Source organism: Fibrella forsythiae (assembly GCF_017353175.1).
GTDB lineage: Bacteria > Bacteroidota > Bacteroidia > Cytophagales > Spirosomataceae > Fibrella > Fibrella forsythiae.
Genome location: NZ_JAFMYW010000019.1, coordinates 1 through 40533, shown reverse-complemented (window position 1 = coordinate 40533; position 40533 = coordinate 1). Strand labels below are relative to the sequence as shown.

Annotated in this window: 53 protein-coding genes; 14 read left to right on the top strand and 39 right to left on the bottom strand. The window is 51.1% G+C overall.

Translation table 11 applies throughout. From position 1 onward, the window contains the following. A partial coding sequence (locus J2I46_RS31300; RefSeq protein WP_207333054.1) for a hypothetical protein occupies positions 1–198 on the top strand: 198 nt, incomplete at its 5' end. A 1077-nt stretch (positions 199–1275) separates the two neighbouring features. On the opposite strand, the gene J2I46_RS31295 is transcribed toward J2I46_RS31300, so the two are convergent. From J2I46_RS31295 to J2I46_RS31280, 4 genes are all read right to left on the bottom strand, one after another. Then, on the bottom strand, positions 1276–2145 hold the full coding sequence (locus J2I46_RS31295) for an alpha/beta fold hydrolase (protein ID WP_207333053.1): 870 nt from the start codon (positions 2143–2145) through the stop codon (positions 1276–1278). A gap of 55 nt (positions 2146–2200) precedes the next feature. After that, positions 2201–2659: an SMI1/KNR4 family protein gene (locus J2I46_RS31290; protein WP_207333052.1), complete on the bottom strand. Its 459-nt coding sequence runs from the start codon at positions 2657–2659 to the stop codon at positions 2201–2203. A gap of 101 nt (positions 2660–2760) precedes the next feature. Continuing rightward, positions 2761–3516, bottom strand: a complete 756-nt coding sequence (locus tag J2I46_RS31285) for a hypothetical protein (protein ID WP_207333051.1) — start codon at positions 3514–3516, stop codon at positions 2761–2763. Positions 3517–3538: 22 nt separating this feature from the next. Further along, positions 3539–4843, bottom strand: a complete 1305-nt coding sequence (locus tag J2I46_RS31280) for a S41 family peptidase (protein ID WP_207333050.1) — start codon at positions 4841–4843, stop codon at positions 3539–3541. A 375-nt stretch (positions 4844–5218) separates the two neighbouring features. Here J2I46_RS31280 and J2I46_RS31275 point away from each other — a divergent pair, with 375 nt between their 5' ends. Then, positions 5219–5563, top strand: a complete 345-nt coding sequence (locus J2I46_RS31275) for a hypothetical protein (RefSeq protein ID WP_207333049.1) — start codon at positions 5219–5221, stop codon at positions 5561–5563. A gap of 143 nt (positions 5564–5706) precedes the next feature. On the opposite strand, the gene J2I46_RS31270 is transcribed toward J2I46_RS31275, so the two are convergent. Beyond that, positions 5707–6426: a DUF3784 domain-containing protein gene (locus J2I46_RS31270; protein ID WP_207333048.1), complete on the bottom strand. Its 720-nt coding sequence runs from the start codon at positions 6424–6426 to the stop codon at positions 5707–5709. Between the two features lie 210 nt (positions 6427–6636). Between J2I46_RS31270 and J2I46_RS31265 the strand changes: the two genes are divergently transcribed. Continuing rightward, a complete protein-coding gene (locus J2I46_RS31265; RefSeq protein ID WP_207333047.1) occupies positions 6637–7119 on the top strand; it encodes a DUF2306 domain-containing protein in 483 nt (160 codons plus the stop codon). A 67-nt stretch (positions 7120–7186) separates the two neighbouring features. On the opposite strand, the gene J2I46_RS31260 is transcribed toward J2I46_RS31265, so the two are convergent. From J2I46_RS31260 to J2I46_RS31200, 13 genes are all read right to left on the bottom strand, one after another. After that, the gene (locus tag J2I46_RS31260; protein WP_207333046.1) at positions 7187–7549 is read right to left on the bottom strand and encodes a hypothetical protein; all 363 of its coding nucleotides are present in this window, start codon (positions 7547–7549) and stop codon (positions 7187–7189) included. A 286-nt stretch (positions 7550–7835) separates the two neighbouring features. Next, entirely contained in the window at positions 7836–8306 is a 471-nt protein-coding gene (locus J2I46_RS31255; protein WP_207333045.1) for a response regulator, read from the bottom strand. Positions 8307–8544: 238 nt separating this feature from the next. Continuing rightward, positions 8545–9006: a hypothetical protein gene (locus J2I46_RS31250; RefSeq protein ID WP_207333044.1), complete on the bottom strand. Its 462-nt coding sequence runs from the start codon at positions 9004–9006 to the stop codon at positions 8545–8547. Positions 9007–9163: 157 nt separating this feature from the next. Further along, complete coding sequence (locus J2I46_RS31245; RefSeq protein WP_207333043.1) at positions 9164–9439, bottom strand: hypothetical protein; 276 nt, start codon at positions 9437–9439, stop codon at positions 9164–9166. A gap of 129 nt (positions 9440–9568) precedes the next feature. After that, positions 9569–9925, bottom strand: coding sequence for a LytTR family DNA-binding domain-containing protein (locus J2I46_RS31240; RefSeq protein WP_207333042.1), 357 nt, complete (start codon positions 9923–9925; stop codon positions 9569–9571). Then, on the bottom strand, positions 9922–10161 hold the full coding sequence (locus J2I46_RS31235; protein ID WP_207333041.1) for a hypothetical protein: 240 nt from the start codon (positions 10159–10161) through the stop codon (positions 9922–9924). Before J2I46_RS31235 ends, J2I46_RS31240 begins: the two co-directional genes overlap by 4 nt. A 6-nt stretch (positions 10162–10167) precedes the next feature. Then, positions 10168–10884: a hypothetical protein gene (locus J2I46_RS31230; protein ID WP_207333040.1), complete on the bottom strand. Its 717-nt coding sequence runs from the start codon at positions 10882–10884 to the stop codon at positions 10168–10170. 466 nt (positions 10885–11350) lie between these two features. Continuing rightward, positions 11351–11779: a hypothetical protein gene (locus J2I46_RS31225; RefSeq protein WP_207333039.1), complete on the bottom strand. Its 429-nt coding sequence runs from the start codon at positions 11777–11779 to the stop codon at positions 11351–11353. Between the two features lie 3 nt (positions 11780–11782). Further along, complete coding sequence (locus J2I46_RS31220; RefSeq protein WP_207333038.1) at positions 11783–12115, bottom strand: hypothetical protein; 333 nt, start codon at positions 12113–12115, stop codon at positions 11783–11785. 96 nt (positions 12116–12211) lie between these two features. Continuing rightward, the gene (locus J2I46_RS31215) at positions 12212–12529 is read right to left on the bottom strand and encodes a hypothetical protein (RefSeq protein ID WP_207333037.1); all 318 of its coding nucleotides are present in this window, start codon (positions 12527–12529) and stop codon (positions 12212–12214) included. Further along, positions 12522–12743, bottom strand: a complete 222-nt coding sequence (locus J2I46_RS31210; RefSeq protein WP_207333036.1) for a hypothetical protein — start codon at positions 12741–12743, stop codon at positions 12522–12524. The genes J2I46_RS31215 and J2I46_RS31210 overlap by 8 nt, the downstream gene beginning before the upstream one ends. Before the next feature lie 94 nt (positions 12744–12837). Then, a complete protein-coding gene (locus tag J2I46_RS31205; protein ID WP_207333035.1) occupies positions 12838–13155 on the bottom strand; it encodes a hypothetical protein in 318 nt (105 codons plus the stop codon). A gap of 4 nt (positions 13156–13159) precedes the next feature. Further along, complete coding sequence (locus J2I46_RS31200) at positions 13160–13399, bottom strand: hypothetical protein (RefSeq protein ID WP_207333034.1); 240 nt, start codon at positions 13397–13399, stop codon at positions 13160–13162. Positions 13400–13520: 121 nt separating this feature from the next. Here J2I46_RS31200 and J2I46_RS31195 point away from each other — a divergent pair, with 121 nt between their 5' ends. The 4 genes from J2I46_RS31195 (at position 13521) to J2I46_RS31180 (ending at position 16334) form a co-directional block, all read left to right on the top strand. Continuing rightward, positions 13521–14273, top strand: coding sequence for an XRE family transcriptional regulator (locus J2I46_RS31195; RefSeq protein ID WP_207333033.1), 753 nt, complete (start codon positions 13521–13523; stop codon positions 14271–14273). Positions 14274–14480: 207 nt separating this feature from the next. Further along, entirely contained in the window at positions 14481–14978 is a 498-nt protein-coding gene (locus J2I46_RS31190) for a hypothetical protein (protein WP_207333032.1), read from the top strand. Continuing rightward, positions 14979–15596: an Nmad2 family putative nucleotide modification protein gene (locus J2I46_RS31185; RefSeq protein WP_207333031.1), complete on the top strand. Its 618-nt coding sequence runs from the start codon at positions 14979–14981 to the stop codon at positions 15594–15596. It abuts the gene before it with no gap. Between the two features lie 12 nt (positions 15597–15608). Next, complete coding sequence (locus J2I46_RS31180) at positions 15609–16334, top strand: hypothetical protein (protein ID WP_207333030.1); 726 nt, start codon at positions 15609–15611, stop codon at positions 16332–16334. On the opposite strand, the gene J2I46_RS31175 is transcribed toward J2I46_RS31180, so the two are convergent. The 7 genes from J2I46_RS31175 to J2I46_RS31145 form a co-directional block, all read right to left on the bottom strand. Next, positions 16335–17177: a dCTP deaminase domain-containing protein gene (locus J2I46_RS31175; protein ID WP_207333029.1), complete on the bottom strand. Its 843-nt coding sequence runs from the start codon at positions 17175–17177 to the stop codon at positions 16335–16337. 7 nt (positions 17178–17184) lie between these two features. After that, positions 17185–18201, bottom strand: coding sequence for a uracil-DNA glycosylase family protein (locus J2I46_RS31170; RefSeq protein ID WP_207333028.1), 1017 nt, complete (start codon positions 18199–18201; stop codon positions 17185–17187). Positions 18202–18250: 49 nt separating this feature from the next. Beyond that, entirely contained in the window at positions 18251–18970 is a 720-nt protein-coding gene (locus tag J2I46_RS31165; protein WP_207333027.1) for a thymidylate synthase family protein, read from the bottom strand. Further along, a complete protein-coding gene (locus tag J2I46_RS31160) occupies positions 18971–19843 on the bottom strand; it encodes a nucleoside triphosphate pyrophosphohydrolase family protein (RefSeq protein ID WP_207333026.1) in 873 nt (290 codons plus the stop codon). A 405-nt stretch (positions 19844–20248) separates the two neighbouring features. After that, positions 20249–21115: an alpha/beta fold hydrolase gene (locus tag J2I46_RS31155; RefSeq protein ID WP_207333025.1), complete on the bottom strand. Its 867-nt coding sequence runs from the start codon at positions 21113–21115 to the stop codon at positions 20249–20251. A gap of 29 nt (positions 21116–21144) precedes the next feature. Further along, positions 21145–21285, bottom strand: a complete 141-nt coding sequence (locus J2I46_RS31150; protein WP_207333024.1) for a hypothetical protein — start codon at positions 21283–21285, stop codon at positions 21145–21147. A gap of 34 nt (positions 21286–21319) precedes the next feature. Further along, the gene (locus tag J2I46_RS31145) at positions 21320–21460 is read right to left on the bottom strand and encodes a hypothetical protein (protein WP_207333023.1); all 141 of its coding nucleotides are present in this window, start codon (positions 21458–21460) and stop codon (positions 21320–21322) included. Positions 21461–21681: 221 nt separating this feature from the next. Between J2I46_RS31145 and J2I46_RS31140 the strand changes: the two genes are divergently transcribed. Continuing rightward, positions 21682–22137, top strand: coding sequence for a nuclear transport factor 2 family protein (locus J2I46_RS31140; RefSeq protein WP_207333022.1), 456 nt, complete (start codon positions 21682–21684; stop codon positions 22135–22137). A 116-nt stretch (positions 22138–22253) separates the two neighbouring features. Here the strand turns inward: J2I46_RS31140 and J2I46_RS31135 are convergent, their stop codons facing one another. Further along, positions 22254–22451: a hypothetical protein gene (locus J2I46_RS31135; RefSeq protein ID WP_207333021.1), complete on the bottom strand. Its 198-nt coding sequence runs from the start codon at positions 22449–22451 to the stop codon at positions 22254–22256. 409 nt (positions 22452–22860) lie between these two features. Here J2I46_RS31135 and J2I46_RS31130 point away from each other — a divergent pair, with 409 nt between their 5' ends. Beyond that, on the top strand, positions 22861–24162 hold the full coding sequence (locus J2I46_RS31130) for a serine hydrolase domain-containing protein (RefSeq protein ID WP_207333020.1): 1302 nt from the start codon (positions 22861–22863) through the stop codon (positions 24160–24162). 430 nt (positions 24163–24592) lie between these two features. Here the strand turns inward: J2I46_RS31130 and J2I46_RS31125 are convergent, their stop codons facing one another. Then, the gene (locus J2I46_RS31125; RefSeq protein ID WP_207333019.1) at positions 24593–26044 is read right to left on the bottom strand and encodes a S41 family peptidase; all 1452 of its coding nucleotides are present in this window, start codon (positions 26042–26044) and stop codon (positions 24593–24595) included. Positions 26045–26516: 472 nt separating this feature from the next. Between J2I46_RS31125 and J2I46_RS31120 the strand changes: the two genes are divergently transcribed. Further along, positions 26517–26939, top strand: a complete 423-nt coding sequence (locus tag J2I46_RS31120) for a GNAT family N-acetyltransferase (protein WP_207333018.1) — start codon at positions 26517–26519, stop codon at positions 26937–26939. Positions 26940–27102: 163 nt separating this feature from the next. On the opposite strand, the gene J2I46_RS31115 is transcribed toward J2I46_RS31120, so the two are convergent. Beyond that, positions 27103–27531 carry a LytR/AlgR family response regulator transcription factor gene (locus J2I46_RS31115; protein WP_207333017.1) on the bottom strand — a complete coding sequence of 143 codons (429 nt, stop codon included), beginning with the start codon at positions 27529–27531 and terminating at the stop codon, positions 27103–27105. A gap of 469 nt (positions 27532–28000) precedes the next feature. On the opposite strand from J2I46_RS31115, the gene J2I46_RS31110 reads away from it, so the two are divergent. Next, positions 28001–28606 (top strand): nucleotide-binding protein, encoded by a 606-nt coding sequence (locus tag J2I46_RS31110; RefSeq protein WP_207333016.1) that lies wholly within the window; start codon positions 28001–28003, stop codon positions 28604–28606. 4 nt (positions 28607–28610) lie between these two features. After that, complete coding sequence (locus tag J2I46_RS31105) at positions 28611–28892, top strand: hypothetical protein (protein ID WP_207333015.1); 282 nt, start codon at positions 28611–28613, stop codon at positions 28890–28892. 238 nt (positions 28893–29130) lie between these two features. On the opposite strand, the gene J2I46_RS31100 is transcribed toward J2I46_RS31105, so the two are convergent. From J2I46_RS31100 to J2I46_RS31090, 3 genes are all read right to left on the bottom strand, one after another. Beyond that, the gene (locus J2I46_RS31100; protein WP_207333014.1) at positions 29131–29583 is read right to left on the bottom strand and encodes an RES family NAD+ phosphorylase; all 453 of its coding nucleotides are present in this window, start codon (positions 29581–29583) and stop codon (positions 29131–29133) included. Next, a complete protein-coding gene (locus J2I46_RS31095) occupies positions 29583–30017 on the bottom strand; it encodes an Xre family toxin-antitoxin system antitoxin (protein WP_207333013.1) in 435 nt (144 codons plus the stop codon). Before J2I46_RS31095 ends, J2I46_RS31100 begins: the two co-directional genes overlap by 1 nt. Before the next feature lie 591 nt (positions 30018–30608). Then, the gene (locus tag J2I46_RS31090; protein ID WP_207333012.1) at positions 30609–31538 is read right to left on the bottom strand and encodes a replication protein RepA; all 930 of its coding nucleotides are present in this window, start codon (positions 31536–31538) and stop codon (positions 30609–30611) included. A 307-nt stretch (positions 31539–31845) separates the two neighbouring features. On the opposite strand from J2I46_RS31090, the gene J2I46_RS31085 reads away from it, so the two are divergent. Then, positions 31846–32295 carry a membrane lipoprotein lipid attachment site-containing protein gene (locus J2I46_RS31085; protein WP_207333011.1) on the top strand — a complete coding sequence of 150 codons (450 nt, stop codon included), beginning with the start codon at positions 31846–31848 and terminating at the stop codon, positions 32293–32295. A gap of 138 nt (positions 32296–32433) precedes the next feature. Here the strand turns inward: J2I46_RS31085 and J2I46_RS31080 are convergent, their stop codons facing one another. From J2I46_RS31080 to J2I46_RS31050, 7 genes are all read right to left on the bottom strand, one after another. Continuing rightward, on the bottom strand, positions 32434–33564 hold the full coding sequence (locus J2I46_RS31080; RefSeq protein WP_207333010.1) for a sensor histidine kinase: 1131 nt from the start codon (positions 33562–33564) through the stop codon (positions 32434–32436). 132 nt (positions 33565–33696) lie between these two features. Next, a complete protein-coding gene (locus J2I46_RS31075; RefSeq protein WP_207333009.1) occupies positions 33697–34479 on the bottom strand; it encodes a LytR/AlgR family response regulator transcription factor in 783 nt (260 codons plus the stop codon). Then, complete coding sequence (locus J2I46_RS31070) at positions 34479–35579, bottom strand: sensor histidine kinase (protein WP_207333008.1); 1101 nt, start codon at positions 35577–35579, stop codon at positions 34479–34481. The genes J2I46_RS31075 and J2I46_RS31070 overlap by 1 nt, the downstream gene beginning before the upstream one ends. A gap of 169 nt (positions 35580–35748) precedes the next feature. Beyond that, positions 35749–36189, bottom strand: a complete 441-nt coding sequence (locus J2I46_RS31065) for a DUF4345 domain-containing protein (RefSeq protein ID WP_207333007.1) — start codon at positions 36187–36189, stop codon at positions 35749–35751. 117 nt (positions 36190–36306) lie between these two features. Beyond that, positions 36307–37689 carry a hypothetical protein gene (locus J2I46_RS31060; protein WP_207333006.1) on the bottom strand — a complete coding sequence of 461 codons (1383 nt, stop codon included), beginning with the start codon at positions 37687–37689 and terminating at the stop codon, positions 36307–36309. A gap of 29 nt (positions 37690–37718) precedes the next feature. Then, positions 37719–38354, bottom strand: a complete 636-nt coding sequence (locus tag J2I46_RS31055) for an FISUMP domain-containing protein (protein ID WP_207333005.1) — start codon at positions 38352–38354, stop codon at positions 37719–37721. Positions 38355–38418: 64 nt separating this feature from the next. Then, positions 38419–39018, bottom strand: a complete 600-nt coding sequence (locus J2I46_RS31050; RefSeq protein ID WP_207333004.1) for a hypothetical protein — start codon at positions 39016–39018, stop codon at positions 38419–38421. A 3-nt stretch (positions 39019–39021) separates the two neighbouring features. Here J2I46_RS31050 and J2I46_RS33240 point away from each other — a divergent pair, with 3 nt between their 5' ends. After that, a complete protein-coding gene (locus J2I46_RS33240) occupies positions 39022–39147 on the top strand; it encodes a hypothetical protein (RefSeq protein ID WP_262898074.1) in 126 nt (41 codons plus the stop codon). Positions 39148–39491: 344 nt separating this feature from the next. Here J2I46_RS33240 and J2I46_RS31045 read toward each other — a convergent pair whose 3' ends face one another. Continuing rightward, entirely contained in the window at positions 39492–40469 is a 978-nt protein-coding gene (locus J2I46_RS31045; RefSeq protein ID WP_207333003.1) for an alpha/beta hydrolase family protein, read from the bottom strand. Positions 40470–40533: the final 64 nt, after the last annotated feature.

The window sequence follows — 40533 nt, the reverse complement described above, 5'->3', positions numbered from 1 at the left end:
AGAAAAGTTGGAAGATCCACTGCTGACCTGGCTTTTGTGGGAAATATACTGGCTCAGCAGGGCGTAAAACCGGCGGTAAAACAGGCTAAAAACGCCTTATTTAGCCCGATTTTTGGCCCTTCACTATCAGCGGGAAAGGCGGCCCTGTACGGGCAACAACCAGCCAATTGTAGTAACCGCGTTTCGAACCAGGGGTGACATCAAAGGGGATCGACAGGCCTGGCGATAGCTGATTTTACAACGATACAACCAACGTCGTACGGTTGTAAAACTAAGGTTTATGCACTTAATCGCTTAAGCGGCTACTGACGTTATAGCTTGTCAGTCAACGCTTTTAACCATAACTTCACTTGTATAACAGCTTTATTACAACTCATAGGTCGTTTAATGGGTCTCACCATAAATCTTCAATATGATGACACGACTTACTTCTTTCTTAGCTGTCATTTGTTCGATTACTACTCTTTTGGGTTGTGATCCAACAATCGAATCACAGTGTCAATCTGTTTCGGAGAGTGTCTATGTTAACGAACAACATCCTTCTAACATAGAACCTTTCAACTCTGACTCGCTACGGGTATTTACATTTGAGCTTGACTTCAAAGACACCGTATCTGTATCAGTTGCTAACAAGACCTTGGCAAAAGGCTACATGGTTACAAAATCAAGCGGTCTAGCTGGGCAATTAAAAGTAAAGGCACAATCGAATGAGGAAATAGTCATTAACACATCTAATGGCTGCGCTCATTTTAAATTGCGAGATGGATACAAATATCTATATGTTAACAGCTTAGAAGGTAAGAATTGGACTATACAGTACTCTAACTTCGGACGGGGATATTTTTGAAAATCTTTCTTTATTCCCTTTACATAATCGTAGGTATAAAACGCCTCTTGAAAGAATACCGGTAGTGACATGGTATATCACTACTGGTATTCTTGTGTTTTACCCGCTTTTATAAAGTGTGCGCGAGGTATTTACGTTGACACGCAACCTCTTTTCAACTTAGTCCGTATTGCCTCTATGGACGAATTGACTGACGCACATATCGACAACATATTCAGATTACTTGTTAAAGAGAGGGTTTGCTTATTTATATTAGAAGACTGGTACGATATGAAAGTACGGCTAGATATTTATTATTCTGAATTAACTGAAGAAGAATGATTGTCTTCATAACCATCAAAAGTACAGAATCCAGATGCTCATCAAGAAGTGATAAGGATTGCACCTTCTAAAGGAGCGTCTGATAACTATTGTTATGTTAAGAGATTTTAATTAGAGTTTGTGATCCTTTTAATGAATACTTTACATTGATTAAAAAAATTTTCGGGGTTACTGAACCAAGGATCATGGCAGGCACCGATTATAGTATACAGCTCTGCTTGAGGAAGTAACTTTGCATACTGCTCCCCCCAATCCTCAATTTCGCAATGTTCAGTGCCATTAAAAAGAAGTACGGGAAGCATGATTTTTTTTAAGCTGTCACTTAACGGAGCAGTAACAAAGCTCTTTCTCGTTTCAGTTTGAGGGTATCCTGTATAGATTTCAGCCTCTTTATTAATGGAGATTAGCGTGTCAATAAGCTGGCCATTTTTGGCTTTGTATTGGACAAGCTTTTGCTCACGCAGGCGAATCTTGTTGGAAACTAATCTGGATGGCAATATATCTCTTTGATAAATAGAGTAGGCGTAAGGGGTCATGGCTTCACCTTCCCAGCGATATGTTCCACTTAAAATTAGCCCTTTGACATCTTCTGGATGTATATAGGCATAAATCATAGCTAATGTACTTCCCCAAGAGGAGCCTGCTAAATAGACTTTTTTGTCCTGGCCAAGTATTTTTATAACTCGTTTTAAATCTTTCACGTGTTCCTGCCAAATATAGGTATCGGCTTTAGCACTTTTACCACATCCTCTTTGATCATAATAAATGACTTTAGCTACTTTGCTTAATGCATCGAATTCGGGCCTTAAATAAGCGTGTTGTGCGGCTGGACCTCCATGTAGGACAATGACTGTTTCTTTCTCTTTACCAACTTGCCAATAAGCTAACTCAGGATTACCTGCTACAAAGCCATCTTGGCCATAGCTAAGGAAAGCGTTAGCCAAACAAGCAAGGATAGTAAACAAGAACTTCTTCATGGCCGTAAAACCTGTTGTATAAGTGCAGTTATGTTTGCCTATGACACTCTTTATACTACATGTAGGCTCTTTGCAGAAGACACTCAATAAAGTTCGAAGAAGGCATTTCTTCTATATCCTCTACTTCATCAATAAAAACCAGTTCATCTTTTATGACAACCCCCTCTCGAACGAAGCAATATATCCCTCCCGTCTGGTCGTCTGAAAAGGGGAGAAATTTAGCTGATAAGGAATAACCATAAGATACGATTTCATCTAGTTTATCGAAAATAAACCATTCTCCAGTTCTGTCTAGTGAGTACACCATTGTATAGCCAAAATATCCCCCTCCAAACTTTTTACAAAACTCTTTATAATTTGTAGGGAAAACTACATTGTATTCCTTTTCAATTTCTTCGATTTGAAGGTTTGTAACTGGCGCATCACGGTTATCTTCTAAAAATTCTGTGTCTGTGAATACGCTTAATTTAGAGGACTTTTCTGAATGTAACAGAAGGAAATCTTCGAATGACATTTGTTCTATAATTAGCTTTATGTTAGACTTCGTTGATGGATTAGCAATGAGCCCCATCATGGATTCCGGCAATCTATACTGCCTCTGTCGCTTGAGCTGCCCTACAGCTGGTTGTAATACTCGAAAAGGGCCTTCAGGTCCGTCCGGGATTTGAGATCCGGCTGCTGCTGCTTCAGATAAGCCTCGATCTCCTTTTGCCTGGTCGCCATCAGGGCAAGCAGCGCCTTTCTGCCAGGTGAGAAGGGCCGTACCTGCCCCTTCTCAGCCACGTACCAGGCCTGCTTGTGCAGCAGCTCATCCTGAGCGGACCCCGTGCCCATGGCCACGTTATAGTTGGCCTTGATGCGGTAGAGATACGGGTAGTAAAGCAGCGTCAAGGAACCTACCGCTACCTGCTCGAAGAAACCCGTCAGGGGGCTGGGAAGGGGCGCGTAGTCGCGGGTGTTGACGTACAGGCCGGTCTGAGCGTCCGTAAACCGGATCGAGCGAACGCTGGCTGCTTTGGCCAGCCGAATGTTCTGGGCACTGGCCTTGACTTCGGTGTCGTAGGTCGACAGATCAAGCCGTATCAGCACCTGGGCCAGCGAATCAACGCTGGTAACTGGGCTAAGGGGCCGGTAAAAGCGGATCGTGCCCCGCTGCCAGGTACTGTCTAAGTAGGGAGTGCCAATCACGCTGCCCCTGGGGGTGCCATGGCCGACAATCAGCGTGGGCAGGCTCAGCCCAGTGGGCAGGGCACGTTCCTGGGTGTGCTGGGTAACCGTGCCGGATTGGGCCTGGGCTGGCAGGCTACCCGCGCTGATCAGCAGGAGGACAAGCCATTGAATCAGCATGCGCGTGTGGACTGGTGTGATCATGGAGTAGTAGGATAAGCTTAGCTCATTGCCGGTACATCGTCACAGCTTCTTGAGCGTGGATAATCTTCAGTAGCTGATCGATCCAGCTGGAGTCGGGGCGAAGCACCAGCTGGGGCTCCACCCCGTAATCCTCGTAGCGCAGCAGTCTGGCCCCGTTATCCATGTCCGTGGGGTAGATCTCCAGCTGGCCACTGGGCAATTTCTGCATCCGGCCGTAGTTGCTGCCGTAGCCCAGCATGCCCCGGGTCGTCTGCCCCGCTGTCCGCACGCCCCGGCGGCCCGCCAGCTTCAGGGTAAGAATCTCCGCCTGGCTGAGCGTGCCATTATTGAGCAGCACATACAGCTGATGGCCCTGCCGGGCGTACCGCCTTAGGAGCTTGACGTATTTTCTGGCCTCCTTATCGGACCCGCCTTCGTTATCGCGCAGATCCACAATCAGATTGGGAGCCCTGAGCACCTGACGCACCGAATCATAAAAAGCCCGGGACCTGCGGGCGTTGGCCTGCTGAAAGCTGCGGATCAACAGGTACTGCACCTTCTGGTCCAGGTCACGGAAGGCAAACTTAGGCCCCCGCCGGGGCAGGGTAACGTAAGGGGGCTGGCCGGGCTCTTTGGCGTAGACCCCCTCGTAGGAAGAGCCGTAAAAGCTGGAGTTAACCAGCGAGTGATTGACGTAGCGCTCCACGGGCTGAAGCATCAGGATCTTAAAGAGCGGGTGGCCGTAGATAGCCTTGTAGCGGCCGGGCGCATGGGCGTACAAACGCAGGGCGATCTGGCCTGGCTGCCAGAGCCTGGTCTTTGACTCCAGGACCACGCCGGTGTACTCCCCGGGGCCACTGCCGAAAACACCAACCGAATAGAGCTCCCCGTAGTGGTAGATGCCCGCCAGGGAATCCAGGGGCTTTCCCCTTAGCTTGCCCCTTAGCGAATCCAGGTTGATGACGTAGCGCGGGTAGGCCTTAAACTCGCGGGTGGTCGTAAAACTATCGATGCGGGCCTGAGTGCTGAACTGTTTGAAGTCGGTGGTCTGGTGGAAGCCCAGGTGGTTATCCCTGAGGGGGAACACAAGCCGCGCCAGGTTGGTAAAGTAGCGCAGGCTACGGGGATCGCTGACCGTATCCAGGGCCAACTGCCGGTAGAGGGCCTGGTAGGCCCGCTCTTTGTCGCCCCGGATCTGGGCTTTGTAGGAGCGGGTTTGTTGCAGCACCGTTTTCAGGGCGGCCAGATCAGCCAGGTACTGGCTGGTCTGGGCCGGGCAGAGGGTGGCAAGCAGCAGGCAACTGAGCATCAAAACGGCCCGTGCTTGGTAAGCGGGTGATGGAGGCATAGGGTAAGCGGGTGGCAAAGGCCCCAATATAAACGAGGCGGGGAAATTTTCGGGCGTATAAGGTCCCATTGATGCGCGGAGTATTCCCCGCGCAGATAGCCCAACGAATAGCGTAAACTGCCCAAAACTAGCGCAAATACCCAATTTCGGACGAATGAGTACGCCCAGGGGACCTTACCTGGTGTTAGCGGTGGAAATCATAAGGCTGAACGCTGGAGTTCTGGCCCCCACCCAGTAGTGGTTATCAGAACTGTAATGGTCGAAGAGAGACCTTGCGCCTGCCAGCTGCAAGGACAGGAAAACGAAATGTTGGCCGCCTCTTGCCAACCCATTGGCAGGAGGCGGGGTCATGGTAGTGGGTAACGAACAAAATCAATGAAATCTGTTCTCCTTTTATCGCTGGGGATACTGCTGCTTTCGGATGGCTGCAAGCAAGACCTGGCCCCGGCCTGTCCTAACGCGGGGGCGTTGGCTGGCCAGGCAACCCAGCTGCTGGGCACGGTTTATTACGACCGCGCTAGAGGAAGTTACGGCATTCAGGTGGCCACCAGCATGGACTCGGCCGATATGGGACTCACCTGTAATCTACCCGCTGAGTACCAGAAGGAACTGACCAAGGTACGCTTTAGCGGCACCTACTACGCCGACGAGCAGTCAACGGGTGGTCCGGTGGGCTATCGCTACTATTATTTGAGTATATCATCAATCGCCACGCCTTAGTCGGCGGCCTTGCGTAGGCCACCAGGACTTGCTACAAGCGGCGGACAGGTAAGGCCCAAGACGCGCCAGAGGAAGCCTATGGCAGGATAGCTGTAGCCGCTAGTTGATTAGTGACTCAGGGACACTGCTACGGGCGTACTGAGTCAGCGCCCGGCGTTGAGCCACTGCGCCAGGCGCTTGCTCAAGGCATCCATGGCCAGCTCATCGTGGTTGTAATAGATCTCGCCCCTGGCCGTCTTTAGGCGAAGGAAAGGACCGGCCCCTTTATTGACAAAAAGCCAGACTACGGCTCCGCCCTTAACCTTGAAGCGTCCCTTGGCGTAATCACCGGCCGCAAAGCCATTGACCTTGTAGGCGATGGGAGGAAGCTGCTCGACCAGCGCCTGTCCGTAGACCTGCTCTCTGGCCAGGCTCAACCCGTAGGAGCCCGTAATTTCCAGGCTTTTCTGGCCCAGTACCAGCTCACTGCTTTTGTAATCCCTGAGACTGCCCGCCAGACCCATGACCAGTAGCAGCGCCCCGCCCGCCAGATAAGTCCCTGCCCCCTGGCGGGTGGATCCCTTGTAAAATGAGGCTCCTTTAAGCAGAAAGTAGCCGTAGGCCCCCAGCGGATACAGGGTCATAAACAGGCTGGCCCAGTTGTTGTTTACCAGGCGCAGGCCCCAGACGCCCAGCAGCAGACTCAGGGCCAGCGTCAGGTGAAAGCGTTTGAAAAACCGCAGGTAGGCCTCCAGGTCCAGGGCCTGCTGCTCCTGCTCCGACAGGGTGTTGTAGCCCGAGAGCAGGTAGCGGGCGTTGGTTTTGGTGACCGTAAAGCCAATGACTCCAACGATCAGCGATAAGACAGAGGCGACAAGAAGCATCAGCAGTTAGGAAGACTACGGGCCCCTAAGCTACTAAGCGGCATTGTCAAGCCAAAGAACGCGTCTCAAATCGTCAAGGGAACAGGCCTGCATTCACGCCACTGGTTGCCCCCTTGACGCCCCCAAAAGCCGGGTTGGTCAAAAAGAGGGTGCCTGGTCCACCGGCCCGCTATAGGTTTGGGACCTGAACGCATTCAATCGCCCACGCCCATGTTTCATTCGACCACTGGCCTAATTCACCTGCTGGCTGCCCTGGTGGCCCTATTCAGCGGTAGCCTCGTGCTGCTAAGGCCCAAAGGGGGCCTCTTCCACAAGCGGGCCGGATACGCCTACCTGGCCAGTATGCTGCTGCTGAATCTGACGGCTTTGTTGATCTATCACCTGTTTGGGCGGTTTGGGCCCTTTCACTGGCTGGCCGTCCTGAGCTTGCTCTGCCTGACGGGCGGTATGGTCCCGGCCCTGCTGCGGAGCCGGATCACCCGCTGGATCTACTGGCATTACTACTTCATGAACTGGTCAGTGGTGGGTCTGTACGCCGCCTTCTGGGCGGAGACCCTCACCCGGACCCTGCCGGTGGGTCAATTCTGGCCCCTGGTGCTGCTGGCAACAATGGTGACGACAATAACGGGCTCGGTTCTGATCCGGCGTCACGCCGCCCGCCTGCTGGCCACTGGCCCGGCCACTCGCCCCTAAGGCAGGATGGCGCTGGGCCGCCGCCAAGGTAGCCCAGCGCCACGCCGGTGTACTCCCCTGGACCCGCTTAACTGGCCAGAAAATTAATGGCCTGTTTCAGGGTGCGCTCATTGCCCGTCTGGGGGTCATTGTAGGCCCGCTCGCCCACCTCGATGGTGAGCTGCTTGCCCATAAGCTGCTTGGTATCCAGCTCCTTCTCGGACTGCGCCTCAATACCCGCCTCCTTGAACAAGCTGATAATGGCGGGCATACCGGCCTGGGACTGGTAGAAGCGGTGGGATACGTAGCCCTGCTCGTTCTCAAAGCGGACGGCGAAAAAGGGAATGCCCTTGTATTCGCTTTCTCCCTCGTCAATGGCGGTAATGGTGACTGGCTGCTGACCGTCTTCCAGGAGCGCTTTGTCCTGTCCTTCTTCGACTGCGATTTTCATAGCGTATGTTTTGTTTGTATTATAAACAGGCAGGTAACCCATTTGTTTAGCCGGTTTAGCGCAGCTTGGCGGGCCTATTTTGGTTGTTATCTCCTGGTGTGCCCCAATTATATATTTTACTTGTATGAAAAAGAGTGGCAGTGCCAGTCCTTCCACGCAGCCTGAGGATAAACTGTCAACTAGGCACCAGCAGCGGTGATCGGTTGGCAGGCCAGGCCACCTCTTCCGATCTTCAGGGGACGCAGCACCCGGAGGCAATGGGACTAATAAAGCTCAATAGACCAGGTTAGTGAAAATCGCGGCGTAGCCGATCCCGCTCCCGAACGCGCAGGGCATCCCGGTAGCATAACTTAATGGCCTCGACGACCCGGTAAAAGCCGTGTGATCCCGTTGGTTTGAGCATAAACAGGTGAATGCCCCGCTGGTAGGCTTCTAACTTGAGTTGATCACTCATAGAGGCGGTCAGCATCACCACGGGCATATACGGGAGCTGGCTCATATCACCCAGGTAATCCAGCGTTTCCAGCCCGCTCAATGTAGGCATGTGCATATCCAGCAAAATGATGGTGACCGGCGCGAGCTCAGAGCTGGGGCCGACCGTGCTACGCTGCTGGGCTAGCCAGTCAATCAGCGCCTGCCCCGAGCTCAGCGGCTGGACGGTAATCTGGTCAATAGCACTGGTCAGGGCCTGAGCAACGAGTTGTTGATCCTCCTCATCATCATCGACAAGCAGGACGTGGAGTGGACTAGTAATCATGACAGACTGGGTTAGTGCTGGTATATACTAGTGTATGTACAATTAATTGTCAGAATTGTTCTATTAAAAAGACTATCTGTAATTTGTCAGATGGCCTCTCTCGGCCGCTTAAGCTACAAGTAGTCACTGGTCGGACTGGCCCCAATTGAACCCCAAGAAAAGAGGACCGCTCCAATCGGAACGATCCTCTTTGCACGACACGCAACTTGGCAACAAACGCTTACTCTAGCAGGGATAATCAGTCCAGTGCCTCCCCGGCGGCCTCGACCCGGTGACGGGTATAGTGGCGGATCGCCGCGCTCAGGGGATAGGTATCCTCATCGATGCCCCAGCGGGCCAGGGCCAGCTCGGCGGCCTCTTTGAGAAACCGGGTGGTCTCCAGTCGCAGCTCGATCTCCTCCCGCAAACGCTGACGAAACGAATTGGTCACAAACGTATTGAAGGCCACCGCCCGGGCGGGAGTGATCCCCTCAATACAACCCGTGCGCATCTGCCACTCGGGGATGTGAATGGTCAGGCTTTCGGTAAGCGCCTCATCGGCTATGGCCTGCCCATCGGCCGCCCGGCGCTCGCGCTGAAGCAGCGCGAAGAGATACGCCGAATAGGGATTGAAGGGCTTGCGCTGCTCGCGGGAGACAAACAGGGCCTCTCCTTTGGTAGAAGCCAGGATGATGCGTTTGACCAGGGGGGTGACGGGCAAAGACAGACTACGGCAAGAGGCAGAGGAGGACATAGAAACCAAAAGCGGGGCTGAATCAAGAGGACATAAAGCTAGGATCTGGCCAGGGGGGCTGACAGGTCACCACTCTCACGCTGTGATAGTACTGACCTGCCTGGCCACGCCAGGAGCAACCGGCTTAGTCCAGCTCGTAGGGCTCATCGGGGTACTCCTCGTCGTCATCCTCCTCCTCAATGGAGCGGTGGCGATCCTGATAGGTGGCCCGGATCGACTGGCAGCCCTCCAGGATAGCCTGCATGGCGGGGGTTAATTGAGGGACACTTGGTCCGGCGGCGATCAGCAGCTGACCCGTGGCGGGCTCAAAGCTGGCGGCAACAAACTCATCGTAGCCATGCTGGCGGCAGAGCGCCGAGAGGGCCTGGGTAAAGGCGGGGGTTGGGGATACTGAAGGCATAAAAAGAGGGGAGTTAGCTGAGTAAAGGGGAAATGGACAGCGGTAGCCATCACCCGCTTACGAAGCTAAATCACCGCTTTTGTTACATAGCAATAACTTGAGGATAATGCACCTGTTTTTCATAAGTACCTATAAACCAGCTACCTGCCGTGCTCGCTGAAGCTCGGCAAAAGCCCGCTTCTGGTAGTGGCGCGAGATCCAAAGCGGCTGCTGATCGCACAGGATCAGCCGGGGGTTTGGCGTTAGCTGCACGTGCTGCGGATTGATCGCTGTTGACTTAGCCACCCGGGCCATGAAAGGAAAGCGCTGGCACATCACCCGCAGGGTGTAGCCATACAGCAGGGGGCGGACCTGGCCCTGCACCCAGATGCGGGTGTAGTTATCCGCCGCCTCAAAGCGCAGGATCTGCCCCATGGGCACGGGTCTGCCCAGCCCGCGAAAATGCAGACTGGGCAGGGGCGTAGGCAAGCGCCTGGTACTAGTCATTGAAGGGGACAGGGCAGCGATAGGACAGGCAGACTAGGTAGTGACACAAGCTCACCTGGCATGGGTGGCAAGGGTGGCATTCGCCGAGTAAGCTCCCGGTTGATCAGCTGTAGCGTATGGAGGCAAATGGCCCGCCCCAGGGGGGAGCGCTCCGGGCGAGTGGCCCGCTCGTAGTGCTCCCGGCAGTCCAGCAGCGTGGCCAGAGGCAAGCCTCTGATCTCCTCGGCTAGGCTCATAGGGACTTAGCGCTGATTGAACTTATCATACAGGCCCTGGGTGGCCGCCTGGGTAGCCTGGTGTTCGCTACCCGTGGGGGGCGTCTGCAACAGGGCCGGGCCGGGCGTGGTCAGCTCGGGCTGCATGCCCAGGTGGGCATTCCACCACTTGGCCATGCAGGCCGAACCATGCTTTTCGACCATGGACCGGCAAAACACCTTGAGCTCCTCCTGATTGGCGAAGGTGTACTTGGAGTGGTCCAGCTCGGGAAACCAGACTTTCTTTCTGGCATTGGTGGAGCGCTCCTGGGGCAGACGGCCCGTGGCGTTGAGCAGCGTGTAAAGACTATTGAGGTGCTCCAGCAGGGGGTCGGTGTGGCGCACCCAGCTCAGGGCCTTGTAGTTGGTCCTATACAGAATCAGAATGCAGACCTGATCCTGTTTTGGCACCTGCATCAGCTTGCCGGTGGGTAGTTCCTTCAGGTTCTCATAGACGCGGATCTCATCACTCTTCTGAAGATAGGGCGAGAGGGGATTGGTGATCTTGCGCATCAGCAGCTCGGCTTTGTTGGTGAGCTCAAAGCCCTGGCCCTTGGAGTAGCCCTCGATTAGGGAGACCCTATTGTGGCCGTCCTGGGTCAGATCGATCTCCCAGCGAAAGGAGCTGGCCTGGGGGTCGGATTTGAATTTAACGGGGGAAAAAGCGCGGGGCTGGGGGCGATTGGAAGCGTTTGAAGCGGTCATAAGGCGTTTGTGTTGCGTTGTTGTGGCCGGACGAGGCCGGGGTTAGACACTTTTTTTTGGCGTTTTTTTGGGTGGTTAACAGGTTAACCAAGGAGTAACGGGGAGTAATCAATAGAATAACTTCTGTCACATTCGTGTCAGGACAACAGGACTCCTAACCGAATAACTGCGGTTTGTTGGCTGAAAAAAACCGGTTCTGCGACCGGGGCATAGAGGAGTTGGTCAAGCGCTAGAGGGGTAAATCTCAGGCGATATAGCGGGTGTAAGCCAGGCAGCTGCTTGCAATCAGCGGGGGGCTTGGGGGAGCATATGGTCCTCTAGCAGGACGGCGGGGGACGAGAGGCGCGGGCAGTAGTCATATGGTCAGGTTTGAAAAGGGCTTAGGAGGTCAGGGGGGCAATGATCGGGGCGAGAGCGGGGGAGGAACAGGTCAGCACTGAATATTGTGAAAGCGGCCAGGCCGCGCTCAGGCTACCAGCTCGCGGGGTACGTTTCGCACGCAGGCCAGGTGGCACAGCACCAGGGCGGGCTCGGTGCCCTCCAGGATGGGCACGCCGCGCAGCTGCTCCTGGACGATCTCGTAGGTGATCAGGGCGTGGGAGATGGTCACCCAGGCCTCGTGCGTTAGCACCACCATGCCGTACTCCTGGGGGACTAATCGCTCCACGACTAGCAGCAATCGCTCGGGCACGTAGGTGGGCTGGCGGTCCAGCCAGCGGAGCATGTCCTGATCGATCAGGCGGCGCACGGTGGCCAGCGCTTGGGGGCAGACAAAGTGGGTCTGCCAGCGCTGGGCACTGTCGATCACCGTGGGGACAATGGGGGAGGCCAGGGGGCCGGGGGCGGCGATGTGCCGCTGCACAAAGCTTTTTAAGAGGGAGTGGAAGGTAGCCATCAGTCAGAGGCGGTTAGTAATCAGCAGAAAGTCGATCACTTCATTCTGGGCCAGCAGCTTATGGAAGCGCACGGACACCAGCATCAGGGGCGGGGCCTGATCCGTAGGGGGCCAGGCGTGGACGTAGCCCAGGTACTGCTCCATGTCGGCATCGTACTGAATTCGGCCCAGCAGCTGGGTAGTGGGCTTATCAAAGCCGTCCAGCTGGGGCTCACTGGCTAGTCTGCGCAGCTCGCAGGTGTGCTCGCCCAGGTGCAGCCAGTGTAAAGACTCACTAGCCACGGCTTGGAGGTTGGGGTCCACCGCCTCCACATAAGGGCAGGGGGGACTAGTCATGAAAGTGCTTGTCTAAGGGGTTGGTAAACGCTCCTTTTAGGGCGGGTATGACCAGCGAGGCGACCACTAGCCCGATGACGGTCAGGGCGAGCGTGCTCATAGCGAGGGCAGGGGGATCTTGGCCAGCCATAACACTTGTTCGTAGTGATCGATCAGCGCGTTTAAGGGCACCGAGAGCAAATGCGCCTCGGGCTCTTCGCAGTTGACCACCAGGCTTTCTACCGGGTCAAGGCTGATTTCCACGGTGCTATAGGGCCGGATCAACAGGGCCATGTTCTTGCCCTGCTGCCAGTGCAGGCGCTGGGCGTAGAGATCGCGCAACCGGCGCAGCACCAGTTGCATGTCGGGATCGTGCGGCCCGGCGGCTGGAATGGGCCGGTTAGCCGCACTGGGCTTGGTCTGGGGGCTAGGCATGGGAGTTGAGCTTGATGAAGGTGAGCTGGTCCCGCATGAGCAAATCATACAGCGTGGCGCTGGTGGCCGAGCCCGACAGGCGCTCTCGTAGGCGCACTTTGGCGAGTTGCTGGTAAGCCCTGATCTGGGTGAAGCGGCTAGGGGGACCGCTGAGGCCATTGGCTGGGGCGGGGCTGGCGTTTTGGCCGCTCCTGACTACATTTGTGTGATTCATCTGTGCGAATCGGTTTACTGCCCTAATCCTGTGTACGAGACAGGATCAGGGCTTTTTTATGAGAAATAAGTAGGCTTGACTAGAAGGCCAGGACTTAGGCCGCAAGGGCCGAATGCTGAACAGCCACGCGCTGAATTAGCAATTGCATACGCTCGCTCAGATTAGCTATTTGCTGTCCGGTGAGCATATCCAGATACCAGCTAAGAGCCACGCTACACAGGGCGTTGAGTGCGGGATTGGTCAAGTTTGCTTCCAGCAGGGCAATAGCGTCCAGTACGTGCTCTTTTATGGCCTCATCAGGTAGGGGCACAGCAGCTTGGGTCGAAACGACCGGCACAGTAAGATTAGCAGAATCCAGCGCCGGGGCTATCGGATAGGCTACCGGAGTAGCCGTGTTCAGTGCGGTTTGCATAGGATCAGGCCGGATTGATCTGTGGTTTGTAGGCCTCCATCCATTCGCATTCTGCCTCGGTGGCTACGTAGCCTCGCTGGCCCGTGCGCTTAGAGCGAAAACTATCATCGGTCACCCCGTGATACTGGCAGAAATCCCGGCGGGCCAACGCCCGTAGATTGGGCGATACCCGCTTGTAGGCCTTATTCAACCGTTGGCTAAAGCCCGCATCGGTTGGCTGCTCAACTACTTGTGTGGTGTCCATCTCGCGTTACATTTGTGCTGTTACTATGCTACAAATATTGCGAGAAGTCGCAAATCTCGCAAGTTTTTCAAGCTCTATTTTGCGATAAGTCGCAAAATAGTTTGCAATTACTTGACTATCAATGACTATTGACAAGTTCGCAGTTGAGAGATTATATAAGGAAAAAGGGTTTAATCAGGACACTTTTGCGGCAGCTATAGGTATTAGCCCCAGAAAACTCTCAGGGATTCTTTCCACAAGTGCGATAAAGAAGGTGGCAGACTTGCAAGCGATAGCTAAAGTGCTAGATGTTCAACCTGAAGCTTTGTTACCTAGAGAGCCAAAATTCACAGATGCTGTACGCATCGATATGACCACTAAAGGTGAAGTCCATAAAAGCTGGGCTGGTAGTGAGTTTCAGGATCTGCCAGACGGACAGATCCTAATGACCATTCCTCTGGTGGATCAGTTTGCTTACGCGGGCTACCTCTCAGGCTATAATGATGCTGAGTTTCTTCAGGAGCTACCAAAGCACTCCTTTATCGTTGCCAAGCGGCACACAGGAAAGTACCGCGCTTTTGAAGTAAGGGGCGATAGTATGGACAATGACCGGCGCGACGCGATCTGCGCTGGGGACATCGTAGTAGGCCGCGCTATTGAGAAAACCCTATGGAAGAGTAAGTTTCACCTGCACCGCTTTGAGGACTACGTTATAGTACACCAGGATGGTATCCTAACTAAGCGTATCTCAAATCATAATGTGGAAGAAGGTGTTATTACGTGCGTTTCCACAAATCCAGATAAGGGGTCATATCCTGATTTCGATCTCCGCTTATCAGAAGTATACGAGATATATAATATCGTGTCGGTGACGCAGAAGCGGGGGAGAAGATAAATCAATTACGATTAAAACCACATATGAAACTAGCCAATAGTATGATGATCTATTAGATAATCACAAACTATCGAATTGATTAGCTAGCCATCACATTTTGACTGTCTCCAAAATAATATCAAATTCATCACGTGATGAAATGAATCTAATAGAATTAAATTCATAAATTTTCGTATTATTGTACTCTATCACGAAAACATAAAATAGATGAAGAATGTATTAATAAGCTTTTCAAAGGCTAGTGGCAGTGAAGTTCTATCATTGAAAAAGCTATTATCTGAAAAAGGCTACATCCTCAGAGATGCTAGTTCAAAAACAGACTGTTTAGATTATTTGATTGAGCAAGGTAAGATAGCAAAAGATAGTCAGTACGACCTTGAAGAAGTATTTAGATTATGTACTGAGTGGGCGGAATTATTAATAGTCTTTATTGATAAAGATTCAAATGAAAATGAAGATATGTGCAATATGGTTGAGATAGCACATCGTGGGAGCAAAGACATACTAGGAGTTATGTTATCCGATATTGACGAGGACGATATACCAGAAAGTCTAAAGAAATATGCAAATAAAGGATTGATCAAAAGTGACGATGAACAAATCATTGATGCAATAGAAAAAGAAGTTGAAGTGTGGCAAGAAGTGAGTGGGCAAGCACGCACCACCCCCCTAGGAAAAATTTCGAAACCGAAGTCCTGTAAATGAATGGAATGTTTTTCTTACATTATCACGAGAGATCATGGCTTTGCGCCTAATCCTTTTCACGGGTATTGCACGCTCGCAACTTGCAAACCTATGATTAGAGAAAAGGCAAAAATTGGTGATTGGATTGTGGGCTTTGCTTCTAGAAGTTTTGAAGAAAGAAAAATCATTTACATAATGAATGTAAGTGAAAAAATAAATTTTGAAGATTACTGGCATGATATTCGGTTTCAAATCAAGAAACCGAATATGAAAGCAAGTGTAGTTAAAGCCTACGGAGATAATATTTATTACAAAGATCTAGAGATCAATAAGTGGATACAAGTAGATTCGCATCATAGTTATGATGAAGGCATTGTTAATCCTATTAATTATGAAAACGATACTAAGAGTGAGTTTGTATTAATATCTGACAATTTTTATTATTTTGGAAAAAAACCAATAATAGTTCCTCCTGAAATTAATATTGAAAAGCTGATCATAAAAAGAGGCAACACTAGAGTCAAGGATGAAATGCAATTCATGCCTTTAATAGAATGGATTAGGAGTAGATGGAGACAAAATTATATTTATAACGATCCTGCAAAATTTGACAAAGTAGTTAGGTACAGTGGAAAGTAAAACTTTTTTTGAATGAATAATATAATTACTGGATCTAAGTATTTCATCGGAAGCTATTCCCCATTTTTGTTATTTGAACATGAGTTTCATAATTTAAGCGAGATAGCAAATTGTTATGAAGATAAGGAAATGTTTGGGGAAAGAAATGCAGCAATTGAAGTTTGCACTATAGGAATAATATCACATTTTGAAGCTTTCTGTAAACATACTTTTGCCGCTTTAACGAGTATTTATCCAGATTTATTACATGATTTTTCCAAGAAAAGACCCGAGATAACTTTCTTTTTAAACGATATAATCGCAATTAAAAATAACTTTAATGAATCACTTAGCTTTCTAGTGACAGAGAAACAAGATTTTGGATCTGCAAAAAAAATAAATAATTTGTTTCAAGACTTAATTCAAGTCACACCATTCACTAAAGATGATTGCTTGAAATTTGATTTAATATTAAAAAAAAGAAATTTAATCGTTCATCATGGTGGGGTGTTTACATTCAGCTACAGTAAAGGACAATCGAAACCTACGGACATAAAAAAAATATTCAGAGAAAAAATACCTATTACATATGACGATTATTTAGATGATAGTTTATTTCTATTTGATATTGCGATTAAATTAACAAAAGCATCTTCACTATTCCTAACTAAAGTACTGAAAGACACTGCTATTAATTATACAGACAAAAAATTTGCTGTTGACCTTTTAACTAAGGCCGTTTACGATGAATTGCTATAATTATTTTTTGGGCACAACTATATTCTTTTGTTTTGCAGCAAAAATACTATCCACTTTGCGGTTAATTAAGCTTTGAATAACTTTTTCATCGACTAAAACTTTTTCTTCTTTAGAAGGAGATAACTTGTCATTAAACAAGTATTTAATTAAAAAGCCTGATACGCCTGTAATCAAAATAACTATAATAATTCTTTTAAGCCAATCTAAATTTAAAACCTTTCTTTCCAAATCTCTAATCTTATTAGATAACTCGGTATCTACTTGCTTGATATTATTATCCGTTTCTTTAGAAAGAACCTTTATTTTATCTAATATATCACTTGGTGAGGCGAGGTCACCTTGAATCCTCATAATATCATCTCCATTTATGGAATTTTGTCTTTGATGACTTCCATTATATGACTCATCGTTCGACAAAGGTGATTTTAAGTCACAGAACCAGATAGGAAAGTAAGGTTCTCCCTTTTCAAGAACTATACTCCTTGGTCCAGCATTATATACTGAAAACTTTAATCTTCCAGTAAAGCCAGGATCGACATGAAATCCTGAAACATTAATTAAACCTCTAAACTTTACCCCAGCTTTTATTGAAATGAAAGCAAGTTTATCTTTAGGAATCGTAACTTTTTCTTCAGTAATTAGTAAAGCAAATTGCCCAGCTTTTATCTCTAGTTGCTTTCCCGGTGGAGAAATAATTTTGACTGTGCTGTCCGTATTGTTTGTAATGAAATACTCTTCACCAAGAGAAAGCTCATAACAAGCATTTTTTATCCTTTCATATCTGAAAGGAGAAATATTTTCACTAGAAATCAATCTTATATCATCATTATCCGAAAATGCCATACTAGAATCAATCTACCGTTTGAAAATTAATTGGAGTATTGTATAGGTTTAACGCATTGTCTTTCTCTAACTTTAAAATCTTTCTCATAGGAGTTGTCATATAAACTTTTGTCTTTAATTGAGCGTGATCTTTACCAAGACAGTCTTGCAATATATCCTCAACAATATTCTCAATTCTGCTGTTCTCAATAGTAATTATTTCTTTAAAAAGAGAAAATTCTTTTTTCAAAAAAAGTATACCGTTTTTATTAAAAAATGACAAGTTATTTATGCTGTTTTTTAATTTGTGCATGTGGAGATCTGTAACATATGGACCATCTTTCTGCCTTATAATGTAAGCATCTGTTAACCTTTCGCCCTCTACTTGAAAAAACCTTAACTCAATAAGATAAAAAATTTTGTGTAATGAGAAATAAGAAATCACTGGATTTTTATCAAGTATAATATTAACTATATGCAAAACATCAGCTTTTACGTCCGTATTGATATAACGGTCTTTATAATTTGCCTTTAATTTGTCAGCCAAATACTGATAATCTGATCTTTGATTTGCAAAACTTCTATGCAACATCGCTCTTTGTCCTGGGTGATATAGAGGGACAAGAGTACGATTAAACCATTGGAAGGATTTTCTTACACCATCTTTCAGAGTGAGTGAATGGCTTTCAATATATTTTGTACTTTCTAAAGCTACTGCTCCTAATGTCACTACGATTTTAGGTTGAATCGTTTCTATCTGTAATTTCAAATTATTGGCACAACTAATTACTTCTTGCTTAGTTGGTGTAGAATTATTTCCTTTTTCATCTTTAGGATTACATATAACTGCATTTGTTACAAAAATTCTAGAGCGACTTATTGATGCAAATTTTAACAATTCTTCAAAATTATGACCTGATTTATCTCCATGGAAAGGGATTTCGCTTCCATCCGCTCCTAATCTTCCAGGGGCCTCTCCTATGAACATTATATCTGCATCAAGAGCGCCAGAAGCCCTACTCAAAACTCTTTTACTATCGGACATCCTGCTACACAAACTACATTGTGCAACTCCCGCACATAATGCGTCGAATTCATTGTTTATTATTATCATAACATCTTGATTTATAATGGTTAACAACAGATCTAACCGCCACTTTGTTATCGATATAGTAATGTATTGAGTGGCAAGTAACACTGCCTGATGCCTTTCCTACGCTTTCACATATGAAAGTCAATAGTCGTGTTAAACCAACAAAGTTACCTAGGGCTTTATTAAAATAATCGTGATTTCGATAAACCGCTACAAGGTTGACTGATTTACTATTAGGTAGGATTTGTATGTATTGTAAGCATGGCCCACCCATAATCATTGTGTTATTGTCTATACTACAACTAGTTATGTGTAAAGTGTAGGCTGAAGAATAGTTGGTTTTTCTGCTAATGATAGCCTTAATTATATTTTCAAGCTGGTTTTGGTAAACATTACCAAATGAGATTAATCTCTGAAAATATGTGCCCCATCTTTTTTTTCGGCTTTTGTTATGTAGTAAGAGGTAAGTATCATAAAAGCTATTTCTGTCTTTCCAGCTATTTCTCTCCCAAAATTTAAAAGGAAAAATTGTATTTATTACATCATGAATATTATTACCATTTGCCAGTTTTGGATTCAGCAGGTCTATATCCGCATGAGTTGTTGTGTTTGGTGCAGTTATGTGTATAATTAAGTTTTCACCATTACCATTTTCTAAAATATATTCTACTGCTGCAATCCATGCATCTGAACAACTATCGGACGTGATTATATTAGGCATTTATTTAATCAATTCAATTTTTTTCGTTTCAATATTGATTTCAACAGTTCCACTTCCTAAGCTTCTTAATTGCCTAAAAACTAAAAAGCCATCAATTATAGCTTTTTCCCATAGACTCGATGACGCATTACATACCTCTAAATTTCCTACTATTGACTTTATTGTCTTTAGAAATTCATAGTCAATAGAGTCCACGCTTTCTAAGTAATTATGTTTTTCTGCATAATCGTATATTAAAGCGGAAACAGCTTCTTCAATAATACAGGCCCTTGCTCCATCTTCTACTTCATCAATTTTAGCATTTGACTTGCGCTTTTTGTGTAGAAGTGCACGTAGAACTGGAGACCAACCTAAATTAGCTGCGTACGACAAATGGAAGACATCATGAAAACGATAACCATCATCTATGTGGGAATTATCTGATAAACTACTTCCTACGGGTTCCCCGTTTATTACCATTCTAACTTTGTTGGTCTCATCAGTCGAGAAGTCAACCTTCATTAAGCGTGGAAGTTGCTCATTCTCGCTATATTCACTATCGTAATAGATAGTTTGGATTTTATCTGTTTTATTTGGCCATCTATCAATTGTCTTTTGTAAGTTTTTTTGAGCAATAGTTTCTAAGTTTAGATTCATATCATTTGCTATTGTCGACAAATACCATAAGACATCTCCAAGTTCTTCTGATAGTTTATCTCTATATCCATTGTATGATTTTTTATCTCTTAATCTCTTTTTGTATTCTGCCGCCACCGTACCAATCTCACCGAACAGCCCTAACAATGGAATCAGATAATGATGTATCTGTCTGTCTTCTGCTGGCCTTTGATCAGTAGCTTTTGTTCGTGCTTGGTATTCTTTGAAAGTTAACATATATTCGAGTTCATACTAGGTGGAATGAGTAGTGCTAATGTATGATAGTTACATTAAGCTCTATTACCTATTTATTAAGTGGACTTCTCGCACTACTCGTATACTAGCGATTTAGCACATTATATTGCTATTCTAATATAAAGATTAAAGCGTGTGTAAAATTTTATTCGAGTTTTAGAAGACTTTAGGAAGCAAATAATAAAGTGCTTCTAAGGCTTACAGTTACTCGATTGCTATAGAAGGCCTTACTTTTCACATGTCTCTACTGGTCGTTTTCCGCCTTTTTGAGTAGTTCTTGGCAGGGTATGGGGTGTCATAACATACTAAGAACGTCCGTTCTTAGTATGTTATGGAGGCTTATTAATAGCTATCCGATCAGTAAAGAGCTTTACTGAAGCTATGCCACTACCGGCCCGCTAGTAACTCGTGCAGAGCGTTGTTAAAGGCCCGGGGCCGCTCGATCATAGGAAAATGCCCTGCGCTGTCCAGCCTGACAATTCGGTATCCCTGTTTGCAATAGGTCTTCAGGGCCGTTTCATCATAGGGCGAATTGGTACTCATGATAAACTGCATCGCAAAAGGCATCTGTTGCAGTTTGTATTTGGCGGCAGCGGCCTTGGGGTACAAATTCAGCAGGGTAGGCACAGCGATCCGGGGATCTGCCTGCCGGTAACTGGTCACGATCCGGTGGACCACGGCACTGTCTCTTGAAACGATCATGCTCCGGGCCATGGCTTCGGCCATCTTTGGGTAGTTGGCCATGAACTCCCGGCTGTACGCCTGTATCCCTTCTTCGTCTCCATCCTTGAGGGTCATGCCCACCTCTTTGAGGTTATCAATGCCAATGATACCGATGACCGTTCGGGGGTTAGTCGCTGCTACATCCAGGGCGATTTCGCCCCCCATCGAATGAGCGACCAGGATCACGTTGCTGAGCCGCTCCTTTTTAAGAATGCTCGTTATGTCCCGGGCAAAACTCTCGACGGTCCAGTTAATGCGGTTGGTGCCCGAGGCCCCGCATCCGGCCAGATCCAGTAACACCAAGCGGTAGGAGGACCTAAATTCACGGGCTTGCTCTTGCCAGTAGGTATGATCCAGGTTCCAGCCATGAATGAAGACCAGGGTCGTATCGCCCTGTCCCTCGAGCTGATAATGGAGCTTAACTAGCTCGTAGGCCTTGGGGTCGTAGTGAAAGGGATCCACGGTGGTCTTCTTGCGACTAGTACAGCCAGCCAGGAGTAACAAGAGTAACAGGAGCAGTTGTTTATACATACGATAGGGAGCAGACACCTGTCAGCAAACTACGAAAGCTGGAGCGGAAAAGCTTGCTTTTGTCTATCGATAAAAAACGTTTCCGGGGCCATGTGATCTACTTTCAGGCCGGGCACCCTCAGCGGCTCCTCGCCCGGGGCCATTTCCAGAGCGGCGATACTACGAAGCATAAAGTCATGGTTGCCCATCATCCACTGGCTGAGCTCAATTTCGCTTCTGCCCAGCAAGGTGGCCAGCTCCCGCCCGCTCATGCCCCGCCCGCAGACTGATCAGCCGCCCGCTTACCCCAGAGGTCAATAAAGCGCTCAACGACCGGGCGGGCAGAGCATCTGCTAGAAAGCTCATGAGTTTGATGAATGGGTGGCACGGCAAGCCACTACTGCTGCCGTGGACAGCCTATGGGCCCCTATAAACCTGACTAAACCTTGTTTTACCGTTTACTAAAAGCAAATTCACTAGCTGGAATTCCCCCACCATATTGAGGCCCAAACGGCTTGCAGGGTTGACCCTGGTTAGGCATCAAGGAGATGCCTGCAGATCCTGCTGAGCGTAAACCAACGACTTCTATGCTTAGATTCCTGTGGAGTAGTGTGCTCCTACTGACTGGTTTGCTCAGCCAGGCCCAGTCTAAGGCCGACATTGAAAAAACCATCAAAGATCTGGAGCAGATTGGGGTTAAAGGCATCTTGACCGCCGATACCACTTTACTTACCCAAATTTGGGCCCCTGAATTTATGGTTACTACGCCCCGCAACACCATCGCCCAGAACCGCGCTGCTGTATTCAAAAATCAAAAGCAGGGCTTAATTGATTACAGCTCCTTTGAGCGCATCATTGAAACCATGCAAGTCCAGCAGGATCTGGTCATCACGATGGGCTATGAGCTGTTTGTGGCCAAACATGACCTTCAGGAGGCAAAAGCAGGCCAGCCGACTAAACGGCGGTTTACCAATATTTGGCTCAAGCGCAAGGGTCAGTGGCTCCAGATTGGTCGGCACGCCTCGATCATTTGCTCGCCCTAATCTACCTTCTGGGCCTGGCCCCTGGCTGACGGAGCCCGAAAGGCATACTTATCATACTAATTCAACCAACGCCCGTTTCAGGAAGTATGCGCCTGGCAACTGGCGAGCTATAGCCATCAGGCGCAGATCCGTACCCGGGTGAGCAGAATGTCGGCGCGGTTGAATTGCCGCTGCATTTCAGCGAATGCCCAGTCAATGGCCTCATCAGGATCCGCTGCCACCACCGAAAGATCTTCATTTGACCGGATCTGGTGTCTGTCTTCGTCGACCACGTCAAAGACGACGCGGATAAGTTGTTTTCTGGGTCTGGTCATGGTCAATTAATTGATCTGCTGTCGCAGGGGGAAACGTATCGTCTGTGGACCTAGATAAAGTGGTCACTGCGTGGGTTATGCCGTAAACCTACGCAGTATTTGTTATAGTTGTATTATAGTATAGCAAAACAAACACATAGATTAGCCAGTGCGGCCGTGTTAAGCCCTTTGATCAACTGGATCGCCCGGATGGATAGGCTCAGGTGGGTCAGCTCGCAGAGTAATTATTTATGGCGTGAGGCGGCAGGGTGAGCCGCAGGAACAACAAGGCAGTTACTGGCCATACAATTCAAGCAGGGTTAACCCCTGTTCACCACTTATTCTAGCCAGTAGGTACCGCTACGCATTGGCGTTACGGGACATAGCCGCCTACTTCGGCCTAAAATAAGCCCAGTCTAAGTAGCCTCTCATGAACCGCATAAACGCACTACTCTATGCCCTGCTAATCAGCTCGGCAGCCACGGCCCAGTCCACCTCGTCCCCAGGCACACCCGCTGTTGATCCGGTCCGGTTGATCCAGGTTTACAACTCGGGTGATTCACTCAAATACCAAACCTACTTTGCCTCCCTAACCCCTGATCTGTCGCAGATTGCCGCCAATAGCCGCCGGATGCAGCGGGAATTTGCCCAGATCGGTCCGCTGCGCCTGATGAAAACAACGGTGGTATCCCCCACCCAGACCGAGCTTGCCCTGAAGACGGACGCCTATGACTCGTGGTGGAAACTGATCCTGTTTACCGATAGCACCCAGGCCTTCAAGGAACACCGTATGCGCCCCGTCCGGCTCTCGGGCGAGTTTCTTAGCGGTGAAAAGCGCAGCCTGGCCCAGGCGCTATCCGCTACGGATCAATACATCGCCAAACTGGTGGCCCAGCAGCTTTTTGCGGGCAATGTTCTTATCGCCCACGGCAATGAAGTACTTTACCGCAAATCGTTCGGCAACAACCCCGCCCGCAGGCCCAACACGGCGGCCCAATCCTTTCAGCTGGCCTCTCTGAGCAAGCTATTCACCTCTATTAGCATTTTGCAGCTAGCTGACGAAGGACGGCTGTCGCTTGAGGACAGCATAGGGAGGCTACTGCCCGGGCTCTCAAACAAAGCCCTGTATCCCATTACCATTCGGCAACTGCTGACGCATTCTTCAGGGATGGGTGATTTTTTTGAGGATCCAGCCTACGCGCCCCAGCCGGATCAGGTGCTCACCAGCCAACAGATTCGAGCCGCTATCGACCAGGATCGGCCTCACTTTCCGGCGGGTCAGGCCTTCCGCTATAGCAATACGGGCTATCTGCTGCTGGGTTTGGTGGTGGAAAAGCTGGGCGGCCTGCCCTTCGCTGACTACGTGGCTAAACGCATTTTAGGGCCCGTCGGCATGCCTGACACCCGGGTCGACAACGGGGCAGGCGGCGGCTTTTCCACCCTGTCAGACCTCTACCGGTTTTCCCAGGCGCTTCGCAACAGCGAGCTGCTAGCCAAAGCCACCACCCAGACTTTTTTAACGCATCACACGCCGGACTGGGGCTTGGGCCAGGAATATCAAGCGCTGGGCCGTGAGGTGGTTACCGGGCACAGCGGTGGGTACATCGGCGCGTGCACCGAACTGAACATGTACCAGCATAGCGGTTACACGGTCATCATTTTGTCGAATACCGAGCCGCCCTACGGTCATTTTCTCTCGGATAAAATCAAAGAGTTACTGCTGTCCAATTGATCTGGCCACCGGAAGACGGGGCAGCTCAACCGGTTTATTTTACCCGTTAGTCTTGTAGCAGATCACTACCCTTATACCTGGCGCATATAAACCGAGTAGCCCACCTGCCTGACGGTAGGTGGGCTACTCGGTTTATATGCGCCAGGTATAAGGGTAGTGATCCCCAGCTTTATCCCGGCTTATCGGCACCGCTTCAGGGAAGGCTGGTTAAAGACCAACGGTCAATTTACCAGTTAACCAGCCAGTTCCTTCGGTGATCCGTCTGCCCAGGGCGGCGGTAGCTTAGTTCGCGTTGATCTCGGTACAACGTCGGTACTGTCCAGAGCAGCTGCGCTTGTTACCGGAGAAACCTTACTGAATCCCTAATCCGGGCGTACTATGATCGATTGTCGTTGGCTACCTCTGCTGAAGCATGCGGGAAGCGCTGTAATTAATGATCCATAGACGCTGGTTGGGGCGTAGCCTGGCCAGCGAGCTGAATCAATTGCTTGGCGCATTGCATGGCCCTGTCGTTGCCGGTAAGCACATCGTTACCTGTTGGCGTTACTGGATAATCAGGTCGAATGCCCTGTCCCTTTTCCACCTTACGGGGCAGATCGGCCATGTAGAAGCCAAACAGGGGAATCCCTAAATCGATCTTGGCATTTGGCAGCTGGGTAATGGCAAAAATGCCGCTATTATTTCCCTCCAGCGCCCCGCCTGTTTCCTGCCCGATAAATGTACCCCGTCCATCGGCGTGAATCCGGGCGGCCAGTTCGGTGGTAACCGAAAAACTACCACCGTTGATAAGCACGTATAACTTTCCGGCATAGGCACTGGGCTGGGGTTTGTGCCTTTTCAGGCCCAGCTGCTTGACAAAAACGTACGAATTGCCCCGTTTTCGAACCACAAGCCAGCGGAACATCTGGTAGAGTTTAGGCGTCCAGGCCGGAAATGAATACGCCTTTTTTTGCCGAACGCTGATGTGGTCGTAGTAACGAAATGGTTTTTGGGCCAGATACTTGTAGAGCCAGACCCCGTAGTTTTCTTCCCCACCCTCATTATCACGGAGGTCTAGAATCAGGTGCTGGACGCGTTTTTGGTCAATCTGCCGAAATGCTTCGGCTAAGAACGGTTTAAATTTTTGTTCATTCTTTTCTGTCCAGAACCGCTTGATAGTCAGGGTAGCCGCGCGGCTGCTGTCCTCAAAGGTGACGTAGTAAGGTAGCCGCGCACTCGGTGTGTGGGCGTCGTTGTAGGCCTTAATGGCCGCCAGCGGCTGAGCAGGTAGCTGAATGGTCTGGGTTGAATCGCCAATCCTACAAGTAAGCTGATGCCTGGCAGGCGCGCCAATGAACGTAGCGTAATAACCGGAAAAGAAGTGATTGAGGTCTTCGTATTTGCTGCTTACCGTGTAGCCATCCGCAAAAGCCATGTTGGGCAAGAGCTTACCAATAATAGTCGCTATAGGCTGATCATTGATGGTTAGCACTTCAGCCCCGGTTGGTACTGCGTCGGCTCCGTAGTGACCCAAAATCCAGGCTCTCTCGCCTAGAAAATACAGCTTCAACGGAAACAGGTTGTCGGTAAAGAAGGGGTAATGTTCATCCTGACCCGGCAGCAGCCATTTGATATGTCCGTCACGCAGGGCTACCACCAGGGGCATCATGGCCAGGTAGAACTGATGCTGAGTCATGGGTTGGTTCAGCCGGGTAGCTACGGCGGCAGCAAGCGAGTCGAACTGGTTCTTCGAGGTGTAGCGGTACATAGCCGGATGAGCTTCGTTGAGGGCCGTTTGGAAGCGGGTAAAATCGGCCTGTAACTGGGCTGGTGTCAGAAGCTGACCATGACTGATTGACGCCTTGGTAACGAGAAAAAACAGAAGTAGATACCGGGCTAACATTGGATTGGTGTTTGAGCTTGATAGGGCAAAGCTTATCCCAACCTGTTGACTTCTCAATTGATAGACCGCTGAACTGAGTCGAATGGCTTGCCAATTGTGGTTTTTCCATACCGGAATGACAATAGAGTTCATCCGCGAACTTCACCAATTTTTCTTGAATAGCCCTGTTCGTAACACGTCTCAACCCTTTTTAGGTATGGATGGCCTGGCATAAGTAGCGTAGCCGTTCGTCGTTACGCCTACACTTTGGTGATAAATGGTCGATCAGATTTTTTAAGAAAGCATAGCCGCTGCTAATTGGCCAGCGGAAATGCAGTAGAGGGAGAAACGACAGCCATATCAGAACTTTATTGAAACACGGATCAGTTAACGCTAAACGACGAACTGGTCGCCGTTTAGCGTTAACTGACCAGCCGGTGGAGCCGATCTCAGGCCAAGCTCACCGGTAGACCCATCCCAAACCTGACCTTACATGAAGGTTGTACGCTACGATCCTTTCCATCTGCCGGACCTGCGAGCGCTTTACTACCTGAGCCGTCAAACTGCTTTTCCATGGGAAGATCCGTCCGGGTATACTTTGCTTGATTTCGATCTGGTTACCCAGGACGAATCAATACTAGTCGCTGTTGATCAGCAGCGTCCGGTTGGGTTTATTTCCTGGTGGCCACCCGATAACTTCATCCATTCGCTGTTTGTTGATCCTGCTTTTATAAGAAAAGGGGTCGGCAAATCACTGCTGCAGGCCTGCCTGGCTCACATAGGACGACCAGCTACGCTTAAGTGCAAGACGGCCAACCAAAACGCGCTGCAGTTCTATTACGCGCAGGGGTGGCTTCCAATCGATACGGTAGTGGACGCCGGGGATCCCTACCTGCTGCTGGCCTTTAACGGCTAAGGTTATGGTGCAGGGCAAAACTGATTGCCGGGCCATTCGAGACTGATCGCACAGACTGGCCCTGGCGGCATGACCGGGCGCTGGCTACCCGGCCTAAGGACGGCACACAGCAGGATGCAACCCCGCCCGATCAACTGGTTAATTGCCCGGTTGGGGGGCGTTGTCAGGCAACTACCAGGCGCCCGTTGGCCTGATGATGGTACTTCTTTACGCGCCGACGCGTTGAGGCCAGCCGCCTGCGTGAGACGGCAATTGGCTGGCTTCCCGCCAGGCAAAGGTGGGGGGCAGGGCCAAAGTTAACCTCCGTCAAGTAAGCTAAATTGATAATGCTCGACTTATGGACCCGGCAGAAAACTGGGTCTGTTAGCAGGAGTTCAAGACGCTTCAGCGTCTTTGACGACAGGTAGCGACGCTGATCCCGGGTGTAGATGTAGGTGTAGTTGCCCGCGCCTTCCAGGCGGACAATGTCAGCCAGGGCAAGCCTGATGAGTTGGTTGCCAAGGGGAAGCTCAAGGCACGTGGCCGCAGATGGGCTTGCCAGTGACTGACTGGAAAGTAACGAAATAACGGGCACCTGACAGGCAGTAAGCATACGAGGTATACGGTTTGGTGAACACGGGCGAAAGTAGCTATTCCTCTGGCCGCCCAGGTAGCCCTACCTGCTGAAGTCGTAAAAACGGCTCGCCAACTGGCAGATTAGCGGCCTGAATTGCGCTATCACCAGGCCCCAATCAGCTAGCCGCCAAAGCAGCTAAGCTGATTAATCCCGCCAGGTTCTTTTGCTTAAAAATTGACGCTGGGTTTAAAACCGAGCCGGGCAACCAGTGCTCGGTTAGTATGCTATAGATGGTGCGTTAGCTGTTAAGGTATATACGTATATAGATGTATACGTATATACCTTAACAGCTAACGCACCATCTATAGCATTGTATATCAGTGTTTTAAAATTTCTACTTTGACTAGTGAGGTATAATTTTATACATTATATACGTATATACGTGCTTATGTGATTCTTTCTATACACCTTTACATGCTTATCACCCGTTAACTGCTTTGTGCCTATGTTCATTATTACCATTGCCCACCAGAAAGGGGGCGTGGGCAAGACAACGCTTTCGCTCAACCTGGCTTATTGCTTGGCCGACTCCTTACGGGTCGCTGTGGCCGATACCGATCCCCAAGGCTCCATCAGTAGCCTTTCCTCCATGCTGGCCGGTATCCAGGTGGTGGATCTGGATAGCGTGCTGAAACGGGAGGTGGCTGACCTGGACGCCGTCATCATCGATACGCCGCCCTACCTGAGTAGTCGACTTCCTGAGCTGTTTGCCATTTCTGACTACGTACTGATTCCCACTAAAGCAGGCTTTCTGGACGCGATGGCTATCAAGGCGACCATTGCTCTGTTGCAGCAGGCGATGGCCAAGCGATCAGCCCTTAAAGCAGGCATTGTGCTGAGCATGGTGCTGCCCCAGAGTACGCTTAACGATGAGGTGAAAACCATGCTCTCGGAGTACGGCGTACCGGTACATTCGACCATGATCAGCCAGCGGGTTAGCTACGTACGTTCCCCTGTCACCGGCAGCGTGTTTGGGTCGGCCGACCAGCGGGCCAAAACCGAAGTAACCAGCCTGGCCAGTGAAATCATTGAAGCCCTGCAAACAACCTAACACCATGGCCAAGAAAACCGACTACGAAGCCAGCAAAGGCCGCCTGGCCGATCTCCTGAAAGCGGCTCCCATTACCACGCCCGTTCAGGAGGTGCGCCCCGTCGAGGAGATTATCGAAAAAACCAAGGGCCAAGGCCTACATCAAGGTGAGACCCACGTCAACTTCTGGGCCGATACGGATCTGATCGATGCCGTGAAGCTGCACGCCTTCACCCACAAGACGACCATCAAGCACATCTGCATTGCCGCCATAAAGCAGTATATGGACCAGCTGAATCGCAAGTAACGTCTTCTGGTTTCGTATATACGTAACTACGTATATACGAAACCAGAAGACGTAGCGATGTGCCTGGGAACTCACTGATCACAGGGATAATGCTCACTAGGCAATGGCCTGGTGGGCTTGCCATGAGGTAGACAGGGTTCAGGCTTTTCTATATACGTATATACGTAAGCACTTATATACGTATATAGAAAAGCTTGAAGTAAGGATTCTGGCGGGCTTTAGCGAGCGGGGTGGCCGCTTACAGCAGCCGATCATCCCAGAAATAATCCTCGGTGCGCACCAGCTGAACGTGCCGGGCAAAATCAGGGTGCTCGGTGTTAATCAAATAATTGTATTCGTAGGGAATAACCGCCGAGGGCACCTTGAGCACCAGCGTCTCCTGAGCTACGTACCAGGCCGAACCCAGCCGTTGCAGAGCCGGGTAGCCCGCCACCCGCCGCCAGTCAGGGGGCAACTCCTTAGTACTTACCTGCCGGACCAAATAATCCTCGTCGGACAGAGAAATAACCATCACCTTGTAGCTGGTCAGGGGCTCGATAACGCCCCGGTGCACCACCAGTTCCAAAGAGGCCAGGGAGCGGGAAGAACCCGCGTAGAGCACGTACTGCCCTTTCAGATTCCAGCGGTTGGCGCTACCCGAAGCACTGAGGCCCGTGGCATGGGTGTGTTTGCTGATGCGAAATACTTCCATTACGCATTATCCCCAAATTCCAGGGCACTCAACCGGTCATCGACAAACTTGATGCCCGTCACCGTGGTCAGGTAGGAGCCCGGACTCCGGTTGTCAAAGTAAAAGTTTTTCTGGTTCAGCCACCCGTCAAAGGCCTTGACCGAACCAAAGACCATTAGGCCGTGCTTGATCATTGACAAAAGCAGCAGCACCTGTTCCTTGACGTTTTCCTTAAAAGCGTTTTGGGGCTTTTTGTATTCCCGAAACGTCTTGACGCTTACGTTTAGCCAGTCCGAGATCACCTGATCGTTAAACTCGGTCAGGTCTTTAATGGCGTTGACGTGCTGCCAATTGACGTCCTTGGTAAAGAGAAATTGCAGAATCTCTCCGTCGTTGATGTGACTGGGCACTTCCCGGAGCAGATCGTGCTGGGCCAAAGTTCCCTGTTTTGTCATAGCTGTAGTTTCTTAGATAACGTAAATTTAGGAACATTTACCTTTATTGAAGAGAATAATTTCCTCTCACTAGGTTGATCGCATCTTCATCCGTTTAAAAGTTGTCAGATAGAAGGTGGTCAGATTAGTGGTAGTCGCGGACATTAAGCCACGTTTTATACCTGACAATCTGGCAGTTAGCATTAATTGATTAGGCTCTTGTTCGCTAATACGTAATGCTAATCTGACCAGATATGGGTGCTAAAACTAAGCGAGTGGAGCGCAAAATACTAATCACTATTACTATTAGTAAAATTATATCCTAAATTAGCAAAGTTATATTTATATAACTAAGTTTTTAGTTGTCGCGCCCCCTGCCGCCCCTTTTTCATTAGCATTTTCACATTTTTCGATTTTTAATAAAGGATTTTTCTTTTTTTAGAAATATAGGATACTATATAGGTTTGTTTGAGAAGTTGACAGTCATTTTACGAGAAGTTGACAGTGGATAACTCTGGTTTTTACGAGAAGTTGACAGTGGATAAGGGGGTCAATACCCTGCTGGACAGGGCTTTATCCACATAGCGTCCCAGGAAAACTGTCAACTTCTCGTTATTTACTATCTAATCCGCTGATCATCAGCTTTTTAGTTACTGGTGGTTGGCTAAAATGCAACAGCAGTCCCTTGCCGCCTTTTTCCTCAAAGTGGGCGTCGGTATAAAGCGACTTGACCAGCTTGAGTGTCCGGCCGAAGTTCAGGCGGAAATCGGCAATGCGGGCGTAATCCTTGCCAAACTGCTCGTAGAGCGTTGACCAGGCCAGGAACTGCGGCTTGCCGCGTGGGATACGGTGCAGCCGGTGAGCCAGGAATGAATAGACGTCCAGGGCGGTCACATTGCCCGACAGGGCCAGCATATGGCTCTTAGCCAGTGGCACGGCGTGATCAATCAGGTTATGAAAGTAGTGATCGGACAGAATAATCTGCGAGGGCCACAGGGCGCGCTGCCCGGCGGGTCCCTCCGGAAACAAATCAAACCCGCTGACCAGGGGCAAATTGACATTCTTTTGTTTGATCCCCGTGTCGTAGGCCATGCGGATGACGCAGGAGGACATGCGACTGATCTGATCGCGGATGGTGGCCACCTGACTTCCTCCTTCGCTAAAGCCCATGAAGGTGGTGAAATTGGTCAGGTTGTCGGCTGGCATCTCGATGACGGGGTTCTGGGTCTTCAGGGCAATCGTATTAAGATTGGCCAGGATGATGCGAGCCTTGGCCCCGTAGGGCAATCCCAGGTAGCGCAGCTCATTGGTGGTCGGATCGATGATGGGCATGGGCATCACGTAGAGATGCATCTTGCCGCTGTCGGTGCGCCACACCTCATTTAGGGCCAGCTCGGGCTCCCTTCGGGGAAAAAACGTGTGACACAGTACCCCGCTTTGAAACAGGATATCCCGGTCATCGGGCTCCTCCTGAAAGGCCTCATAGACCAGTTTGGTGCGGCGTTTGGCTACGGGGGACAGGGCTTGCTTTTTCTCGGTCATGAGCTTGTGGCTAACGCAGGAACAACGTTAAACTGAGCTAAGCTACGGCCAAGAGCTGGCAAGTACAACCCTATTGCCGCCCAACCAGGCCAGCGCTGGAAGCGCAGTAGTTTCCCGTGGCCAAAATCAGAGCCCATCATAAGCCAAGCTGATCAGGCCCTCCCTACGATAGGTCAATTAGCTATCCTTTTTTGCCAGTTCAGGCGGCAGAAAATTCAGCTCGCACAAAGGAGGCTTTAGGAGAAGAAATCGGGCTGGTAGGTTTGCTCCGTAATCAACCTCAAGCGCGTTTTACGCGGCCGATACAATGAAAAAGATGGTACTCTTCCTGGTCTTTGTGCTCACCCTGACCGCCTGCAAAAAAGAGACTGATATTAAGCCCACCCCTGCGCTGGCCGACAAATTCGCCGGTAGCTACCAGCTTAACTCGTTTCGCTTCACTGGTGGTGGCACTGAGCTTGATCTGCCAACCCTGCCCGTAAGCGGCAATGGACAAAGCGTTTCGGGCGCAGTTACGCTGGTTAAAGTAGCTGGGGCCAAGCTAGCTTTGGAGCTGGTCATAAAGGCCACGGGGGCCAACGACTACAAATTGCAGCTGGAGAACCTGGAGGTTAAACAAATCGGCGCGGAATACGGCCTGTTTTCCAACAACCAGCGCATTGCCGATGTGGACGGTACGGCGCTCATCTTCAACGTATCGGAGACCGACCCCACCACCAAAGAAACGATTGCTGTCGCTTTTGTCGCCAGGCGCTAAGGAACCTGAATGCCGGGCCTTGTAGTTGCCTGGCCTGTAACGTTTGGGGGCCACGCGCTGGCCTACGGTACGGGTAGAGACATAGTCTCCTGGGAAAGCACCGTAGGCCAGCGCGTGGCCCCCAAACGCTACGGTTGCCTAACCTACGTTAATCTGATCGGTGGCCGCTGACGTATCGCTGGCCAGCAGCGGAAGCCGGACTATAAACTGGTGCTGGGTCTCTTCAATGACCAGCTGGGGCAGATTCAGGATCTGGTACTTAGCCACAATGTTGGTTAGCCCTACGCCGTTGGATAGGGCGCGGGTGAGCTTATGCTGCCGGTTGTTTTGCACAACAAGCAGCCCCGACTCATCAGTGTAAATCAGGATATCAAGCGGCCGTTTGGCCGCGATCACGTTATGCTTGACGGCGTTCTCAACCAGCAGCTGCAGCGTCAGGGGAGGCAGCTTATGACTTCGCTTTGCTTCATCGACCAGCACCCGCAGACGCAGGCCACAGCCGTAGCGGGTCTGTAACAGGTGAAAGTAAGCGTCGATAAAGTCCAGTTCGGTGCCCAGCATCGTCAGCGGCTCACTGTTGGCCCTCAGAATATACCGGTACACGCCGCTTAGCTTGTCGACGAACACTTCGGCCTGCTGGGGATCCTCGCTGATCAGGGCCGACAGCGAGTTGAGGGCGTTAAATAAGAAGTGGGGATTCACCTGCTGTTTGAGCACCTCCAGCTGGCTTTCCAAGTTTGTAACGCGCAGTTTCTCGCGCTCCGCCTCTAAGCGGGCCAGTTCAGTTTGATAGCGCCAGGAATCCTGCCGGTAGAAGAACAGCTCGTAGATAGCCAGGTAGCCAATGGTGTACACAAAGGCATGAAACAGCTCCACGGTGAAGGTATTCATGTCCAGGATAAGACTGCCAAAGTGCAGGTAGATGCGTCGGCTGTCGAGAATAGAATCAAGCTGCAGATTTGCCCGGCTTAGGTACCAGATTAGGTCAAATCCCCACAAACACAGCGCTGTGGCGCCGTAACAGGCAAGAAAGGCTACTGCAAGTCGGCTACCAGACCGGCTGCGCCAGCTGGATCTGTAGCGGGACCAGGCAATGATGGCCTGATTTATTTGCCACAGGGCAGTTGTCCGGGCCAGGATAAACCCGGCCAAAGCAAGATGTTGCCAAGACAAGGGTTTCCAGAACAGCTCGCTGGTCAGCACAGACAACGTACTCTGGAGACCAATGCCAATCAGTCGAAGCCAGAAATCAGAACTGCGTTGGGTCATGTGATGAGGCGACAAGGAGTAAGGTCTTCTACTTTACTCGGCTATGACTAAGGCAGCTTGATACTATATTGGCAGCCCTTCGACGTACCAGACAATATATTGGCGAGCAGCCCGTGAACCGGCCGAGTCCCTTTATTTTCCCATCCAGACCTTAAAGTCGCCCACCTTCTCGCGGCTCACAAGGGCTTCTTTATCGAATACCGGTTTGAGCGTCAAGGCCAGACGGTTACCGAAATAGGGCTGGATCTGCTCAACGGCCTGGTGGGTAATGATCAGGCCCCGGTTCACCCTGAAGAAACTGGCCGGATCCAGCGAATCGGCCAGCTCATCGAGCGTATAATCAACCAGAAACCTCTGGCCGCTTCGCGTTTTGAAAAAACTGAACCGCTCGTCGGTATAGAAATACAGAATCTCGCCGGTCTCCACCGATAGGAGTTTTTGCCCCTGTTTGACCAAAAACCGCTTGCGGTACTCGTTGGCCGGGGCGCCCGGATCCTGCAGCTCCCGCAGCAGCTTTTCGATGCTCAGCGTCAGGGGCTGGATGGGGATTGGCTCCTGGGCCGTCAGATCGCGGAGCTTTCTTAGACTTCGCTGCAAGTCTTCCTTCTGGATCGGCTTGAGCAGGTAATCGATGCTGTTAACCCGGAAAGCCTGCAGGGCGTATTCATCGTAGGAGGTCGTGAAAATCACCCGGCTTCGAATGTCTACCTGCTCAAAAATCTCGAAGCTTTGCCCGTCAGCCAGCTCGATATCCATAAAAATCAGGTCAGGAGCCGCGTGCTGGCGCAGCCAGTCCACTGATTCTTCGATACTGCCCGTAACGCCCTGCACCAGTAGGGTGGGCTCCACGGCATCAATCAATTTACGGAGTTTACGGACGGCTAATTCTTCGTCTTCGACAATCAGTACGTTCATCAGACAGCAGGGTTTAAAAGGGGGAGACTTACGCTAAAATGGGAATCAGTTTGAGCAATGGATAACCCTTCAGGCGATAGTCCCACCTGGGGCTGGGCCAGCAGCCGGTACTTGGCGGTAATGTTGCTGATTCCCACCTGGTTACTGAGTACCCGGGTGGTTTTGCGCTGCAGGTTATTTCGCACCAAAAGTCGGCCCGCTGGCTCAGACTTGATCTCGATGGTCAGGGGCTTGTGGGCGTAGATCACGTTATGCTTGACGGCATTCTCAACCAGCTGCAGCAGCGTCAGGGGAGGCAGTAGCCAGTTTAGGTCGGGCTCATCCAGGGCGACTTCGAGCCGGATACCCGGGCCGTAGCGGGTCTTCAGCAAATGGAGGTAAGACCGGATAAAGCTCATCTCGGTGGCCAGCGTGGTCAACTCGCCGGTATCGTCTGTTTGCCGGTTGGCCTGCAGCAGGTAGCGGTAGACCTTGGCCATCTGGTCTACGAAGGCCTCGGCCTGCTGGGGCTCGTCGGCAATCAAGGAGGAGACAGAGTTAAGGGAGTTAAATAAAAAGTGCGGGTTGATCTGCCCCTTCAGCGCGTCGATTTGCTGCTGCATGGCCAGCTGGCGAAGTTGCTGTTTTTCGGCCTGGTCCTCCTGCCAGCGCTTATACGTATCGGTCACAATGAGCACATAACCCATCAACAGGGCGCTAATGGTACCTACCCCGGCGACAGACAGCACCACCCCGGCGGAAAACGAGGTACCCAGCAGCGGGACCTGGCCACAGATCCACACCGAGCTGCCCGACAGGATGGCTGACATTAGTGTCCCCACGCCCAGGGCCAGCCCGTTACGCTGCTGCACCTGCTGCAGGCCAGCGTAGTGGGCGATGATGCTTTTGACAACAACGGTCAGCACCAGCAGATCCACGGCGTGAATGATCAGCATTGTCAATGTACCGACCACAAAAACGTTTAGTTGACTGAAGTAGCGCTCGCCAATCAATAGCCAGCCTGCTACCGGGTAAACGACTGGCAGCCACAGCAGATGATACCAGGCTTCGGGCCGGGTAAACAGCGGGCGGGGCAGCTTGACGGGGAGCAGGTAGGCCATGGCAGTCAGGTGATGAAGCGCACCTGCCGACAAAGCTACCGGGGCGGACGGCTTACCGTATCTCCATCCGGGATGATTTGCTCTAGTTGAGCCTTCAACCGTGACAAACTGTGCATGAATTGTCATGGTTCAGGGCTTACCTGCTCCAGGCAGATCTTGGCCTTTCAACCTACCCGGCCGGATTGGGCCGGGTATCGCTCTTCAATTGATTGGCCGTCCGTACGGCGAACGAGCGGGCTCTGAGCCACCGGAGCAGCAAGGCCAGGCTGCACATACTGGCTTCAATAAGCAGCCACCGGCTACCGAACGGACCCAGCGGCCCCTCGATCTGACCCGTTATTAGCCGAGAGAGCGCGTAAAAGCCGCACAGGATCGCCACCAGCAGTAGGCCTTTCTGTAGATCTGTGCTGGCCAGGTAAAGCAGCGCAACCACCAGCGTTAAACCGGCGCCCCCGTACACCCCCCGGATTGAACTGTAAGCGTCCGGGTTGGGCAGTTTCACCTGCACCAGGTCCATCACGGCTTGCGGATTGACAAAGGCCATGAAGGCAACCAGGGCGATGCCCGCCGCGACTAGAATGATTGTTGTAATGGAGAGAAAGCGAAGCATTTGATAGGTGGTTTGCTTGGTTGGTAAAGTAGCACTCAGTCTAGGCGGCCTAAGAAGCGGGGGCATCCCCGGCAGCGGCTTTTCGGGCCTGGGTAGTCGGCAGCTTAGCGGGTTGGCTCACCCACCACCGGTGCGGAACTGCCCCTTTACAGATAGGGACTTGTAGGCTTTGGTTTCCCGGTTGTAGTAGTGCAGGGTCCCCGAAAATGAACCCGCTACGATCCGATCCTTCACGTTGTATTCGGTGATGGTAACGTTGCCGGGACCAAATACCTCTTCTCTCTGCTCGGGGAGGTAGTGCCATTCATAAGCGGTCCCCCCCTGATCGAAGCCACTTACAGTGAGCTTATTCTTGTTTTCCTTGCCCAGGTTGAAGCTCCCTGGCCCGTGAATACCGGTCAGCTGGATAAAAACACCGGGTTGTCTGGTGTTATCGCGGGGTTTTCCCGTCACAAAGACAGCCAGATACCCATCGACAATATCAGCCTCGGCAAATGCCGGATCGTACTTGGCACCGCCGATATACAACTCGTTGGGCGATTCAATGGTCATATTACGGACTAGCATTAGTTTTCCTTTTCCCGGCGTGATAACCTCCACGCTAACGGCCACGGGATTGGCCTCGGGGGCCTTGGCTGGCGCTTTATAGATGACGGACTTGCCTTCGTGGTAGCTCAGAAACCCGGTAGGTGAGTCTACCCTGCCAATAACGTCCTGACCATTCACCCGCCAATTTTTCACCTGATTTGCTGTAAGAAGCTGTACCGTGGGGACTAAAGAGTGCACCATATCGTCAAGAGTTGGTCCACTGGGAACTGTGAGCGTATCAGCAGGTTTTAAATTCGTCTCGTTTTCAGAATCGTCTATCGAACCAGGAAACTTCCTGCTGTTTTCCTGATAAAATACTTTAAACTCAACAGTTTCATTAGGAGCCAGCGTTCTGTCAACCGGGTTTAGCCAAAAGTTTTCGTAGAACGAATACCGGCTGAAGTGATACAGAGGCGCAACGACCCGGTGCTGAGCGGGTATAGCGGCCAGATTGTCTCGCCCCTGCCAGATGCCCTGCTCGTCCTGGTAGGCAATGCCCAGGGCGGCGGGTGAGGAGCCGCGCAGGTCTTCCTCTTTGTAGGTCCAGCTGAGGGTAACGGGCTTTTTGAACTGGGTACCATGGGGGCCAAACTCGTAGCCCACGCCTGCCCCGCCAAAGGCCGTGTTCTCAACGGGCTGGACGGTGATGAGCGTTTCTTGGGTGAGGGCACCGGCAGGGAAACGCAGCGTCATGCTGCCGTCGGCGCTGCTGAGGGTGCCGCCCGCCGGGCCAATGGTTTTACTCACTGCCGCACCCAGCGGGTTACCCACGGCAGTGGGGACGCCGGGCTTAGTTGGTTCAGGGGGCGTAACCGTATCGCCTCCAGATTTACAGGCGAGAGCCAGGCCCAGCAGGCTCAGGGCATAGCCCGTTTTACGCAGGATGGAGAGAAACATGAATGAAATAGACATTGAGGGAGAGATAAAGTGGAGCAGCGATCTTACTGGCCACTGACAAAGCGGACCGTGTAGCGGACCGATGGCTCATTGTCGTTGCCGTAAAAGCGTAGCAGGTGATTGTTGTGACTACTTTCCTGAATACTCATCGACACGCCACCAGTTGCCCAGAACTCGACCAAATCGCCATCTTGTGGGGGCAAACTGTCGGTGCCGTAGCCCGCAGGATGAGCATCGAAGCCCGAGGCGTTAGTGCCCGGTAAACTGCGCCAGTTGGTGGTCGATAAGAGCTTTTTGACCGCTTCCTGTTTTCTGGCCGTGTTCTGCTCCAGCACAACGCCCTGGCTCTGCACCAGCGTTACCCAGTCGGCCTCCGTGGGCAAGCGCCAGCCCGGTGGCAGGGCAATAGCCCTGGCTTCGCTGTAGGTGTAATAGCGGCCATAGATGGGCTTCTGGGTGCCCGTGCCGTAGGCCATACCGCCTGGTCCCCGGTAATTGATGGTAGTCCAGCGCTGTTGGCCAATGAGCCGTGTAGGATAGGTGTAGCCATTAATCTGAACTGAATCGGTAGGCTGTGGCGATGGCCCAACTGCTTCTGGTGCTGGCCTACACGCGGCCATCAGCAGCGTATAGACGAATGACCAGCCGACCAGTCGTAGCGTAAGTGACGTAGTATTCATGATGGAGTAGATAGAAACGGTTGACTGCTGCCCCCATGAGGCGTCTGGATAGTGTAGCCGGTTACTATTGGCTGATCGAGAATTCACCGCTGAAAGGCGTACCCTGCTTGTTGCAGTTGTCGGCATCCTGGTCGCTCATCAGCGCCCCGCTAAAGGTGCCCTTGGCGGCTTTACCGTTGCTGTACTGAGTGACGGTAACAGAGCCCTGGGGGGCGTAGAAGCCCGCCTGATCGGGGCAGACCAGAGCGGCATAACTGGCCAGCATCCCGTTTTTGGTTCTGTATTCGATCTGACTGACCTGCTTGAAGGAATCAATGGTTGGCTTGTAAGGATAGGGCCCCGTGCCACTTCCCCACATGGACACGGATAAAAAGTCATCCTCACTAGCGGTGGCTTCCAGGCTCCAGAGCCGGAGACCACCGGCGACGCCCTCCTCATCGAGCTTGACGTTGGTGTAGGTTTTAGTCTGGCCATTCAGGGTTACTTTAACGTAGTTGCCCCCTGGCTTGGGTGCAGGGTCGGTGGCCGTTCCGGGTGAGGAGCAGGCCACCAGGCCAAGGGCCAGCAGACCGGCGGTGTAGCGGAGCGTACGGGTAAGCAAGGGGCAAATAGCCAGGGAGGCAGCAGCCACTGGGGCCGGAGAAATTGAGGAAGAAACAGACATCGTGTGCTTGATTTGTTAGCGTTTGATAGGGCAAAATTCAGCGTTCAGGTCAGCCTGATCAATCTGTTGCGGGTTGTACTGGGGATTGTGCCGACTGAACTGCGTGAATCGGTGAACCTGCCGTTTTGAGCGGCTCGCCAGGTCAAAGGTGCCTGGAGGCGTGATAGCCGATAAAAGCCCTTTGCCCCAACGCGCCTGGAAAGGAGCGGTACGTCCGGCCGCTTAACTTCACTACTAACCAGGTTCATTGGCAGCCCACAGCCCCGCTCGCCGATTCCACGCAGCAACCGCGTTACCAGTGACGCATGGGCTAGCAAAGCATGTGAGCAGAGACTGAGTAGATACATGAGGTCGCCCTAAACGGCTAGTCCGGTGGCTGCGTGAGCACGGACTGGCCGTTTAGGGGCCCGGATCCAGGAATAGCCTGCCAGCGGGCAGCAATTGTGTGCGCCGGCGTTGACCCAACCTGCTTTTTAAGGACGTTTTTGGGCTGATGGAGGCGCGGGGAAAGCGGGTCCCTGCTCGTCACCGGGGCCAGCGGCCCGCGTGCCTAACTGTTGATGAAACCAGGCGAGCTGATCCAGATACGCCTGTGCGTTCAGCCGGTGGCCCGCATCGTACCACTTGATAAGTGTACCAGCTGGGGCCGCCCGGTGCAGGGCTTCGGCATCAGCAGCCGCTACGGCTTCGTCCTGCCGGGCAGACTGCAGCAGCAGGCCTGCCCCAGGAGTGCGGTGAATGAACCGAATTGGCTCAATCGGCAGCTGCGCCGCCAGCCACCGCTTTCGCGCCGGACCTTCTAGGGACAGTTGATCACCCGTCAGGGCCGTTGTACTACTAAAATGACTAACGAATCCCCCGTCGGCTACAGCCAGCACGTAGGTTTTTATTCGCCGCTCGATGCCCGCCAGTAGCACACCCATTGAGCCGCTGTAACTGCGCCCCACGTAACCCAGTCGGCTGGTATCTATATCCGGTCGGCGTAGCAGCAGGTCCACCGCCCGCTGAAGATTGATGATGTAGCGCACCTGGTCAACGCTGTCGGCAAGGGTGAATTGGAGCGGGTCACCTCCCCGCTGGGCAAAAGGCGCATTGGTGGCTAGCACGACTGCGCCGTGACGAGCCAGGTACAGGCCTCGTGGCGTTTGCGCCAGGGCACTTCCGGGCGCTCCGTGTTGGAGCAGGATGCCGGGGAAAGGACCCGGCCCCGGCGGAACAAACAATAGCCCGGTTACCTGGCCTTTCAGCGGACTGGCATAGGCGATCTGGTAGATGCGAACGCCCTGCTGGGTGTCCATCAGCGAGTCGTGATAAGCCAGCGGCAGGGTCTTATCGTAGGTAAACAGGTGAAGGGGCAGCTGCTCCTGGGCGGCGTGTATCTGGGCGGGGGCCGACTGCCAGGCTAAGATAAACCCCAGGCAATAGAGAAGCAGGTAGTGGCTGAGTTTCATACCGAATTGCGTTAGCCAGCGTGAGGGACTAGGGATCCTTGATGGTTACCGATCGCGCACCAGT

Coding starts and splice junctions, on each gene's coding strand:
- J2I46_RS31295 (WP_207333053.1), bottom strand. CDS start 2,145: ATGAAGAAGTTCTTGTTTACTATCCTTGCTTGTTTGGCTAACGCTTTC.
- J2I46_RS31290 (WP_207333052.1), bottom strand. CDS start 2,659: ATGTCATTCGAAGATTTCCTTCTGTTACATTCAGAAAAGTCCTCTAAA.
- J2I46_RS31285 (WP_207333051.1), bottom strand. CDS start 3,516: ATGATCACACCAGTCCACACGCGCATGCTGATTCAATGGCTTGTCCTC.
- J2I46_RS31280 (WP_207333050.1), bottom strand. CDS start 4,843: ATGCCTCCATCACCCGCTTACCAAGCACGGGCCGTTTTGATGCTCAGT.
- J2I46_RS31275 (WP_207333049.1), top strand. CDS start 5,219: ATGAAATCTGTTCTCCTTTTATCGCTGGGGATACTGCTGCTTTCGGAT.
- J2I46_RS31270 (WP_207333048.1), bottom strand. CDS start 6,426: ATGCTTCTTGTCGCCTCTGTCTTATCGCTGATCGTTGGAGTCATTGGC.
- J2I46_RS31265 (WP_207333047.1), top strand. CDS start 6,637: ATGTTTCATTCGACCACTGGCCTAATTCACCTGCTGGCTGCCCTGGTG.
- J2I46_RS31260 (WP_207333046.1), bottom strand. CDS start 7,549: ATGAAAATCGCAGTCGAAGAAGGACAGGACAAAGCGCTCCTGGAAGAC.
- J2I46_RS31255 (WP_207333045.1), bottom strand. CDS start 8,306: ATGATTACTAGTCCACTCCACGTCCTGCTTGTCGATGATGATGAGGAG.
- J2I46_RS31245 (WP_207333043.1), bottom strand. CDS start 9,439: ATGCCTTCAGTATCCCCAACCCCCGCCTTTACCCAGGCCCTCTCGGCG.
- J2I46_RS31240 (WP_207333042.1), bottom strand. CDS start 9,925: ATGACTAGTACCAGGCGCTTGCCTACGCCCCTGCCCAGTCTGCATTTT.
- J2I46_RS31235 (WP_207333041.1), bottom strand. CDS start 10,161: ATGAGCCTAGCCGAGGAGATCAGAGGCTTGCCTCTGGCCACGCTGCTG.
- J2I46_RS31230 (WP_207333040.1), bottom strand. CDS start 10,884: ATGACCGCTTCAAACGCTTCCAATCGCCCCCAGCCCCGCGCTTTTTCC.
- J2I46_RS31225 (WP_207333039.1), bottom strand. CDS start 11,779: ATGGCTACCTTCCACTCCCTCTTAAAAAGCTTTGTGCAGCGGCACATC.
- J2I46_RS31220 (WP_207333038.1), bottom strand. CDS start 12,115: ATGACTAGTCCCCCCTGCCCTTATGTGGAGGCGGTGGACCCCAACCTC.
- J2I46_RS31215 (WP_207333037.1), bottom strand. CDS start 12,529: ATGCCTAGCCCCCAGACCAAGCCCAGTGCGGCTAACCGGCCCATTCCA.
- J2I46_RS31210 (WP_207333036.1), bottom strand. CDS start 12,743: ATGAATCACACAAATGTAGTCAGGAGCGGCCAAAACGCCAGCCCCGCC.
- J2I46_RS31205 (WP_207333035.1), bottom strand. CDS start 13,155: ATGCAAACCGCACTGAACACGGCTACTCCGGTAGCCTATCCGATAGCC.
- J2I46_RS31200 (WP_207333034.1), bottom strand. CDS start 13,399: ATGGACACCACACAAGTAGTTGAGCAGCCAACCGATGCGGGCTTTAGC.
- J2I46_RS31195 (WP_207333033.1), top strand. CDS start 13,521: ATGACTATTGACAAGTTCGCAGTTGAGAGATTATATAAGGAAAAAGGG.
- J2I46_RS31190 (WP_207333032.1), top strand. CDS start 14,481: ATGAAGAATGTATTAATAAGCTTTTCAAAGGCTAGTGGCAGTGAAGTT.
- J2I46_RS31185 (WP_207333031.1), top strand. CDS start 14,979: ATGGAATGTTTTTCTTACATTATCACGAGAGATCATGGCTTTGCGCCT.
- J2I46_RS31180 (WP_207333030.1), top strand. CDS start 15,609: ATGAATAATATAATTACTGGATCTAAGTATTTCATCGGAAGCTATTCC.
- J2I46_RS31175 (WP_207333029.1), bottom strand. CDS start 17,177: ATGGCATTTTCGGATAATGATGATATAAGATTGATTTCTAGTGAAAAT.
- J2I46_RS31170 (WP_207333028.1), bottom strand. CDS start 18,201: ATGTCCGATAGTAAAAGAGTTTTGAGTAGGGCTTCTGGCGCTCTTGAT.
- J2I46_RS31165 (WP_207333027.1), bottom strand. CDS start 18,970: ATGCCTAATATAATCACGTCCGATAGTTGTTCAGATGCATGGATTGCA.
- J2I46_RS31160 (WP_207333026.1), bottom strand. CDS start 19,843: ATGTTAACTTTCAAAGAATACCAAGCACGAACAAAAGCTACTGATCAA.
- J2I46_RS31155 (WP_207333025.1), bottom strand. CDS start 21,115: ATGTATAAACAACTGCTCCTGTTACTCTTGTTACTCCTGGCTGGCTGT.
- J2I46_RS31150 (WP_207333024.1), bottom strand. CDS start 21,285: ATGCTTCGTAGTATCGCCGCTCTGGAAATGGCCCCGGGCGAGGAGCCG.
- J2I46_RS31145 (WP_207333023.1), bottom strand. CDS start 21,460: ATGAGCTTTCTAGCAGATGCTCTGCCCGCCCGGTCGTTGAGCGCTTTA.
- J2I46_RS31140 (WP_207333022.1), top strand. CDS start 21,682: ATGCTTAGATTCCTGTGGAGTAGTGTGCTCCTACTGACTGGTTTGCTC.
- J2I46_RS31135 (WP_207333021.1), bottom strand. CDS start 22,451: ATGACCAGACCCAGAAAACAACTTATCCGCGTCGTCTTTGACGTGGTC.
- J2I46_RS31130 (WP_207333020.1), top strand. CDS start 22,861: ATGAACCGCATAAACGCACTACTCTATGCCCTGCTAATCAGCTCGGCA.
- J2I46_RS31125 (WP_207333019.1), bottom strand. CDS start 26,044: ATGTTAGCCCGGTATCTACTTCTGTTTTTTCTCGTTACCAAGGCGTCA.
- J2I46_RS31120 (WP_207333018.1), top strand. CDS start 26,517: ATGAAGGTTGTACGCTACGATCCTTTCCATCTGCCGGACCTGCGAGCG.
- J2I46_RS31115 (WP_207333017.1), bottom strand. CDS start 27,531: ATGCTTACTGCCTGTCAGGTGCCCGTTATTTCGTTACTTTCCAGTCAG.
- J2I46_RS31110 (WP_207333016.1), top strand. CDS start 28,001: ATGTTCATTATTACCATTGCCCACCAGAAAGGGGGCGTGGGCAAGACA.
- J2I46_RS31105 (WP_207333015.1), top strand. CDS start 28,611: ATGGCCAAGAAAACCGACTACGAAGCCAGCAAAGGCCGCCTGGCCGAT.
- J2I46_RS31100 (WP_207333014.1), bottom strand. CDS start 29,583: ATGGAAGTATTTCGCATCAGCAAACACACCCATGCCACGGGCCTCAGT.
- J2I46_RS31095 (WP_207333013.1), bottom strand. CDS start 30,017: ATGACAAAACAGGGAACTTTGGCCCAGCACGATCTGCTCCGGGAAGTG.
- J2I46_RS31090 (WP_207333012.1), bottom strand. CDS start 31,538: ATGACCGAGAAAAAGCAAGCCCTGTCCCCCGTAGCCAAACGCCGCACC.
- J2I46_RS31085 (WP_207333011.1), top strand. CDS start 31,846: ATGAAAAAGATGGTACTCTTCCTGGTCTTTGTGCTCACCCTGACCGCC.
- J2I46_RS31080 (WP_207333010.1), bottom strand. CDS start 33,564: ATGACCCAACGCAGTTCTGATTTCTGGCTTCGACTGATTGGCATTGGT.
- J2I46_RS31075 (WP_207333009.1), bottom strand. CDS start 34,479: ATGAACGTACTGATTGTCGAAGACGAAGAATTAGCCGTCCGTAAACTC.
- J2I46_RS31070 (WP_207333008.1), bottom strand. CDS start 35,579: ATGGCCTACCTGCTCCCCGTCAAGCTGCCCCGCCCGCTGTTTACCCGG.
- J2I46_RS31065 (WP_207333007.1), bottom strand. CDS start 36,189: ATGCTTCGCTTTCTCTCCATTACAACAATCATTCTAGTCGCGGCGGGC.
- J2I46_RS31060 (WP_207333006.1), bottom strand. CDS start 37,689: ATGTCTATTTCATTCATGTTTCTCTCCATCCTGCGTAAAACGGGCTAT.
- J2I46_RS31055 (WP_207333005.1), bottom strand. CDS start 38,354: ATGAATACTACGTCACTTACGCTACGACTGGTCGGCTGGTCATTCGTC.
- J2I46_RS31050 (WP_207333004.1), bottom strand. CDS start 39,018: ATGTCTGTTTCTTCCTCAATTTCTCCGGCCCCAGTGGCTGCTGCCTCC.
- J2I46_RS31045 (WP_207333003.1), bottom strand. CDS start 40,469: ATGAAACTCAGCCACTACCTGCTTCTCTATTGCCTGGGGTTTATCTTA.